Here is a 57,671-nt window from a genome sequence, read left to right on the forward strand (position 1 = left end):
ACGGCCTGTCCGTCCAGCTCGCCGAGGCGCTGGCCGAGTTCTGGCACGCCCGGGTCCGCTACGAGCTCGGCTTCGGCGACGAGGACCCGCAGGACGTCCGGGACATGTTCGCGCTCAAGTACCGCGGCGCGCGCTTCTCGCTCGGCTACGGCGCCTGCCCCGAACTGGAGGACCGGGCCAAGATCGCCGAGCTGCTCAAGCCCGAGCGGGTCGGCGTGATCCTCTCCGAGGAGTACCAACTGCACCCCGAGCAGTCGACCGACGCCATCGTGGTCCACCACCCCGAAGCCAAGTACTTCAACGCCAGGTAGACATGCGCAGACATCCACGGAGCCTGCCCGAGGTGCTGGGTTCGGGTGAGCGCAGCATCTCCTTCGAGTTCTTCCCGGCCAAGGACGAGGCCGGTGACCGGAGGCTGTGGACGGCCTTGCGGCGCGTGGAGCCGGTCGCGCCCGCCTTCGTCTCGGTGACCTACGGCGCCGGCGGCTCCTCCCGCGACCAGACCATCAGCACAACGGAACGCATCGTCGCGGGGACCACGCTCCGTCCGGTCGCGCACCTGACCGCGGTGGGGCATTCGGTCACCGACCTACGGGCGATCGTCCGCCGCTACGCGGATGCGGGGATTCGCGATGTGCTGGCGCTGCGGGGCGATCCGCCGGGCGACCCGCAGGGGGTGTGGCACCCGCATCCCCAGGGGGTCCGCTACGCCGCCGAACTGGTCGAGCTGATCAAGGGGTGGGGGGCGTTCACCGTCGGTGTCGCGGCCTTCCCCGAGGGGCATCCTCGTTCCCCCGACCGGGAGAGCGATCTGCGGCACTTCGTGGCCAAGTGCCGGGCAGGCGCCGACTACGCAGTGACACAGATGTTCTTCCGGGCCGAGGACTACCTGCGGCTGCGGGACCGGGTGGCGGCGGCGGGATGCACGACCCCGATCATTCCCGAGATCATGCCGGCGACGCACTTCGAGCAGATCCGCAAGTTCGCCCGACTGAGCAGTGCGACACTTCCCTCCGCCCTTGCGGAGCAACTGGAACGGGCGCGCGATGACGCCGCCGCCTCGCACCGCATCGGGGTGGAGCACGCGACCGGCCTGGCTGAGGTGCTGCTGCGTGAGGGCGCGCCCGGCCTGCACTTCATCACCTTGAACCGTCCAGCTGCTTCGTTGGACATCTACCGGGCTCTCGGGCTGGACCAACAGCCGGCCCGGACGGCGCCCCCCGAGGAACTGGGGGGCGTGCCGGTCTCCGCCCGGAGGGGCGAGCGCCTGGAGGAGTACGGGTAGCGCACCGAGCAGGCGCTGACCCGGCCCGACGGTCGGGCGCCGACCAAGACGCCCCTGTCCGGCGTGACGTCGGACGCCGGACAGGGGAGCTGGTCCGCGCGGCCTCACTCCGTGGTGGTCCGCCCCGAGGCTCGCAGGGCCAGTCCGGCCAGGAGTGCGTCGAGGCTGATCTCGAAGCTCTCGTCCGGTGTCAGGTGCTGGGCGCCGGCCTGGAGGAACCGTGAGAACGCCGGGTACCGTCCGCTGGTGACGATGCCGCCGAGGAACTCCTGCAGCACGTTGTGCACTTCGTGGTTGGTCCGGTCGCCGGCCCGCCTGCGCTGCATCTCGCGCTCCTCGGCTTCGCACATGGCGGCGCCCAGGACGTGGCCCGTGACGATGCCGGCGTAGGCGGCCGCCTCGGCGATGGGGAGTCCGGCGCCCTCGGCCACCGTCATGATGTGGTCCAGCCAGTCGAGCGCATGGGGCCCGAAGAGCGGTCGGCGGAAGGTGAGCGACGGGAACCACGGGTGGCGGGCGATCGCCGCGCGCAGTTCCAGGGCCGCGGTCCGCAGGTCGGCCTGCCACTGTCCGGGTTTCGGCTCGGGCAGGACCAGTTCGGCGAGGACGCCGTCGATGAGCAGGTCCTCCAGGTCCCCGAGGTATCGGACGTGGCTGGGGACGGATCGTCCCGCCGGCCCCAGTTCGCTCGTCAGACGGGCGACGGACACCGCGGGCAGCCCTTCTCCGTCAGCGATCCGCAGCAGCGCGGCGACCACGTCTGCCCTGCTCAGCGGCGGATCGAGAAGGTCGCCGTCGGGCTCGGCCTCGGACCATATCAGTGTCTCGTAGAAGGCTGGTTCTTCGGTGTCGGCCGCCATCTCCCACTCCCTATCGGTCGGGGTGCGCGTCAACGCCCGCATGACGCCCGGGCCGTCGCCGGGGGCGGTCGGGCGGACGGGCCGCGCGTCGTCTGTGCCCTTGGACGATGGCCCAGTCTGCTCGAGGCACTCTCAATGTGGGCTCTTGCTCGTGGTGCAGCGCAGGCCGACGGGCCCGCGGACGGGAGCATCGGCCGGCGGCGCTCCTGCGGTCGGCGCCCGGCCGGGGCCGGGCGCCGGCAACGCGCGCCTAGGAGTTGGCCTGTACGAACTTCCGGGTGCCGAGTGCGAGCGAGCCGACGACGAGGACGCCGGCGACGATGGCGCCTTCGAGGACGGACCGCGTGGCGTAGTGCCCGAGGAAGAGGTCGCGCATGCCGTCGACGATGTACCGGAACGGGCTGAAGTGCGAGAGCACGGACAGCCAGCCCGGGGCGAAGGTCATGGGCAGCAGGATCCCGGAGAGCAGCAGCAGGGGCAGGGCGACGGTGTTGACGACGGGGGCGAAGAGGTACTCGGTGGGCAGGCTCAGGGCCAGCAGGTAGGACATGGAGGCCAGGCTGATCGCGAGCGCGAGGACCATGACGAAGCTCCCCACGACGCCGACGAGGGGGGCCCGCAGTCCGAAGCCGACCGCCACCAGGGTGAGCATGACCGCCTGGATGAGCATGACGACCGCGTCCCGCATGACTCGCCCCAGCAGGAGGGCGAGGCGGCTGATGGGGGTGACACGCATGCGCTCGATCACGCCGGCGCGCATGTCGGGGATCAGGTTGAACCCGGCGTACCCGGCGCCGAACAGGCCGAGCTGGACGAGGAGGCCCGGCACGTACATCTGCCAGGCGTTGCTGCCGGAGGCGTCGGGGAGGGCCTTTTCCAGCATCGGGCCGAACAGGAGCAGGTACAGCACGGGCTGGACCATGCCGATCAGAATGCTGATCTTGCTCTTCATGGTCGTGTCGAGGTGCCGGCGGAAGAGCAGCACCGAATCGCTGATGATCTGCATGGGGTTCTCTCTCAGACATTCATGGGCTGCTGGCCCGGCAGGTTGATGGAGCGGTTCGTGATGGACAGGAAGACGTCGTCCAGGGTGGGGCGCTCGACCTGGATGGACAGGGGCTCGATGCCCGCCTCGTCGAGGGTGCGGAGGAACTGCAGGAGGACCCGGTCGTTGTGCTCGACCGTCAGCCGTAGGCCCTGTGCCTGGGCCTTGACCTCCTGGACTGCGGGGTGCTGGGCGAGGACGGCTTCGGCACGGTCCGCGTCGGTGGCGAGTTCGATGGTGACGATGTCGTATCCGAGCTGGGCCTTGAGGTTCTCCGGGCTGTCCTCGGCGACCACTCGGCCCTTGTCGATGATGAGGACGCGGTCGCAGAGGGCGTCCGCCTCATCGAGGTAGTGGGTGCTCAGGAACACGGTGGTCCCGTAGTTCTCGCGGACCTTGCGGACGTGCTCCCAGAGCAGGCTCCGGCTCTGGGGGTCCAGGGCTGCGCTCGGTTCGTCGAGGAAGAGGACATCGGGCCGGTGGGTGAGGCCGAGGGCGATGTCCAGCCGTCGGCGCTGCCCCCCGGAGAGCGTCACGGTCGGCCGATCGGCGAGGTCCTCGAGGTCGAACTCCTGGATGAGCTGGTCGGCTCGCCGGACGGCGTCGGCCTGGTTCATCTGGTAGAGCCGACCCTGGAGGACCAGCTCGCTGCGCCCCGAGGCCGCGGGCGACGTTCCGCCGGACTGGGCGACATACCCGATCTTGCGGCGCACGCCCTGGGCGTCGGTGCTGAGGTCGTGACCGGCTACTCGGGCGCTGCCCGAGGTGGGCTTCAGGAGTGTCGTCAGCATGCGCAGCGTGGTGGTCTTGCCGGCACCGTTCTGTCCGAGGAAGCCGACGATCTCTCCCTGGGCGACGTCGAAGCTGACGCCGGCGACCGCCTCGACGAGGCCGTTCTTGGTCTTGTAGGTCTTGGTCAGGTCTTGTACTTGCACCGAGTGCACATCGGCTCCTAAGGGGTTCGAGCTGCTGCATGAGCGCGTGTCTGATGCCGCCGTGCACTCGTGAGGGCAGGCGGTGTGGGCGGGTCGGGTGGTCGGATGCGCGAACGGCGCGGCGGGCCTGTGGCGTCCGGTCAGCTGTTCAGCTGTTGTACTGGCCGAAGACGCGGGTGCTCAGCCGCATCGACAGGGCGGCGAGGGCCATCACGACGAGGGCGCCGATGGCGACCGGCTGCGTGCTGAAGCGACCGTCGAACAGGTCCCGCATCGCGTCGACCGCGTAGCGCAGCGGGTTCGCGTCGCTGATCCCGCGCAGCCATCCAGGGGCGAAGGTCATCGGGAGCAGGATCCCGGAGAGCAGCATGAGGGGCAGGCAGATGCCGTTGAGCACCGGGGCGAAGAGGTATTCGAGGGGGAGCCTGAGTGCCAGCATGTAGGACAGGGAGGCCAGGCTGATGCCGAGGAGCAGCACGTAGCCGGCTGATGCGAGGACGCCGGGGAGCGAGGCCCGCAGCCCGAAGGCGAGGCCGAGGGCGAGGATGCAGAGGAGTTGGATCGTCAGGAGGACCAGGTCCCGCAGGACCCTGCCCAGCAGGAGGGCGAGCCGACTGGCGGGGGTCACCCGAAGCCGTTCGAGGTACCCGGAGCGCATGTCGGGGATGAGGTTGAAGCCGGCGTAGGCGGTGGTGAACAGGGCCAACTGCACGAGCAGCCCGGGGATGTACATGCGCCAGGCGTTGTCTCCCTGGGAAGGCAGGGCTTTGGTGAGCAGGGGCCCGAACAGGAAGAGGTACACGCAGGGCTGGACCAGCCCGATGGCGATCCCGACGCGGTTGCGCAGTGAAGCCGATACCTCGTCACGGAAGACGATCATCGCGTCCCGGATGGTGTGCATGACGGTCTCCCTCAGGCGTGGGCGTGTTCGGTGGCCTCGGTCCGGCCCCGGTGGGTGATTGCCATGAAAACGTCGTCGAGCGAGGGCTTGACGACGCGCACGCTCTCCACGCGGACCTCGGCCAGGTCGAGTTGGCGCAGGAGAACGCTGAGGTTCTGGTCGGCCTGGTCACAGGCCAGCGAGAGGCTGTTGCCGTCGGCGCTCACACTGTGCACTCCGTCGACGCGGGCGAGGGTCTCCACGGCCCGGTCGACGGCGTCGGCAACGTCGATCTGGACGGTGTCGTGGGCGATCGCCGCTTTCAGCTGCTCCGGGGTGTCCTCGGCGACGACGCGCCCCCGGTCGATGATGAGGACGCGGTCGCAGAGGTTGTCTGCCTCGTCCAGGTAGTGCGTACTGATGAAGACGGTCGTGCCGTGCTCCTCCCTCAGCCGCCGGATGTGTGACCACACCAGGGCCCGGCTCTGCGGGTCGAGGTTGGCGGTGGGTTCGTCGAGGAAGAGCACCGGCGGTCGGTGGACCAGGCCGAGCGCCATGTCCACCCGGCGGCGCTGACCGCCCGAGAGGGTTGCCGCGGTTCGCTCGGCGAGGTCCTCGATCTCGAATTCCGCCAGCACGGCGTCGGCCCGGGCGTGGGCCTCGCTCTTGGACATGCCGTGGAGCCGGCCCTGGAGAACGATGTCGTTCCGAATGATCGCCGCGGGTTTGGCTCCCCCGGTCTGCGATACGTAGCCGATCGTCCTGCGGACTTCTCCGCTGGCGCGCAGCAGGTCGTGTCCCGCGATGACGGCGCTGCCCCCGCTCGGTTTGAGCAGCGTCGTCAGCATGCGCATGGTGGTCGTCTTGCCGGCCCCGTTGGGGCCGAGGAAACCGACGATCTCCCCGGCCCCGACTTCGAAGTCGACGCCCGCGACGGCTGTCACGTTCCCCTTCTTGGAGGAGAACGTCTTGGTCAGCCCTCTGACCTGAATCATCGTGATAACTCCTCCTCGTTGACGTCCTGGTACCGCTGGTCGGCGCTGGACGCGGTGGCTGCTGCATTCACGACGAGCCGCCCGCGGACGCCAGCGCGGACCTGGTCGGCTCCGGCCTGTCGGGCCAGGTGAGGGTGCCTTCGCCCATCTCGCGGACGATCCGGAGGCACCAGTCCCGCTCGGCGGTGGCCATCGCTGCCGCGTAATCGGCTTCGATGATGAACAGCCTGGGAACGTGTTGGCGCTCGGCTTCGGCCAGGGTCGCCTGGATCCCACGGATCTCGGTGTCGAGCACGGAGACGCGCTCCTGGAGTGCCTGTACGGCCCGCTCCTGCCCGAGGGCCCCGAGATAGCTGACGGCGGCGAGGAAGCTCGGGTACTCCTTGACCGGTGTGCGGACGAGTTCGTCCAGCCACTGGGCGAACTCGAGTTGTCCGAGTTCGGTGAGGGAGTAGACGGTCCTCTCGGGACGCCGCCCTTCGCGCTCCGTGGTGTCGGCCGCGATCCAGCCCACTCGCTGCAGTGCCTCGACCACGTCGTAGAGCGAGCCGGTTCGCACCTTGAAACTGCCGTCCAGTTTGCGCTCGCGCAGTGTCGCGCCCATCTCGTAGGGGTGCATGGGCTGCTCGGTCAAAAGCCCGAGCACGGCGAGACCGAGCAGATTCGAGACCGGCCTTCTCTTTGCCATCGTGCCCTCCGCGTCTTGGTTGGTCGGATCCGAATAATCTATCCAACAGGACTGCCGACGGAGATGAGGCTGCTGATCGAGCGCAGGTAGTCGGCGGTCGGCCCCGAACCGGATTCCCGCAGGTCGCCGGGGGTTCCGGCGTGCAGGATCCGGCCGCCCTTGTCACCGGCCCCCGGGCCCAGGTCCACGATCCAGTCGGCGGCGCCCGCCACGTGCAGGTCGTGCTCCGCCAGGATCACCGTGCTGCCGCGGGCGACCAGGCTGTCGAGGGCCTCCACGAGGACCTGCACGTCCGCGGGGTGCAGTCCGGTGAACGGCTCGTCGAGGACGGCCAGGCCGGGCCGCTTGCCCGTGCGGCTCAACGCGGCCGCGAGCTTGAGCCGCTGGGCCTCGCCTCCGGACAGGACCGTCGCGCTCTGCCCCAGCCGCAGGTACCCCAGCCCCACGCGGACCAGATCCCGCAGGATCGCCTGCAGGGCGGGCAGGTCGAAGAAGTCGACCGCTTCGTCGACGGTCAGGTCGAGGACTTCGTCGATCGCCCGGGAACGCCACGTGACGCCGAGGACCTGGGGCTCGAAGCGGCGGCCTTCGCAGGCCTCGCAGGTCACCCACACGTCGGGCAGGAAGTGCATGTCCACCTGGCGCACCCCGTGGCCGGCGCAGACCTCGCAGCGGCCGCCTGCCGAGTTGAACGAGAAGTCGGAGGCGGTCAGTCCACGGCGGCGTGCGGCGTCGGTACCCGCGTAGAGCCCTCGGATCAGGTTGAACGCCTTGGTGTAGGTGGCCGGGTTCGACCGGGGGGTTCGCCCGATGGGCTCCTGGTCCACGATGCTGACCCAGTCCAGGTCGGCGTCCCAGGACACGGCACCGACCCCCGAGGGACGCTTCCCGTCCAGCCGGGCCTGGACCGCCTGGGCGAACCCGTCGATCAGCAGTGTGCTCTTGCCGCTGCCGCTGACGCCGGTCAGGCAGGTGAGCGCTCCCTGGGGAACGCTCACGCGCTCCGCGCGCACCGTCTTCACGGAGACGTCCGTGAGCACGAGGCGCCGGTCCGCGCGCAGCGCCCGCGGCGTGCGGTGCACACGGTGGCCGTGGTCGGCGAGGTAGCGTCCGGTCAGGGAGCGGGCGACGCCGGCGACGACCTGCGGCGAGCCTTCCGCGACGAGCTGTCCCCCGTTGCGGCCGGCGCGGGGACCGATGTCGATCACCCAGTCCGCGCACTTGATCAGCTCGGGGTCGTGCTCGATCATCAGGATCGTGTTCTCTGCCGCGCGCAGTTCCTCGAGGAGGAGCCGCAGTTGCTGCTTGTCGGCCGGGTGGAGGCCGGCCGAGGGTTCGTCGAGGACGAAGGCGACGCCGGACAGGGCAGTGCACAGTTGGGCGGCCACCCTCGCGCGCTGCAGTTCGCCACCGGACAGCGTCGGAGCGCTGCGGGAGAGTCCGATGTGGCCCAGGCCGAGCCGCTGCATCAGGCGGAGCCGTGCGAGCAGTCCGGGCAGCACGGCTTGGGCGGCCTCGCGCTGGGTGGGACCGAGTTCTCCCGAGAGGCGCTCGGCCCACAGGACGGCCTCGCTGATGGGGCTGGCCAGGACCTCGCCGAGACGGCTCCCCCCGAGTGTGACGGTGCGGGCGATCAGCCCCAGGCCGGTGCCCTGGCACTCCGCGCAGACCTGGCTGCGGATGTAGGGGCTGTACCGCTCCTTCGCGGCCGGGGTGGGGGCGGCCGCGTGCAGGCGCTCGACCTCGGCGATGACCCCCGGCCACTGACGGTGGTTGCGGACATTGATGGTCGTTCCGCTCTTCTTCATCGTGGTGTCGTAGACGACGTTCACCATGGCGGCGCCGGTGCCGTGCAGGACGGCCCTCTGGAAACCGGCAGGCTGATCGGCCCACGGCCCGTTGAGGTCGGCCCCGTGCAGCCGCGCCAGCTCGGCGAGCAGCGCCCTGTCCGGTTCGCGGGCGTCGGCGAACCAGGCCGAGGCGCCGTCGAGCAGGGGCAGTTCCGGTCGGGCGATGAGCAGGGCCGGTTCGGCTGCGGCGTGCTGGCCGCTGCCGGAGCAGACCGAGCAGCAGCCATCGGGGTTGCGGGGGCTGAACTGCGAGGGCTTCAGGACCCGGCTGATGCTGCCGTCCCAGTCGGGCCCCAGCGGGGGCAGGCTGGCGAAGAGCAGGCCCAGGTAGTCATCGGCGGCGGTGATGGTGGCGACGGTGGATCCGGGGCTGCGGTTGGGCGAGCGCTGGTCGACGGCGAGGGTCGGGGGCAGCCCGTCGACCCGGTCGACCTGTGGGCGGTCGCGGGGGGTCATGAACTGGCGGACGAAGGGGCTCATGCCCTCGAGGTAGCGCAGCTGGGCCTCGGCGTGGATGGTGTCCATCAGCAGGGAGGTCTTCCCGCTGCCGCTCACGCCCGTGAACGCGACGATCTTGCCCTTCGGCACGGCCACCGACACGTTCTGAAGGTTGTGCGTGCGTGCTCCGACCACGTCGATCGTGCCCTGGGTCACTGCTGTTCTCCCCACGCATAGTCGGTTCCGACTAATCAGTCGCTCCCGACTATACGGATCCGACTGTCACTCCTCAAGTCGTGTCGGATCCCCGAACCACCGCGCCAGGGCGCTGCGGAACCGCGCCGGGTCGCTCCCCGGACCCGCGGCCCACGCGAGATAGCCATCGGGGCGAACGACGAGGATCGCGGCCTCGGGCCGTTCCGGCACCCGCCCCTCGACCAGATCGACCCTGTCCCGCCAGCTCCGGGCGGTCTCCAACAGCTCAGGACGGTCTCCGGAAACCACGACGAGCGGGCGGGCGGAGCGGAGCAACTCGGCGAGCGGGGTCCCGACCCCACGGCCGGTCACGACGGTGAGCTGGCCGGCGAACGACCCCGCCAGCGGGTGGGCGGCTTCAGCCGGCCCGGTCGGCAGGCCCGCGCACCGGACCGAGACGCCGCTGATCATCCCCGCGAAGAAGGCGTTCGCTTCGCCCAAGGCCAGGAGCTCGTTCATGATCGTCCGCAACGGGGTGGTGTGCTGCTCGTCCGGGCGCATCAGTGCGAGCTGTGCCCGCGTGTTGAGCAGGACGCGTTCGCCGGCGGCGTGCCGTTCCTCGTGATAGGTGTCGAGCAGCTCCTCCGATCCCCAACCGCGCACCCGCGCGGCGAGCTTCCAACCGAGGTTGATGGCGTCCTGCAGACCCGTGTTGAGGCCCTGCCCGCCGATCGGGAAGTGCACGTGGGCCGCGTCACCGGCGAGGAAGACGCGTCCGGTGCGGTAACGCTCGGCCTGACGCGTGGCGTCGCCGAACCGGGACAGCCACTGCACCGGGGTCGTGAGGGCGAGCCGCTCGCCGCGCACGCGCTCCACCGCCTCGCTGAGTTCGTCGAGGGTGACGGGCGGGCTCCCGGCAGGGGGCGTGCGCCCGTACTCGATCGCCACCACCCGTCCCATGCCGCCTTCGGGCGGGAAAGCGAGCACGAGCACACCGTCGGCGGTGCGCTGCCACTGACGCGGTACGTTCCGCTCGGGCGTGGTCACGTAGCCTATGAGGGCGCTCACGGTCGCCTCGGTGCCGGGGAACGCGACGCCGGCGAGGCGCCGCACAGTGCTGCGCCCACCGTCGCAGCCGACGAGGTAACGGGCACGGACGCGGTAGCTCCCCTCCGCGGTGGAGACCGTGACCTCGACACCGTCCTCGTCCTGGCTGAGATCCACCACCTCGTGGCCACGCCGGACCTGTGCCCCCAGCGCACTGGCGTGTTCGGCCAGGAGCTCCTCGGTCCGCGACTGCGGCACCATGGCGCTGTAGGGGTGACGGGTGTCCAGCGCCGAGAAGTCGAGGCCGTGCTCGAACATGCCGGCGAACGGCAGTCCCTTGGCCAGTTGGGTGTCCTCGAGGAAGCCCCCGAGCAGGCCGCGGAGGTCGAGGCTCTCGACCGTGCGGATGTGGAGCGCTCCGGCCCGGTCGTGTCCGGCCGGCTGCTGTAGCCGTTCGAGCACCAGCGTCTGCACGCCCCCGGCGCGCAGCTCCGAGGCGAGCATGAGACCCACGGGCCCCCCGCCAACGACGACGACGTCTGTCTCCACCGGCTTGTCCGCTGTGGTCACTTGAGTGCTGCCTTCCTTGCGCTGAGGTCTTGGAGGACGGAGGCCACCTCGGCGGGGCTGGGCCTGCTCGCCATCTGGGCGCGCAGCGCCTCGGCCCTCAGGGCCCACTGCGGCGAGGCGAGCATGTCGACTACGGCCCGTTCGACGGCGGGGCCGTCGGCCTGGCGAGCCGTCAGGTGGGTTCCGGCGCCCGTGGCGGCGAGGCGCTCGCCGTTCAGGGACCGCTCGAAGGTGTCGCTCACCACCAGCTGGGGGATGCCGCGGGAGACCGCGTCGAGCATGGTGTTCGCCCCTCCGTGATGCAGGATCGCGGAGCAGGCGGGGAGCACCGCGTGGAGCGGAGCCCCGGTGACGGGGCGCACGGCTTCGGGAAGCTGCGGAAGTCGCTCCAGGTCCGCCGGGGGGACGACGAGCAGGATCTCCTTGCCGATGCCGGCCAGGCGCTCCAGCATGCGGACGAACGGGTGGCCGTTGGGCATGGCGTCGCCGAAGGTCCCCCACGTCACGCAGATCCGGTCGGCGGGCGAGACGCCTATGAGCCAGGGCGGTACCGGACCCGGCCGGTCCACGGGCACGTACCGCACGGGGATCGCCGTGCCGGCCCCGAGGTGCTGCAGGTCCTGCGGGCAGGGATCGATGACGAACCGGTCGTGGAAGTCCGCGGGCGCCGCGCCGCGGGCGTGGAACTCGTCCGCCAGGGACTCGTGGACCCGGTGGCGGAGCCACTGCCCGGGGGTGGTGGCCAGCAGGTCGGGACCCCACAGGTGGCGGAACGTCACGACGGGGCGGGCGGCCGCGACAACTTCGGCGGCGAAGGCGACGGGCTCGTAGACCACCGCGTCGGGCTGCCAGTTGTCGACGACGGCGAACAGGCCGTCCATCATGTCCCGCGCGCTGCGGGCGAACAGGTTGACGAGGTGGTCCTTTCCACCATGGCCGTGCTGCTCACTGGTCTCGGACACGCTGCGCCGGTGGCTCTCGGCGAAGTCCCCGTCGCCGCCGACGAGGGTGACCGTCAGGCCCGTCGCGAGCGCGCCGGGCGCGGAGTCCGCCGAACAGGCGACGCGGACGTCGTGGCCCGCCGCCCGTAGCGCCCAGGCGAGCGGGACCATGGGGATCAGGTGGGAGGCCGAGACCGAGCAGACGAACAGGACCCGCATGACTCTCCCCCGCGTTTCTGCGCCGGACGCCGACCTTGGGTCCGGCAACGTGGTCGCCGGAGCAGGTCCGACGCTACGGGCGGGTGCTCGAGGGAGGACCGAGTCACGCTCGTCCGTCATGTCGAGCCCGGTTCGAGTCCGGTCCGATCCGCGGTGGGGAGCCTTCTCCCATCCGGCGAAGCGCCTGGCGCCCCGCACCCGACGCACCACGCAAGGGATGTCTCATGCGCGTCCTGCTGTGCAGCACCCCCATGCTCGGGCACTTCAACCCGATGGTTCCGCTCGCCTGGGCGCTGCGCGCCGCCGGCCACGAGGTGCTGGCCGCGGCCACCGAGGACTTCGCCGGTCAGGTCTGCGAACGCGGGCTGCCGGTGGCGTCGCTCCCCGCTGTGGACTTCAAAGCCGTGATGGGCCGCGACCGGCAGGGACGCCCGGTGCCGTACCACGGCGATGCCGAGGAGCGGGTGCTGCGCAGCGGACGTGGCTGGGGCAGGCTGGGCGCGCACCTGTTGGACGGGATGAGTCGCATCGTCTCCGGCTGGAAGCCGGATCTCGTCGTCGTCGACCCGGTCGAGTACGCGGGGCGTCTGGCTGCGGCCCGACGGGGCATTCCGGTGGTCGAGCACGCTTGGGGCGTCTGGCCGGATCCGCTGTTCGCGGTGGGAGCGCAGGAGGAGTTGGCACCGGAGCTGGAACGGCTCGGACTGGGGAGCCTGCCGGTTCCCGACGAGCGCCTGGATTTCTGTTCGCCGAGCCTTCAGCGGAAGGGGGTGCCCGCGACAGCGATGCGGTACGTGTCGGTCGCCGGCCCTGCGATGCTGCCCAAGTGGCTGGACGAACCGCGGCATCGGCCGTTGGTGTGCCTGACGTTCGGGAGCATCCTGCCGAAGGTGAACCCGGAGGGGATGCTCGACCTCACCTCGCGCTTGGCGGAGATCGTGCCGACGCTCGGTGTCGACGTGGCGATCGCGACGGACCGGGCCACCGCGGCACAGCTGTCGCCCGTACCCCCGGGCGTGGTGGCGGCCGGCTGGCTGCCGATGGACCTGGTCGTGCCGGCGTGCGCGGCGGTGCTGCACTACGGCGGCGCCGGGGTCACGATGATGTCCACGGCGGCAGCGGTTCCGCAGCTGGTCGTCGAGCTGCCGGTCGCCGACGCCCCTGAGCACGCGAGGCGGGTGGCTGCCGCAGGCCTGGGGATCTGCATCGAGCCTTCGGCCCTGAACGCCGACACGGTGACGGAGGCTCTCGGCGATCTGCTCGGAGACGATTCGTGGCGGGCGCGGGCGGCGAAGGTCGCCGCCGAACAGGAGGGGCGCCCTCTGCCGATCGTGGTGGCCGAGGAGTTGGCCGCCCGCTGGGGCTGACGGCGGGCGGCCGGCTCCGGGTCAGTCCCGCGGTCGGCTGGCCGACGCGGCGAGCTGTTCGAGTTCCGCGACGACCTGGGCGGGAGCGGGCTGGGACAGCATCTCGGCACGGAGCCGGGCGGCCGCGTGGGCGATCCCGCTGTCGTCGACGAGTCGCGCGACCGCCCGGCGGATGGCTTCCGCGGTCGCTTCCTCGCTCCGCAGGTGGATCCCGGCGCCGCTCTTCTCCAGGGCCGCTGAGATGTTGTCCTGGTCGGCCATGTGCGTGATCGCGAGCTGCGGCAGGCCGTAGCGGATCGCGTTGTAGACCGTTCCCGAACCGCCCTGGTGGACGATCGCGTCGCAGGTGTCGAGCAGCAGGTGCAGGGGCGGGGCGTCGAGCGCCACCACGTTGGGCGGGAGTTCGCCGAGGCCGTCACGGTCCGCGGGGTCGATCGCCACCACGAAGTCCGCGTCGATCCCGTCGACGGCTCGGATGATCTGCGGGAGGAGGAACGCCTTGTCGCCGATGATCCGGGTGATGGACCGACCCCACGTGAGGCAGATGCGGGGGCGCCCCTCGGCGCGTGGCGGGAGCCCGGAGGGGACGCTGCCGGGACCGTTGTAGGGGACGTACTGCATCGAGATCCGGGTCGGCGAACCCGGCGGTTGCAGGCTCGGCGGGCACGGGTCGACGGTTCGGGTCGCGGGGTCACCGGTGACCTTCAGGCCGTAGCGCTCGTAGGGCTCGTAGAAGCCGGGCAGGGCCGACAGGAGCTTCTCGCCCTCGACCGACCCGAGGAAGTCCCATCCCCACAGGTGCCGGATGCCCGGGATGCCCAGGACACGGGCGGCGACCAGGCCCGCGGGGCTCATGGTGTCGGCAACGATGAGGTCGGGCAGCCAGGCGCTGGCGAACTCCACGACGCTGTCCAGGTTCGAGAGCGTCGCCTCGCGCCAGGAGTCGAAGACCTCGTTGCCTTCGCCCCCCGCGGCCTGGGCCGGCTTCTCGCGCGCCTGCAGTTCCCGGGACAGGGTCCGCCGACGGATCCCGACCAGGTCCACGTCGCCGTCGATGGCCACCATGGGCAGGCCCGACCGGGTCACGAGGTCGCTCATGGAGGCTTGCGCCGCGATCAGGACCTCGTGGCCGGCTGCGCGAAAGGCGCCGGCCAGGGGCTGCATCACGAAGTAGTGGGTGGGCCAGGGGGAAGTGACTACCAGAACTCGCACGATCTCCGTCTCCTTGGGTCTTAGTGGTGCACGAGGGGGACCGCGGAGGGAAGCAGCTGCCCACCGCGGGCGACGGACTCGAGCTCCGCCACGGTCGCCGCAGGCGTGGGCTGCGCGAGGATGCCCTGCGCGAGTTCCCTGGCGGCGGATCGGTAGCCGGGAAAACCCATCAGCTCGGCGATCTCACCGCGCAGGAGGCGGACGCCGTCTTCTCCTGCGGGCACTTCGTGGGTCAGGAAGTGCTGGGCGGCTCCGGCAGCGGCCAGACGCGCACCGTTGACGGAGGGCTCCGGCCGGGCGGTGATCGCCAGCTGGGGAACTCCGGCGAGGGCGGCGGTCAGGCTGGTGCCGGCACCGCCGTGGTGGACGACCAGGTCGCAGGTGCCCATGAAGAGGTGCAGGGGGAGGTTCGTCGCGAGGCGGACGCGATCGTCGGCGAGCACGGGCTTGAGGCCCTCGACGGCCCTGTCGGTGACGGCGACCACGACCTCGTCGGCCATGCTGGTCGCCGCTCGGATGCACTGGGACACCAGGTCGAGCACGGAGTCTCCGCGCAGGGCGGTGCTGGTCGCTCCCCAGGTGACGCAGATCCGGGTGCCGCGTCGCGGCTCGAGCGGCCACAGCGGCATCACTCCGGGACCGTTGTAGGGGACGTAGCGCACCTGTCGGCAGGTCGGGCCGATCTCGTACCTCGTCCCGGGGGCGCAGGGGTCGAGCCAGGCGGTCGGTTCGGCGCGCAGTGGAGCCCCGACGCGTTCGTACAGTGCGGCGTATTCGGGGATGGGCTCGGATCCGAAGCGACGCATCTCGATCCTCTGGGGGCCGGGTGTGCCCCACAGATGGCTGACGCTGGGGATGCCGAGCGCGGAGGCGACCACGGGTCCGGCGAGGGTGACGGCATCGTGGACGACGAGGTCCGGGCGCCACGCGCGCGCGTACTCCAGCAGGTCGTCCAGCATGGCGTCCGCCATGACGGCCTGCATCCGTCCGAGGTTCTCGATCATCGCGAACTGGTCGTCGTTGAGCAGCTCGGGGTGGATCGGCCAGTCCTGGGGCCAGCGCTCCTGGCGGTGCCAGGCGGCGCGGCTGCGGTCGTTGGACAGCGCGGCCAGGTTCACGTCGCGTCCGACCGGGACGAAGGGCAGACCCGAGGCGGCCGCGATGGGTTGCAGGGCCGGTGTGCTGGCCACTCGTACTTCGTGGCCCGCGGCCAGGCATGCCTGCTCGATCGGGACCATCGGGAAGTGGTGCGAGTGCCAGGGGAAAGTGGTGAACAGTACCCGCATCAGCCCTACGTCCTTCCGATCGGCTGCGGCTTCATTCGCTGTGCACGATGAGGTCGGCGCCCAGGACCTGGTCGATGCGGGCCATCAGGTCCGCATCGAGCCGGCATCCCGACGCCTGGGCGTTGTGGCGCAGCTGCTCGGGGCCCGATGCCCCGATCACCGCGCCGGCGACGCTCGCGTGCTGCAGCACCCAGGCGATGGCCAGCTGCGCCATGCTCAGTCCCGCTTCCCCGGCCAGTGGTGCCAGCTCCTGGACCCGGGTGAGCGCGTCGTCGGCATCGAGCCAACGCCGCATCAGCGGACCGCGGCCGCCCTTGAGGGCCGTGCCTCGCGATCCGGCCGGCCGGTCGGCCCCGGGGAGGTACTTGCCGGTCAGCACGCCCTGTTCGAGGGTGAAGTAGCTGATCTGGCCGATGCCGAGGTCGTCGCAGGTCTTGAAGACCTCGGCCTCCGGAACACGCCACAGCATCGAGTAGCGGGGCATGTGGCTCACCAGCGGCACGTGGAGTTCCCGAGCGAGCGCGGCGGCCTCGACGATGGACTCCACCGGCCATTCGGACATCCCCACGTAGAGGACCTTCCCGGCGCGCACCAGCTCGGAGAAGGTCCACATGACCTCCTCGAGCGGTGTGTCCGGGTCGTACCGGTGGGCGGTGTAGACGTCGATGTGGTCCACGCGCAGCCGGCGCAGCGACCCGTCCACCGACTCCATTACGTGCTTGCGGGACAGGCCGCGTCCGTTGGGGCCGCCGGCGGTGGGCATGCCGACCTTGGTGCACAGGACGAGCTCTTCCCTGGGCTCTCCGGCCAGGGCGCGCCCGAGGAGGCTCTCCGAGCGGAACATGCCGTAGATGTCGGCGGTGTCGAAGGTCGTCACGCCCGCGTCCCGAGCGCCCCGGATGCATGCCAGGACCGTCTCGTCGGGGGTGTCGTCCTGGGGATACAGAAGGTTCCCGTAGACGATCTCGCTCACGGACAGGCCGCTGCGTCCAAGCTTTCGAAACTCCACGCGGTCACCGTGTGCCGCATCGGTCGAAGTCCGCTCGAAGGCTCATCCAGCATCCGGGACGACGCCACCTTAGAGCGCGGTTCGAGCCTGCCTCTACCGTCCGATTCGAAGCTCGGGACCGGCAGGACACCTCAGTTCGACGCGACGGAGATCCCATTGTCCCAGGCATTCGTGAGCCCTCACCGTACTGCCGGGGTCACTGGCATCGCGGACCGTGCCCGCTTCGCCGCCTCCGCGCGGGAGACGGACGGGTCCTTGTCGATGGACGAGTTCTGGCAGTGGCTCGCCCAGCGCCGCGAGGCGGTCCGCATGGACGTGGAGCTGATTCCCCTCGCGGACCTGAAACGGTGGGGATTCGAACCCGGCACCGGGAACCTGGTGCACGAGACCGGGCGCTTCTTCTCGGTCGAGGGAGTGCGCGCAAGGCTCGGGGGCGACGGGGCCGCCACCTGGGACCAGCCGATCATGAACCAGCCGGAGATCGGATTTCTCGGGATCCTCGTGAAGGAGATCGACGGAGTTCTGCACTGTCTGATGCAGGCGAAGGCCGAACCGGGCAACGCCCAGGGCTTCCAGCTCTCCCCCACCGTCCAGGCGACTCGCAGCAACTACACCGGGGTGCACCGCGGCGGCGCCGTGCGGTACCTGGAGTACTTCACCGGCCCCCGGCAGGGCCGGGTCCTCGTGGACGTGCTGCTGTCCGAGCACGGGTCGTGGTTCTTCCGCAAGCGGAACCGCAACATGGTCGTCGAGGTGACCGAGGACGTCCCGGAGCACGAGGACTACTGCTGGCTGACCATCGGCCAGGTGCGGCACCTGCTCCAGGCGGAGGACCTGGTGAACATGGACACCCGCACGGTGCTGGCCTGCATCCCCCTCGACGCGGCGAGCGAGGCGGCCCCGTCCGGTGGCGCGAGCCCCTTCCGGGCGGCCCTGCTGGCCTCGCTCCGCGGCGACGCGCCGGCCGCGCACGACCTGCCGGAGCTGCTGCGCTGGTTCACCGACGTCAAGGCGCGGGCGGACCTGGTGAGCGAGCGGATCCCCCTGGGCGCGATCGAAGGGTGGGTCACCACCCGCGATGAGATCCGGCACGAGTCCGGCAACGACTTCAGCATCGTCGCGGTGTCGGTGAGCGCGCGGAGCCGCGAAGTCACCCAGTGGACTCAGCCGCTTCTGCGGACCCGGGCCGAGGGCACCATCGCCTTCCTGGCCAGGCGGATCGAAGGCGTGGTCCACGTCCTCGTCCACGCCGGCGTGGAACCGGGGTTCGCCGACGCGATCGAGCTGGGTCCCACCGTCCAGTTCATCCCCGACAGCGACGGCTCCCCCCTGACGGCCGGGTACCAGCCCTACCTGAAGGAGATCCTCTCCGCGTCGCCGGACCAGGTCCGGTACGGCGTCACCCAGTCCGAGGAGGGCGGGCGGTTCTACCAGGTGCTGAGCCGCTACATGGTGGTGGAAGTCGACCACGAGGTCCCTCCGCACGAGGATTTCCGGTGGATGACCGTCGGGCAGCTCGTGGCGCTGCTGCAGCACAGCCACTACGTCAACGTCCAGGCGCGCAGCCTGATCGCCTGCCTGCAGTCGATCTGGTGAGGGCGTCGGTGGGAACAGGGGCCGCGCGACCCATCCGCCTCGGGGTCCTCGGGTGCGCGGAGATCGCCGGACGCCGCACGCTTCCGGCACTGGCGAGGGTGGGGGACTTCACGCTCCGGGCCGTGGCCAGCCGGACGGCGCGGAAGGCGGAGGCCTTCGCACAGAAGTTCGCCTGCCAGCCGGTCACCGGCTACGAGGAGCTCTTGACCCGCGACGATCTCGACGCGGTGTACATCCCGCTGCCCGCGGCGCTGCACGCCCCGTGGGCCCGCGCGAGCCTCGAGGCGGGGCTGCACGTCCTGGTGGAGAAGCCGGCGTGCTCCACCGCCGCGGAAGCCGCCGCGCTGGTGGCCCTGGCGCGTGAACGCGGCTTGGTCCTGATGGAGAACTTCGGCTTCGTGCGTCACTCGCAACAGGCGCACGTACGCACCCTCCTGGCCGAGGGGGCGATCGGCGAACTGCGCGGCATGTCCGCCGAGTTCGCCTTCCCGCCGCTCCCCGCCGACGACATCCGCTACCTCCCGGAGCTGGGCGGAGGCGCCCTCTTCGACGCCGGTGTCTATCCGATCCGCGCTGCCCGCCTGCTGCTCGGCGACGCCCTGGACGTGGCCGGAGCCGTCCTGCGCACGGACGGCGAGCACGGCGTCGACGTCGCCGGCGCCGCGCTGCTCACGACACCGGAGGGCGTCACCGCCCAGCTCGCGTTCGGGTTCGTCCACTCCTACCGCTGCGGCTACACCCTGTGGGGGTCCGAGGGGACGATCACCCTCGACCGGGCCTACAGCGCGCCGGACGACCTCCAACCGGTGATGCGGCTGACCCGGGGCGGGCAGAGCACCATTCACCACCTGGCTCCGGACCGGCAGTTCGACGCGATGCTCGGGGCGTTCGCTGCGGCCATCCACTCCGGCGACACCGTGTCCTGCACCGATGACCTCCTGCATCAGGCACAGCTCGTGGAGCGGGTCGCCACGTCCGCCCTGCGCACCGCCTTGCAGCCGCCCACCTCAACAGCAACGAGAAAGGCCATCACATGACTTCGACAGGCAACGCGACACAGGTCACGACCTGCCGAGTGTGCGGCGGGCAGGACTGGCAGCCGGTCGTCTCCTTCGGGGACCTTCCGCTGGCTGACAGCTTCCTCGAGCCGTCCGACTCGTACGACGCCGAACCGCGCTATCCCCTCGGTGTCATCTGCTGCAGGTCGTGCCGCTTGATGAGTCTGACCCACGTGGTCGATCCGGAGGTGCTCTACCGGACCTACCCGTACACCACGTCGGACTCCGAGATGATGACGAAGCACATGCAGCGCGTCGTCGAGATCTGCGGGGACCGGTTCGGTGTGACGGCCGGCAGCTTCGTCGTCGAGATCGGCAGCAACACGGGTTCGCAGCTGAAGGCGTTCCAGAAGGCCGGCATCCGCACGCTCGGCATCGACCCTGCGCTCAACATCGTGGAGGTGGCACGCCGTCGGGGCGTCGAGACGCTTCCCGACTTCTTCTCGGTCGAGACCGCCGCCTCGGTCAAGGAGAAGTACGGGGCGCCCCGGCTGATCCTGGGCCGGCACGTGTTCGCTCACATCGACGACATCTCAGGCGTGGTCGAGGGCGTCCGGAGCATGCTGGACCCCGACGGCCTGTTCGCCATCGAGGTGCCGTACGTGGTGGACATGCTGCAGCGCAACGAGTTCGACACGATCTACCACGAGCACCTGTCGTACTTCGGCGTGGGCACCCTGGCGACCCTCTTCGAGCGCCACGGTCTGAAGATCGTCGACGTGGAGCGGCTCCCGGTGCACGGCGGGTCGATCCTGGTGTTCGCTGGCCTGGCCGACGGCACCTGGGCAACCCGTCCGATCGTGGAGGAGCTCATCGCGGGCGAGCGCGCGTTCGGCCTGGACAAGGACGGAACCTACGAGCAGTTCGCCCTGAACTTCGCGTCGATCAAGGAGGAGTTGGTGTCGCTCATCCGGGGTCTGCGTGCCGACGGCAAGCGGATCGTCGGGTACGGCGCGCCGGCCAAGGGCAACACGCTGCTGAACGCCTGCGGGCTCGGCCTGGACGACCTCGAGTTCTGCTCGGACACCACCGAGTTCAAGCAGGGCAAGGTGCTGCCGGGCACGCACATTCCGGTGAGGGCACCGAGCGAGGTGGCGGTCGACGAGGTCGACTACTACCTCCTGCTCGCGTGGAACTACAGCGAGGAGATCCTGAAGAAGGAGCAGGCCTTCCTCGCGAAGGGCGGGCGCTTCATCCTGCCGAACCCGACCCCCTCCGTCGTCCCGTCCCAGGCGTGAACGACCGCGCAGCCGACCAGGGCCGCCGGACCGTGGTGATCACGGGCGGCGGCTCTGGGATCGGCAGGGCCACTGCGAGGCTGTTCGCCGATGAGGGGGCGCAGGTCCTGATCGTCGGCAGGACGGGGGACGCCCTGGAGGAGACCGCGCACGGGCGCCCCCGCATCCGGACTTTCGTGGCTGACGTGTCGACCGCCGACGCGCCGCAGGCAATCGTTCAGGCGGCCGTCAGGGAGTTCGGCGGCATCGACGTCCTGGTCAACAACGCCGGCATCACCAGGCCGGCGGTGCTCGGGGAGATCGATCGGGACCTCGCCGTCCAACAGCTCGGGACGAACCTGCTGGGTCCGGTCTTCCTGACCCAGGCCGCGCTCGCCCACCTGGGCCCCGGCTCGGTCGTCGTCAACGTCACCTCCAACCCCGCGGAGCGCGGGTGGCCGGCCAATTCGCTGTACGGAAGCACGAAGGTGGCCCTGGACTTCCTCACCCGGACATGGGCACGAGAGGTCGCCGCACGGGGCATCCGGGTCGTGTCCGTCGCGCCGGGAGTGACCGAGACGAACGCCCTGGCCAAGTCCGGCCTGTCGGAGGAGACGCTGTCCGCCAAGCGCGACTACCAGCGCATCCCATTGGGGCGCGCAGCGCAGCCGGAGGAGATCGCCTGGTGGATCCACACGGTCTGCGGCCCCGGGGCCGGATACCTGACCGGATCGGTCGTGCGTGTCGACGGCGGGGTGAGTGTCTGCTGACTCGGCGCCCTGTGCGGGTGTCAGGCCGGCAGGGAGCGGGTCCCGCGCGCCGGAAGCGCCGGGACCCGCTCCCTGCCGGCCTGACACCGATCAGCGCGGGACGAGCACCTGGTCGTGGTCCAGCGCGGGGTCGGCGGAGAGGATCGACTGGTGGAGCATCTGGACCTCACGCGACGGCTCCAGCCCCAACTCGTTGACCAGGGTGGTGCGCAGGCGCTGGAACGCGCTCAGGGCGTCCGGCCTGCGACTGGCCCGGTACAGAGCCAGCATCAGCTGGCGGTGGAAGGGCTCGTGCATGGGGTGTTGCGAGGTGAGGCCGGTCAGCTCGCTGATGAGGGTCGCGTGGGCTCCGGTGGCGAGTTCGGCGTCGAGGCACGTCTCGTAGGCGGTCAGACGGGACTCGTGCAGGCGGACGACCTCGCTGTCCAGGCGCCTGCCGGTCTTGACGTCGGCCAGGGCCGGCCCGCTCCACGTCCCGAGGGCCGTCCGCAGGCTGTGGGCCGCCTCGTGGAGCCGGCCGGCGGCGTACTGCCGCAGGCCCAGCGTCCGGGCCTGCTCGTAGCGGTTGAGGTCGAGGCAGTCCGGGGGGACGTGGAGCACGTAGCCGTTGAGAGTGGTGGCGAGGATCTCTTTGGGATCGACGCCCGGGACGGCTTCGGCGATCATGCGGCGCAGTTGAAAGACGTAGGTCTGCAGGGTCGTCATCGCGCTGGCCGGCGGCTTGTCGTCCCAGAGCTCCTCGATGAACGTCGGGACCGAGACCAGGTGGTTCGCGTTGAGCAGGAGCAGCGCGAGCACCTGCTTCGTCTTCCGCGCGCTCGGCATGACCGTGCGGCCGTCGGCCGTGAGAGATACCGGCCCAAGAACCCGCGCTTCCATCTCGCTTTCCGCCTTCCCCGATGGGCAGTAGTTCGGTGGCAAAATAAGAAGTTGGACCCTTTTGGGCAACTTCTAAAGCAATGGCACGGGCCCCGCCCCTTCGACTTGATCCGATTCTCCGGCCGACTTCAAGCAAGATACCTCACTTTCGGGGCCCGTGCCATGACAAGCCGTGGGCGATCTCATCCTTCACCCGGATCGCACACTGCAGGCACCCGCTCAACGCACACTTCGCTTCTCAAATATTCGGACCACTCCGCGGAGCGAGTCACAGCCTCTCATTGGTTCGCCACCCCCCCGCTGAATGAGGGTCATTTTCGGCCAGTTGGTCCGACCCGCTGCACACCTATGCGAAACCTCGGATTCGTCCATCACTCGAGTGGTGTTCGAGCGGCCGATCCGACTCTGAAACAGCGGCACGGATGCCGGCTGAGACGGGAGGCATGGTGGTGCGGAGCACCGTTATAACCGGTATCGGGGTCATCGCCCCAGGAGGCCGCGGAACAGCAGAGTTCTGGAAGCTGATCAGCGAAGGCCGTACCGCGACGCGCGGCATAACGTTCTTCGATCCGTCCCCGTTCCGATCACGCATCGCCGCCGAATGCGACTTCGATCCGAAGATCGAGGGGCTCACCCCGCAAGAAGTCCGCCGGATGGACCGGGCAGCTCAGTTCGCTGTCGTAGCGGCATCGGAGGCGGTCGCGGACAGCGGGATTTCGATCAGCGATTCCCTGGCCGAACGCACCGGTGTCGTCATCGGCAGCGCGGTGGGTTGCACCATGGGTCTAGAGGAGGAGTACGTCGTCGTCAGCGGCGGCGGCGGGGAAATCGACTTCGCATACGCGGCCCCGCATCTCTTCGGGTATCTCGTCCCGAGCTCCCTCGCTGTGGAGGTCGCCTGGAGGGTGGGCGCCGAAGGCCCTGCCTCTGTCGTTTCCACCGGCTGCACGTCGGGTATCGACGCCGTTTCCCGCGCAGTCGAACTCATCAATGAGGGATCCGCCGACGTCATGGTGGCCGGCGCCACGGACGCGCCCATTTCGCCGATCACGGTCGCGTGCTTCGACGCCATCCGCGCGACGACCCCGCGCAACGACGACCCCGCTCACGCCTCACGTCCGTTCGACGCGAGCCGCAACGGCTTCGTCCTGGGCGAGGGCGCTGCCGTCTTCGTTCTCGAGGAGCGCTCGCGCGCCGAGGCCCGCGGCGCCCACATCTACGCCGAGATCACCGGCACGGCCACCCGCGCCAACGCGTTCCACATGACCGGCCTGCGCCCCGACGGCAGGGAACTCGGCGAGGCGATCACCACCGCGCTCGGCATGGCCCGCAAGAACCCCGAGGACGTCAGTTACGTCAACGCCCACGGATCTGGCACCAAGCAGAACGACCGGCACGAGACCGCGGCCTTCAAACGCAGCCTGGGTGACCACGCCTACCGGGTGCCGGTCAGCTCGATCAAGTCCATGATCGGTCACTCGCTGGGGGCCGTCGGCTCGCTGGAGATCGCGGCCTGCGCCCTGGCCATCGAGCACGGGGTGATCCCACCCACCGCGAACCTGCACGAAGCGGACCCGGAGTGCGACCTGGACTACGTACCGCTGACTGCCCGGGAGGCCCGCCTCGACACGGTGCTGACGGTCGGCAGCGGCTTCGGCGGGTTCCAGAGCGCGATGATCCTCAGCCGACCCGAGGCCAGGAGCACCCGATGAGCACGAGGCCGACCGCCGTGGTGACCGGACTGGGCATCGCAGCGCCCAACGGGCTGGGCACCGAGGACTACTGGGCCTCGGTCCTGGAGGGGCGCAGCGGCATCGGGCGCATCACCCGGTTCGTCCCCGACGCCTATCCATCCGTGCTGGCAGGGGAGCTGCCCGACTTCGACGGGGCCGCGCACCTGCCCGACCGCCTGCTGCCGCAGACCGACCGGGTGACCCAGATCGCGCTGACCATCACGGAGTGGGCGCTGGGGGACGCGGCGCTGGATCCCACCGGCCTGCCCGAGTACGAGATGGGCGTCGTCACCGCCAGCGGTTCGGGCGGTTTCGAGTTCGGCCAGCGCGAGCTGGAGAACCTCTGGAGCAAGGGGCCCGGCCATGTGAGTGCGTACCAGTCATTCGCCTGGTTCTACGCGGTGAACACCGGTCAGATCTCCATCCGGCACGGCATGCGCGGCCCCAGCGGCGTCCTGGTCACCGAGCAGGCCGGAGGCCTTGACGCACTGGCGCAGGCGCGCCGCAACCTGCGGTCCGGGGCCAAGTACATGATCGCTGGCGGTGTCGACGCGTCGCTGTGCCCGTGGGGTTGGGCGGCCGTCGCCTCCGGAGGCCGACTGTCACGCAGTCAGGACCCCGTGCGGGCCTACCGGCCGTTCGCGCCCGACGCCGACGGGGCCGTGGCCGGCGAGGGCGGAGCGCTCCTGGTCGTGGAGGACATCGAGAGCGCGACGTCGCGCCACGCGCCGAAGGTGTACGGCGAGATCGCCGGGTACGCGGCCACCTTCGACCCGAAGCGCGGATCGGGGCGCGCCTCCGGACTGCGCCGTGCCATCGACCTCGCCCTCGCCGACGCGCACCTGGCCCCCAGGGACATCGACGTGGTCTTCGCCGACGGCGCCGGACTTCCCGCGCCGGACCTGGACGAGGCCGAGGCGATCGCAGCCGTGTTCGGCCCGCACAGCGTCCCGGTCACCGTTCCCAAGACGATGACCGGCCGCCTGAACGCCGGCGGCGGGGCACTGGACGTCGCCACCGCCCTGCTCGCGCTGCGCGACGGGGTCATCCCGCCGACCACCAACGTCCCCGCTCCCCCGGTGCGCCTGGGCGTCGACCTCGTCATCGGCGGGCCACGCCGCCGACCGCTGGCTGCCGCGCTCGTCCTGGCCCGCGGTGAGGGCGGCTTCAACGCGGCTCTCGTCGTGCGCGCGCCCCGTTGAGACGGGCGCCCACCGCCGTGGGCTGCGTCCCTTCCCCCTTTGAGCTGAAGAGCTGAGGCAGAGATGCGTGAAGTATTCATAGAGGACCTGTTCCGGGTGTTCGCGGAGGGAGCCGGGCGGATCGAGCTCGACCAGCCGGTGTCCGAGCTGATGGACACCCCGTTCTCCGCGATCGGCTACGACTCCCTGGCGATGCTCGAGACCGCCAGCCGACTGGAGCGGGAGTACGGGGTGACCCTGTCGGACGATGACGTCAACGACGCCAAAACGCCCCGGCTGCTGCTGCAACTGGTGAACGCGGCCCAGACGCGATGAAGCCGACCGAGCTGCGCTTGGACGGGCGCGTCGCCCTGGTGACCGGAGCGAGCCGAGGCCTTGGACGGGCCGTCGTACGCAAACTCGCGGCGTCAGGCTGCACGGTCTACCTCAATGCCCGCGACGCCGAGACGGCTGGGGCGGCGACCGCCGAACTGCGTGCACCGGGCTGCGATGTGACAGCGGCACCGGGTGACGTTGCACGACCCGGTGTCCTTCCCGAGTTGCTGCGAGGTCTCGCCGACAAGCACGGCCAGGTCGACATCCTGGTCCACTGCGCGGTCTCGCTCCACCGGATGCCGACCGTGGAACCGCGGTCGCAGGAGATGCACCAGGACTACGAGGTGGCCGTGGCCCCCCTCATCCACGCCGCAGCGACCCTGCCCGCGGTCATGCGCCCCCAGGGGGGGAGGGTCATCGCCGTCTCCAGCGCGGGCGCCAACCGCGTGGTGCCCGCCTACGTGAGCCTGGGCCTGGCCAAGGCGGCGCTGGAGAGCCTGGTCCGCTACCTGGCGGTCGCCCTGGCACCGGCGGGCGTGGCCGTGAACGCGGTGTCCACCGCACGGATGGACCGCGGCGACGCCACCGATCCGGTCTCCGCCGCCCTGGCCGCCCGGACGCCGGCCGGGCGGTTGACGCGTCCTGACGACATCGCCGACGCGGTCGCGCTGCTCTGCGCCGACGAGGCGTTCTGGCTGCGCGGACAAGTGATCACCGTCGACGGCGGCCTGGGACTGGTGGGTTGACCGTGATCAGCTCCGACGTCTGCGTCGTGGGCGCGGGTCCCGCAGGACTGACCCTCTCCCTCCTCCTGCTCAGGTCCGGGCTGACGGTCACCCTGGTCGAACGGTCCGCCCTTCACGGGCGCGAGTTCCGGGGCGAGATCCTGCAGCCCGGCGGCATGGAGCTCCTGGACGGCCTCGGTGTCCTGTCCGGAGCGATGGCTCGCGGTGGCTACCCGCTGGACCGCTTCCGGCTCCGCGAGGGGCGGCGCACTCTGCTGGACATCGACTACCGCCGCCTGGAGGCCCCGTACAACCAGCTGCTGAGCATCCCGCAGCAGCATCTCCTCGAGGAGCTGCTGGCGCACTGCGAGAAGCTCCCGGGCTTCACCTACCTGCCCGGCCACCGCGTGGGTTCCCTGCAGCGGCACGAAGGAAGGACCACCGGGCTGACCACGAGGTCGCCGGACGGCGGGACGCGGGTGAACGCCGGCTGCGTGGTCGGCGCGGACGGCCGGTACTCCAAGGTGCGTCAGCTCGCCGGGATCCAGGCGGGGAGGTTGGAGGCCTTCGACTTCGACGTCCTGTGGCTGAAGGTGCCCATCGGCAGCACCGGTGCGGCGTCCGGGGCGCGGGAAGTCTCCGTCGTCCGTTCCCGGGGCAACCCCGTGCTGGTGTACCCGTCCTGGCCGGACTCCGTGCAGATCGGCTGGACCTTGCCGCACCGCTCGTTCGCGGGAAGCAAGGACGCCGTCTTCGCTCGGGCCCGCGAGGAGATCGTGCAGGCCCTCCCGCAGTACGCGGACGCCGTGCGCGCCGCGTTGGAGTCCGCGAACGATCTCACGCTGCTGGACGTGTTCGCGGGATGCGCCGACACCTGGGTGCAGGACGGGCTGGTGCTGATCGGTGATGCCGCCCACACCCACAGCCCGCTGGGCGCCCAGGGGATCAACCTCGCCATCCAGGACGCGGCGCTGCTGCACCCGGTCCTCACCGCGGCGGTCCGCGGGGGGAGCTTCGCGGCCGAGCACCTGCGCGCCTACGAAACCGGGCGTCGGCCGGCCATCGACGCCGTCATGAAGTTCCAGGTCATGCAGAGCCGCATGATGCTCGCGCGCGGCGGGCTCGAGGCGCGCCTGCGGCCCGTCGTGGCCCGGATCGTCGGCCGGACTCCCATCGGCGCGAAGATCACGGCCCGCATCGCGTACGGAAGCAGCCCCGTGCCGCTGCGCACGGATCTCTTCACCTCCTGAGCAGCCCATCCCGACGAGGAGCGCCATCATGCGCGTGATCGACCTGTCCACACCGATAGACGCGTCCAAGTGGGAGCCGGAGCCGGTGGTCCACGAGATCATGACTCCGGCCGAGGGCGCCCGCCACATGAGTTCGGAGATGCGGGAGCACTTCGGGGTGGACTTCGACCCTGCCGTGCTCCCGGACCACGAACTGCTGTCCATCGACACCCTGACGCTGACCTCGCACACGGGCACGCACGTGGATGCCCCGTCCCATTACGGGAGCCGGGCTTCCTACGGCGAGCCCCGCCACATCGACCAGATGCCCCTGGACTGGTTCCAGCGTCCCGGGGTGGTCCTGGACATCAGCGGTTCCGGGACCGGAGCCGTGTCCGCCGATCACCTGGCGAAGGAACTGGACCGGATCGGCTACCGGCCCCGGCCGCTGGACATCGTGATGCTGCGGACGGGGGCGGACCAACTGGCCGGGACGCCGGAGTACTTCACCTCGTTCACGGGCCTGGACGCGTCCGCGGTGCACTACCTGCTCGACCTGGGCATCCGGGTGATCGGCACGGATGCCTTCAGCCTGGACGCACCCTTCGGCCACATGATCAAGCGCTTCCAGGAGAGCGGCGACGCCTCGGTGCTGTGGCCGGCCCACTTCGCCGGGCGCGAGCGCGAGTACTGCCAGATCGAACGGCTCGCGAACCTGGCCGCCCTCCCGGAGCCGTTCGGGTTCACGGTGAGCTGCTTCCCCGTGCGGATCACGGGTGCGGGGGCCGGTTGGACCCGTGCCGTGGCCCTGCTGGACACCTGACGCTGCCGTCCCGCCCGCTCACTCTTCCCAAGGAGAACAGAGACATGACCGTTCAGCAGCTCGGTCCCCTGGAATTCGCCGCACTGCGCGCGGAGGTGGAGCAGTTCTACGCCGCCCACCTGCAGCGCCTCGACTCGGGTGCCGCGGAGGCCTGGGCGGCGGACTTCACCGCGGACGGCTGGTTCCACCCGCAGACACTGCCGGCGCCGGTCCGGGGCCGGGCGGCGCTCGCCGCCGCAGCCAGGGACGCACACGCCAAGCTGGCGGCCGCGAACGAGCAGCACCGGCACTGGCACGGCATGGTCTCCGTCGACGCGCAGACCGACGGGTCCGTCAAGGTGCGCTGCTACGCCCTGGTGTTCGCCACGACCGCGGGCCAGGAACCGCGGCTGCACCGGACGTGCGTGTGCCAGGACCTGCTGGTCCGCGAGGAGGGCGCGCTGCGGATCAGCCAGCGGGTCGTCACGCGGGACGACATGCCCTGAGCAGGTCGCGAAAGCCTCGATGCGCTCATCGGTCGAGCAGGTCCAGCACCGCGGTCAGGGCGTTGGGCCGCTCGACGGTGGGCGCATGCCGCACCTGCAGGAACGTGCAGCCCAATGCTGTGGCGCCGCCGTCAGCGGTGGCGTCGTCGCCGACCATGACGATGTCCTCCGGCTCCCTGCCGAGCTGCTCGCAGGCCGCGCGGAACAGTTCCGGATCCGGCTTCTGCCTGTGGTACTCGAAGGAGAGGACGAAGGCGTCGACGGCGGCCTCCAGGCCGTGGTGGCGGAAGACCGGCCTGAGGTCCCACGCGATGTTGCTGACGACGGCGACCGGCACCCCCCGGCGGCGCAGCTCGGTGAGCGTGCTGTGCGTGTCCGGGTAGGCGTGCCACGCCTGCGGTGCCATGTGGCGCTCGTACAGCGCGGCCGCGAGGTCGGGATGCGGGAGCGGGCCGACGCTCTGCGCCAGCCCGGTGTACGCGGCTCGGTGGCGCTCCAGGTCCAGATCCCGCTCCTGCCACACCTCGGCCAGGTGGGGAGGGACGGCCTGCGGCCAGGCTCCCCCGGGCAACGCGCCCACCCGTTCGAGCGAGCTCGCCCACCCCACCCGCTCCGGGGCTGTGAGGGTCGCCCCGACGGCGTCCAGTGCGGCGTCGAGCCAGGCGGTCGCGGTCTCGACCCGGAACAGGGTGCCCGAGAAGTCGAACATCACAGCAGTGGCCATGGTCCTGATCCTCCCCAGTGCCCGCGCGAGCGGAAACCTCGGCAGGGAGGGGCCCGCGGCGGCAACCGCGGGCCCCTCCCTGCCACTCGCGGCTACTCGGCGACGGTGTCGAACACGTCCGGTTCGGCCTTGGCGACCTTGCCCAGGCCGACGACCAGCTTGCGGAAGGCGTCAGCCGTCATCGCCGCCCGGTGCAGTTCCGGCGCCGTCCACTGGGCGGTCTCCACGTACACCTCGGGGTTGTTGCGGGAGCGGTAGAGCTGGTGGGACACGAAGCCGGGCTGCTGCTTCATGAAGTCGGTGATGGCGGAGATGGAGCGCTCGAACTCGTCGGCCTCTCCGATGACGGTGAGCTTGTTGATGACGGTCACCATGGCGGACTCCTCTAGTCGGGGGTGTGCTGGGCCCGTGCGCGCAGGTCGCGTCGCAGGATCTTGCCGTTCGGGGAACGCGGAATGGCGTCGATGGCGTCGATGCCGTGGAGCTGCTCGAACTCGGCGAGTTCTGCGTTGGTGTCGGCGAGGACGCGACCGAGGTCCGTACCGGGCGAGCGGGGGACGACGAAGGCGTGGGCCACGGCACCGCGGAAGGGATCGGGGACGTCGACGACGGCGCAGTCCGCGACGTCGTGGTGGCGGGCGAGGACCGCTTCGACCTCGCTGGGCGACACCAGCCAGTTGTCGCACTTGAAGACGTCCTTGAGGCGGTCCACGAGGAACAGCACTCCGTCGTCCCCGATGTAGCCGATGTCTCCGGTGGACAGCCATCCCTCGGAGTCGATCGGGCTTTCGACGCCGGCGAGGTATCCGAGCATCACCTGGGGACCGCGTACCTGCACCTCCCCGCGCTCGCCGGGGGGCAGCGGCCGACGGGTGTCCACGTCGACGGTCCGGCATTCCGTGTCCTCGACCGTCGGGCCCACGGAGCCGGGGGTGGGGTGCTCGGGCAGGTCTCCGTGGGTCAGTGGAGACGTCTCCGCAAGCCCGTATCCCTGGACCACTGCGAGGCCGAAGTGGGCTGACAGGGCTTCGGCAGCGGCCGGGGCGAGTGCGGAGCCCCCCGAGAGGATGGTCCGTGCGGTCGCGAGCCGAAGTTCGGGGAGCCGCGGGTCTGCCGCGAGTCGGGCCAGGCGCACCGGGAGGCTGTAGAAGTGCGTCGCACCGTGGTTGTTGGCCTCGTCGATGGCGTCCGCGCCGTCCTCGGACGCGCAGAGCACGTGCGTCGCCATGGCGGCGACGCCCGCGTTGAGGTGCATCGGGTGGAAGGACGGGAGGTGGTTGAGCATCACGGCGTCACCGTCGAGCCGGTGCGCACCGGCCACCTGGCGGGCATTGGTGACCAGGTTCCGGTGGGAGAGCATGACGCCCTTGGCCGGTCCCGTCGTGCCGCTGGTGAATTGGATGCACGCTATGTCGTCCGCGTCGGCCGGAGGGCTGGACTCGACGGGCGGGTGGCCGGCTATGAGGTCGTCGAGGCACTCCGAGCCGGCGATTCCGGAGCCGGTGGCGCCGCCGCGGGTCAGGAGCACCTCCGTCAGCTCGGGGATCCACCGGCGGGCCTCTTGGATCCGGTCGCGCATCTGGGGGGTGACGATCGCGATCCGGGCGCCCGACAGCCGCAGCACGTGGGCGAGGTTCTCGCCGCGCAGGTGCGCGTTGACGATGGCGACGCTGGCACCGCCGCGCACGATCCCGTAGTAGGCGACGGCGAACGCCGGGTCGAGTGCTGCGACCAGGGCGACGACGCTGCCTGCGGCCTGCCAGCGGTCGCGTACGACGCCCGCGCAGCACGATATGCGCGCGTCCAGTTCGGCGTAGGACAGTTGGGTGTCCTTGTCGCGCAGGGCGATGCGGTGGGGCACGGTCTGTGCGGCCGCCCGTACGAGACCGTCGAGCCGGTCGGGTGTCGTCGCCGGCTCAGGCACGGGCTCGGCCCTCGGCGAACGCCTTGGACAGCTGAAGGTTCTTCATGCTGTTGGCGCTCAGGACGTTGCGCAGGTAGTTGCGGGCGTCCTGGATCGTGGTCCCCTCTCCGAGGATGCCCAGGGCGCTCGGCTTGATGGTGACGGTGTGGCGGGCCGAGACGATGATCCCCTCGGGGGTCTGGGTGAAGCGCCAGTGGCCGGTGTGGGCGTCCAGCAGCGGCGGCAGCTTGATCTGCTTGTAGACGATCAGCCGCGGGGGCAGGCAGACGCGGACCGAGCGGGTGCTGTGCGGGACGCCGTCGGGGGTGCTGGTCTCCATGTCGAAGAACTGGATGCCGGGCTCGTCCTCGGTCATGGTGAGCTGGGAGACGTGAGCGATGCGCTCCGGCCACTTGTCGGCCTCGTTGAGGACCTCGTAGGCGTCCTCGGCGCGCCCGGCGACGAAGAGGGGGTCCTCGAAGGACAGCACCAGCTGATCGAGGAGCTCGCGGCGGTTCCCCTGGTCGAGGACGGCGTCGAGTTGGGCGGCGGCGTTGCGCTCGAGGTCGGCGAGGACCGCGGCCCGGGTTTCCTCGGTGGTGCCGTCCGAGAGGGTCAGTTGGTGGCGGACCTCGACGTCGGACCCGTCGGCGCTCTTGGTGAACAGCCATTCGACGCGAGAGGCGGCACGGGGGGCCTGCGGCTCGACGTCCTCAAGGGTGATCTTCATCGCTGAGCGGTCGAGGTGCCGTCGGGAGGTGCGGACCACCACCCGTCCCTGGTCGGGCGTGAGGAACCAACGCCGGACGACGTCGGTGCCCTCACCGGCCTCCAGGTACTCGGCGTGGACCGCGGCGGCGAAGAACTGGGGCCAGTTCTCCACCGCGGCGACGACATCGAACAGGAACTCGGGGGGCGCGGCCGCGGTGCCTCGGTGGATCGTGGTCACGACGGCCGGGTTCGCAATCTGCTCAGGCACGGGTTGTCCTTCAGTCGGCTCGGATTCGGTGTTGGCCTCGACCGGGGTCAAGGAGCGGGGGTCAGCGGCAGTGCGGCCAGCGCCGCGTGCACGGCGTCGGCGTCCAGCCGGTCGCCGCGGGCTGCGAGGTAGGCATCGGGGCGGATCAGGAGCCATCCCTGGCCTCGAATGCCGAGTCCGTCCGCGAGCGTTCCGTACGGGTCGGGCAGCGCGTCGCCGGCCGACCGGGGCGGTTCGACCCGTACGGCCGCCGGCCCCGTGAGCGGCCGGGGCGTGTGATCGGTGATCTGCAGTGACGTTGCCAGCGCCTCGTAGGCGGAGGCCGTGCCGAGGTGCGCGGGCGTCGAGGGCGTGACGACTCGCACCGAGAGCCACCCCTGCTGGCGGTCGGCGAGGTCCCGCAGCCAGCGGGGGGTCTCCGTCTCGCCCGGACGCTCGGTGAAGGCGAGGAACGTCCAGCGCGGATCCCGGAGCTGGCGGGCGAAGGCGGACCACCCGGGGTCGCCTTCGGCGGTGTCGGCGCTCACGGCGGTGACGCGCTCCCCGGGCGCGGGGTGTGCGGACGGGCCGGCTTGCACCGGCTGTGTCAGAGGGCTGTCCGGGTAGCTGACGAGGAGGGCCGACATGCGGCCGATGACTTTGCCCTCGATCCGGCGTCGAATGGCCGGTACGCGGCGGATGACCGCGAAGGCCACCGGCATGGCCGCTGCGGCGACCGCGCTCTTGAGCGCGACCAGGCGGGTGGCGGTGCGGGTGGTCTCCAGCAGTTCGCCGCCGATCGGGACGCGCTCAGCCGAGTAGCTGTCGAGCAGGGCGTCGTGCGCGTGGCCGTGGATGACCATCGCGAGTTTCCACGACAGGTTGAAGGCCTCCTGGATGCCGGTGTTGAGGCCCTGTCCGGAGGCCGGGCTGTGCACGTGGGCGGCGTCCCCCGCGACGAAGCAGCGGCGGACCCGCATGGTCTGGATCATGCGCTGCTGAATGGTGAACACCGACACCCACGAGGGGGTCTTGACGGCGGCGCGGGTGCCCAGGCCCTTGGTCAGCTTGCGGGAGAACCGCTCGGCGACCTGCTCGGGGTGGCCCGCGTCCGACTGCACGGTGGTGTCCAGGAGCCGCCACTTGCCAGGGGTCGCGAAGGGGACCGCCATGACCGTCCCGCCCTCGACGTGGATCCAGTGGATGCTGTCCTGGGGGACGTTCATGTCGACGTCGGCGTCCGCGATCAGCCAGGTTTCGGTCGAGTCGCCGATCAGGGGCAGCTTCAGCAGTTTCCTGACGGTGCTGTGGCCGCCGTCGCAGCCGACGAGCCAGGGGACGCGCAGACGGGCGCTGGTGCCGTCCTGGAGCTGCAGCTCCGCGTCGACGCCGCCCTCGTGCTGTTCCAGCGCCTTCAGTCGCGTCCCCCAGTGCACGGTGACGCCTCGGTCGACCACGGCCTGGCGCAGCACGCGCTCGGTGCCCGCCTGCTCGAGCAGCAGGGTGAAGGGGAAGCGGGTCGGGGTCGAGCGGTACTCGGCGCCCAGGCGGACGAGTTGGGCACCGTTGCTGTGCATGCTGAACGCCTGCATCCGGCGGCCGTGCTCGAGCATCGCCCCGAGGACACCCATCTGATCGTAGATCTCCAGGGTGCGGGCGTGGGTGGCCACGGCGCGGCTGGTCGGCGCGGGGCCGCCGGCGGCGTCGATCAGGTGGACGCGCACACCGCGGCGGGCCAGCTCGTGGGCGACGGTCAGGCCGACCGGGCCGGCGCCGACGACGAGGACTTGCGGATCACGCGGGTCGGGCTCGGGTCCGTCGGTCATCTTCTCCCCTGGCAGTCCCCTGTGATGGGGGGAGCCCTGTCGCGGCCCCCGTCCCCGGCATCCTTGGCCGCAGGTCTCGAGCAGCTCTCGAAGCGTGTTAGACCGCGGCCGGTGGTCAGCGGCCGCCGGCCACGGTGAGCGCCTCCCCGCTGATGTGGCCGTTGGCGGCCGACCCGAGGAACAGTGCCGCGGCGGCGATCTCGTCCGGGGCCGTCAGCCGGCCGGTCGGGGTGCGGGCGGTCTCGCCGTCGCGCACCGCCGCAGGGAGATCCCCGGCCACGCCCTCGGTGAGGGTCAGCCCGGGGCACACGACGTTGACGAGGATGCCGTCAGGGCCCAGGTCCCAGGCCAGGCTCCGGGCGAAGCCGTGCAGGGCGGCCTTGGCCGCGCCGTAGAACTCCTGGCCGGGTGCCCCGTCGTGGACGATGTGTGAGGAGAGCAGCACGATCCGGCCCCAGCCCGACCGGCGCATCAACGGGACGGCCGCTTGGACCGTGCGGAGGGCACCGGCGAGGTTGGTGTCCAGGACCCGTTGCCACGCGGCCGGCTCGACGTCCTCGAAGTGCTGTCCGCGCGGTCGGCGTGCGCCGAGTTCGGCGGCGTTGGCGACCGCCACGTCGAGTGTTCCCCAGGTCTGTTCGACTTCGGCAACGGCTGCCCGCGCCGAGGCCGGGTCATCGAGTGCGTAGGGCACGGCGATGGCTCGCCCGTCGGCCGCTCCCAGCCGGTCCGCCAGTGCCAGGGCGGCTTCCTTGTGACGGTGGTAGGTGAGGGCGACGCGCGCACCCTCCCGCGAGAACGCCTCGGCGGTCGCGCGCCCGATGCCACGGCTCGCACCGGTGACGAGCACCACCCGGCCGCCCAGTCCCAAATCCATGTCGGTTCTCCCGTCGACGCGGTCGCTGCGCTCGCACGCTGTCAGGAAGGGCTCGAGGAGGACTCAATCGACCCGGACCGCAGCGGACGTGGACAGGGTCTCGAGCCCGGATCGAGCCGGGGTCTGCACCGTCGTACTCGCCGTTCCCAATGAAGCGGGAGAAGGACGTGACCGACATCAGCACCCCTGCAGTAACACGCGAAGACCTGTTCGAGATGATGCTGTCGCCCCGGCGGACGGCCGTACTGCGGGCGGGTATCGAGTTGCGCGTCTTCGACGGGCTGGCCGGCGGTCCCCTGGAGGCCGAGGATCTCGCGGAAAGGCTCGGCATCCATCCCCGCGGGATGCGGGTGCTGCTGGCCGCCCTGGCGGCGATCGGTCTGCTCGACGTGGAGAGCGGACGGTACCGGCTGGCCCCGGGGGCCGGTGAGGTGCTGGTGACCTCCAACCCGGGCTACTTCGGCTCCGCGATGCGGCTGGCGTCCAGCGACTACGAGTGGCAGGCCCTCGGGCGCCTCGCGGACGCCGTGCGCCACGGGGGCACCGTTCTCGAGCAGCACGCCGAGACCCCCGAGTACCCGTACTGGGAGGACTTCGCGGCCCTGCCCACGGGCAACACCTCACGCGTGGCCGGCACCCTGGCCGATCTCCTGCGGGAGTGGGCGGCCGAACGGCCGTCGCTGAATGTCCTGGACACGGCCTGCGGCCACGGCTACTACGGCTACACCTTGGCGGCGCGGTACCCGCAGGCCCGGGTGTGGGACGTGGACTGGCCCAACGTCCTGGACATCTCGGTGAGGCACGCCGAGCGCATGGGCGTGCGTGACCGGGTCGAGCTGATCCCCGGCGACATGTTCTCCGCGGAACTCGGGGGCCCCTACGACCTCACCATGATCACCAACGTGCTGCACCACTTCTCCGAAGAGCGTGCCACCGAGATGTTGACCAAGCTCGCCAGGGTGACCAAGGCTGACGGGAAGGTCGCCGTCGTGGCCATCACCACCGACGACCAGCCCCCGGCGCAGGACCCGATCCCGCACCTGTTCTCGGTGCTGATGCTGGCGTGGACGCACGAGGGCGAGTCGCACAGCATGGAGGCCTACCGCCGGATGTTTGCCGCGGCCGGTCTGACCGCCCCGCAGGTCCACTCGCTGCCCGGGGTTCCGCTGCGGATCCTGCTCGCCGACCGCGCCTGAGTCCGGGCGCCACCGCACACCCACCAGTCCGCAGATTTTCAGAAAGGCATCCCATGACGCAGTCCCTGCACGCCGACGCGGTAGCGGCCGCCCGCACACTCGCGCAGCTCAACACCGCATACACCCAGGCGAAGGTGCTGCACAGTGCCGTGGAGCTCGGGCTGTTCGAGGCGCTGGCCTCGGGGCCGGCGACCGCGGACGCGTTGTGCCAGCGCCTGGGCCTGCACCCGCGTCTGGCCCCGGACTTCCTCGGCGCCCTCGTCGGCCTGGACCTGCTGGAGTACCGCGACGGCCAGTACCACAACGCCCGTCCGGCGCAGGTCCTCCTGGTGCCCGGCGGACCGCTGTCGCTCAACGGGTCCATCCGCCAGCACGGCAAGGTGCACTACGGCCTGTGGGCCGACCTGACCGATGCGCTGCGCGACGGCCGGGCGAAGTCCGGTCCGCAGACGCCGGCCGGCGCGGTCACCACGGAGCAGACCGACCTGGACGCGGCCCGCCGCTTCATGGCGCACATGGACTCCTTCAACTCGATCGTCGCCCCCGAGCTGGCGCAGAAGGTCGACTGGAGCAAGTACCGCACCTTCGTCGACGTCGGCGGGGCGCGCGGCAACCTGTCGGGTCTTCTGGTCAAGGCCCATCCGCACCTGAGTGGGACCGTGTTCGACGTGCCGGGGCTGCGCCCCCTGTTCGACGAGCACATGGAGACCCTCGGCACCACCGGCAAGGTCGGCTTCCAGGGCGGCGACTTCTTCTCCGACCCGCTCCCCGAGGCCGACGTCGTGATCTTCGGACACGTGCTGCACGACTGGCCGGAGGAGGCCCGCAAGAAGCTGATCGAGCGCGCCTTCCCCGCGGTCCGGCCCGGTGGCGCCCTCCTCGTCTACGACGCCATGATCGAGGACGGCGGCTTCGACGCGCACGCGCACCTGCAGAGCCTGATCTGCAGTCTGATGCGCGACGGCGGCTCGGAGTACACCGAGGGTGCCGCCCGCGAGTGGGCCGAGAAGGCGGGCTTCCGCGCGCAGGACGTGTTGCGGCTGAACACCGTGACCAATGACCGCCTGCTCATCGCGGTCAAGGACGCCTGACAGCGGCCCGGACGCCGTCCGCCCTCGGGCACACCCAATCCTTGACGCGGTAGAAGAGAGACACAGCATGAAGGCTCTCGTCCTGTCCGGGGGCAGCGGCACACGACTGCGCCCGTTGAGCTACTCCATACCCAAGCAACTCGTGCCCGTCGGCAACGCACCCGTGCTGTTCCACTGCCTGGCCAACATCCGCGACGCGGGCATCACCGAGGTCGGCATCATCATCGGCGACAACGGCGAGGAGATCCGCCGGGCCGTGGGCGACGGATCCGACCTCGGTCTGCAGGTCACCTTCATCCGACAGGAGGCCCCCCTGGGCCTGGCACACTGCGTGCAGATCGCCGAACCGTTCCTGGACGGCGAGTCCTTCATCATGTACTTGGGCGACAACGTGCTCGTCGGCGGCGTGGCCCCGCACGCCGAACGCTTCCGGACGAACCGGCCCGACGCCCAGGTGCTGGTGTGCAAGGTCGCCGATCCGCGCCACTACGGCGTCGCCGTGCTGGGGCCGGACGGCGCCGTCGAGCAGCTGATCGAGAAACCGTCCGAGCCGGTCGCCGACACCGCTCTGATCGGGGTGTACTTCTTCACCAAGGAGGTGCACACCGCGGTGGCCAGCATCCAGCCCAGCGCACGCGGGGAGCTGGAGATCACCGACGCCATCGAGTGGCTGCGGAAGAACGGCAGGAACGTACGGGCGGAGGTCTTCGAGGGCTACTGGAAGGACACCGGGCGCATCGAGGACGTCCTTGCCTGCAACCGCGTCCTGCTGGAGGCGCTCACCCCGTCCGTGGCCGGCAAGGTCGACGACGAGAGCGAGCTGGTGGGCCCGGGTCCGTTCGTCATCGAGGCCGGCGCGGTGATCGAGCGCTCCACCCTCATCGGCCCGGTGACGGTGGCCGCCGGTGCCGTCGTGCGCGACAGCACGATCGGCCCGTCGGTCTCGATCGGCCGGGACGCGGTGGTGGAACAGGCCGGCGTCGAGGACTCGATCGTGATGGACGGGTCCACCATCCGCGGTGTGCGGGGTGTCCACGGCTCCCTCATCGGCCGCAACGCCGAGGTCAGCCACGCGGCCGAAGCCCCTGCCCGCCACCGCTTCGTCCTTGGCGACGACTCCCGGATCGAGGCCGCCGCGTGAGGATCCTCGTCACCGGCGGCGCCGGCTTCATCGGCTCGCACTACGTCCGCAGTCTCCTGGCGGGCCAGTACCTCGCGTACCGCGGAGCCCAGGTCACGGTCGTGGACAAACTCACCTACGCGGGCACGACCACGAGCCTGCCCATGGCCGACCCCCGCCTGCAGTTCGTCCACGCGGACATCTGCGACGCCGAGCCGCTCCTCGAACTGCTGCCGGGCCACGACGCCGTCGTGCACTTCGCGGCCGAGTCGCACGTGGACCGGTCGATCGGCGGAGCCGCGGAGTTCGTGCGCACCAACGTCCAGGGCACCCACAACCTGCTGGAGTGCAGTCGTCTGACCGGCGTCCCGCGCGTGGTGGTGGTGTCGACCGACGAGGTCTACGGGAGCATCGCCACCGGCTCGTGGACGGAGGAGAGCCGGCTGGAGCCCAACTCCCCCTACTCGGCGTCCAAAGCCGCAGCCGATCTCATCGCCCGCTCTTACTGGCGCACCCACGCGATGGACATCTCCATCACGCGGTGTTCCAACAACTACGGCCCCTACCAGTTCCCCGAGAAGGTCATCCCGCTGTTCATCTCCAACCTCATGGACGGCAAGCCGGTGCCGCTCTACGGTGACGGCTCCAACGTCCGCGAGTGGCTGCACGTCGACGACCACTGCCGGGCGATCCAAGCGGTCCTCGAAGGTGGACGGGCCGGAGAGGTCTACAACGTCGGCGGCGGCCGGTCGCTGACGAACAAGGAGCTCACCGAACTCCTGATCACCCTGTGCGGAGCGGACTGGAGCGCCGTCCGTCACGTCGAGGACCGCAAGGGCCACGACCAGCGCTACGCGGTGGACGATTCGAAGATCCGTGAACAGCTCGGCTTCCGCAACCAGGTGGCCTTCGAGCAGGGCCTGGCCGACGTGGTGCGCTGGTACCAGGACAACCGCTCGTGGTGGGAACCGCTGCGCCGCCGTGAGGAAGCCGCCCTGCCCCGGACCTGAGGGGCCGCGGCGCAGTCGGTCACTGCGCCGCGGCCCCTCAGCTGATCCCTCCCAGGGACGCCAGCGCGTTGGCCGCCGCCTGCGTGCAGTCCTGGCACGTGCCGTCGCTCTGGAGGGGGCCGCTGACGCGGGCTCCGCAATCCAGGCAGTACGCCTCGGCCGGCACGGCGTCAGCGCCCTCCCGCCGTCCCGTCCGACGTCTCCGGCTGCGGTGCGCCTCATCGTGGTGCTCTACGCACCGGGGACAGCGCCTGCCGCTGTCGATGACGAACCCGTCCTCGCAGCGCGGATCCGGACATTCCCGTCCGCAACCGTCGACCTGACATCGGTAGGGGCCCAGGATCCGTACGGCGGCACCCACCGGATGCGCCAGGCCGGCCCCGCCAGTAGCGGTGTCGGCCACCGCCGCGAGTCCCCAGGTGTACCAGCGCCGGTCCGCTCGTGCGATGAGCTGTTCGGCCGTCCTGGTCTGGCACTCCTGCAGGATGACGTCGCGGAGCACTGGCGGTCTCCATTTCGGAAGCATTCTGCGCAGCTCGGTCGGTAGCCCCAGTTCGACCGTGCGCACGAGCATGAGCGCGGCGCGGTCGGTCGGCGCCCCAGCCGCACCGCACGCGCTCGGAATACCGGCGTGCCGGGACGGCCGTGAAGTGCGCACGCTCCCACTACCTGTAGGAGGCCTACGGCCGGCAGCGGCGCTACGCGCCGAAGGTGCTGCGCTCGGCTCTTGTTCTATTTCTACTTGGTCTACTTCCACCCCCTCGGCCGGGGGTACAGGACCCCCGGCCGAGGGGGTGCGTACCCCCGGCCGAGGGGGCACGGATCGGTCCGAGGGGCGGCGGGTTCCCCCTGCTCGCCCCGTACCCCCTCCCGAGGGGGTACGGGGGCGGGACCCCAGGAAGGGAACCGGTGGCACCACCGCGTCGCCGTTCTGCTTGGCGCGGACACGTGCCTCGGACGTCTCTGCGCACCGGTCCTTGATGGTCTGACGGGTATCGGCCAGCCAGGCGTCGAACTCGGCTTCGCGGGCCTGTCGCTCGTTCTTGTTCTCCTCCTCGGCAGGCCGGTACCGGGCGTACCAATCCCCCATGGACTGCGGACCCGAATAGCCCGCAGGCGGCGTCTGATGCACGATGTAGCGGTTGCGGCGCTTCAGGCCCGCGGTCGTGCGGATAACCTCGACAGCCCCGATGACCTCGAGCTGGAGCATGTACTTGGACACGTTCTCCGGCTTCTTGAGCCCGATGATCCGAGCGAGGGTGAGGAGACTCGGCCATACCTCGTTGTCCTCGCGCGAGGCGTTGAGGTGTGCCGAGAGCGCCCAGTAGAGAGTCCTCGCCTCACAGTCCACGCCGGACAGCAGTACCCAGTCACTGACCTGCGTGAACGGGGTGCGCCGACCCGGAGACAGGTTCAGCGGCTGGTCCGAGAGGTGGTGGTGCTGACCGGTTTGCTCGCTCATCGGCAAGCTCCTGCAACCTGCCGGGATGCGATGCCTCCGGCGGCGAGGGAGCCGGACGACGGAGGAACCCTCGTTGCCGGGAGAGGGAAGCGGGCAGGTCGCGTGCCAGTCCTTCGGTGCAGCTCTAACTCGATCATCGGCGCCATCTCTCCCCCTGTCGGCGTCAGGCGCTGGCCTTCGTGGATAGTAGGCAGTTCGTGACCGGCTTGACCAGCCTCTTCTGGCAGTTGACCTGCCATTGATCGGCGGGAGAGTTATGGGCCGGTTTCCAGCAGTTCGTCCATGAATTACAGTGGCGAAAGCCGGGGTGAGATCCTGCCGCAAATGGGGTGCGTCTGGCGTGGTGGCGACCCGCTGAGCGCCCTGGCGCGACTTTCCCCTCGGCCAGTCCTCCCGCCTTCGATCCCGAAAGCCCTATGGGCGGATTTGCTTACTGAACCGGCATTGGCTGCGGCGGGAGACTGGTACAACAGGACGAGGGGCGTGTCCTCACCGTCGAGCGATGGCCGCACGTGCGCCAGCTCACCCCGGGCTGCCACCTGGCAAGCTCTCAACTTGCTCTCAGTTCTCAGAAGGACCTTGCGGAAAGGCGGAATTGTTGCTAAGGGACTCGCGGACATCCAGTAGCCGCATCAATCTGCTGAAGGTTGCACAGGGAGCCCGCCCACGCGATGGCGCGGACCGGAAGGGGCTGGAAATGCCTGAGGTGAGGGGCGGGCTCAAGGTGCAGGAAAAACGCGGGCGGAGGAAAGCCCCTCTGGACCTGGCCGTCTGGCCCATTCGGACAGGTGGCGAGCTCTGGTGAGCGCTCCGATCTGGTCTGAACATGACGCGATGCGTCATGTTCAGGCAGTAACCGCCAAGGGTTGGCTGAGAGTACGCCCGGCATCCATGGGATTGCTGTTGATCGGCTCAGGAGTGAGTCAGTTCGCGCCCACCCGGGACCAGTTGGCGGCATATGCACGCAACGGCGCCAACCCCCGTGGCGAGCTCTCGGGCACCTGCTGGCCGCCTCCACCCGGCGGGGAACCCGAAGCTGAGGAGTCCTCGAGCCGCCGCGGAACGGTTGCCGACCATGCTGCGCGCTACGGGATCGAGGTGCCGGAGAGTGTCGACGACCTCATAGAGCTCATGGTTTCTGCAGGAATTCTCGTCGAGGCCTGCGACGAACTCGGCACACCCCGGCTGAGGCCGCGCAAGCCGCTCCCCGATCTCGATGACATCTTTCCACTCGACGAGGAGGAAAGGCTCACCATCGACTCGCTGAAGAGCGCGGAGCTCTATGCCGGAAAAGTTCAGTTAATTTCCGGGATGATTCCGTCGGAATCCCGCAGAAAAACAGGGATGAGCACAAGCATCAGTCAACTTTCCGAGGCGATAGGCGAAACCCACGACGGCACACGTCGCGCTCTCCTGCTGCTGCTGGAGGACGGTGACGTGTTCAGCAGCGTGGATATTTCCAAAGTAGCCGTCCGCACGGTTTTTCACCTGCACCGCGACTGGTCCATGTTCCACCAGAAGCGCATTGGCCTAACCCGGTTGGATGAAGTCTGACATCCGACGTACGCCGCCCGTCCGGCGCCGCAGCCTCGGCTGCAGGGCGGACCCTGTCTCGAGATCGACTGGCCGCGTCGGCGGACTGATCGGGATTCGACCGATCCTCGAAGGCATAGGCCCACCGTGAGCCAGGTCGGTTTCGAAGGTGAGGTCGGATTCTTGACTGGGTTCCTGTGGTGGGCGGCTGGACAGGCCCGGCTCAGCTGCGTGCAAATGATGGTCAAGGGTCTCAGTACTATTGGTAAAGGTCTCAGCACAGTCGGCCACCTCTGGTACGCAGCGCCACCGCACGAGGGCGAGCCAAACGAGACAATCCTCACAGTCGACGGGCTTCCAGGTCCGGGCCATCCGGAGCAGCTGAGGACCTGCGCAGGCCTGACGCCACGTGAGCGCCGGGCCTGGGACGAGATCACGCGTTCCTGATCTCACCCGGGCGGGGCCGGCACCCGATCGCCGCATGGCACTTGCCCGCCGAGAAAGGCCCTTCCCGCAGTACTTGAGCGGTATCGAGCGCCAGGCGCCCGAACGGCGCGACGTGCCGTCCGGGCGCCGAGGTCCCGGCGGCCTGCCGTGCCTCGCTGCGCCCGGCAGCCGCTGACCGGCCGGTGATGACGGCTGGAAGGCCGAGCGCGATGCGGATGCGGACGCGAAGGAAATCCTCCTGCCGGAAGCCCTTCAGGACGAAAGGCGACTGTCTGAGGGTTGAGGCGCCGGGTTGGAGGGCGGAGGGCGTCACGGAAGAAGCCCAGCCGGTCCTCGTGGCCCCCTGCGGGGGCGTGCGGGCCCGCACGGGCAGAGTGTGGTCGACGTCGCCCTGAAGACTCGCCGAGGACGGCGCCGATCCGCTCGGACTGGTCGGCACGGCCCGCCCGATGAAGCGGATCCGGCCGCCGAACGGACCTCGGGATTGACACCGGAGGCGAAGGCCGCGCGAAGCATCATGGCCACGCCTTGGTATGGCACCAAATTTGGGTTCAGTCTAAAATATGACCATGGGACTGCGGGAAACCAAGAAACAACAGACCCGGGCCGCTCTGTCGGAGACAGCATCAGCGCTGTTCCGCGAGCGAGGCTTTGACCAGGTGAGCGTTGCGGAGATCGCCCGCATGGCCGGCGTATCCGTCAACACCGCCTTCAACTACTTCCCGACCAAGGAGGACCTGTTCTTCGACAGTCAACCGCTGGCGGAGAACCACCTCGCCGACGTGGTCGTGACAGCCCCCAGCGACACCACCCCGGCCGACGCCCTCCTCGCCGATCTCCTGGGCGCCCTACAGCGCAGAGATCCCGCTCTCGGCCTCTGCAAGGACGCGGCCGCGTTCTGGCGCACCGTCGCTGAGAGCCCGACCCTGACGGCCCGGTCACGGGAGATCGCCGAGCGGGCCGAGAGAGCCCTGGCTCATGCGCTGGCCGAACGCAGTGGACGGCAGACAGGCGACCCGGAAACACACCTCCTGGCCGGCGCCCTCTGTGGGGCCTACCGGGCCGCTGTCGGCCAGATCAGACAGCGTGCGATCACGGGTGAGGATCCGAGTCGCGTCCTTGACGAACTCGGCCCAACCATCGAATACCTCTTCAGCCACCTGCGCGGCCTCGCGCAGCCGCTACCACCACCATCCTGAGCCACATCGAGCTTCGAGACGCCGACCTCGTCCCCAGGAGGGTTCCGGCTGAACTTTCACGGCCTAAGCGCGGACAGCAGGGGTCTGCGACGGCTTTCGTGCCTGCCTCAAAACGCGAGCCCCTCCGCCCCGGCCCTGACACCCTACTGAGGACCGTCTTCGCCTGACTGAGCCGCTACCACGCCCCCGTCAGCGCCCGCCAATGACCATCCCGTCCTCGAGGAATACCGGGGACGACACCGCGCTGCTCGACCCACGCTCGCCGCGTACCAAGGTGCGGGTGCGGCGCATGGTGTGCCCGGTGCTGGGGTGCCCGCGGCAGACGTTCCGCGAGCAGGTCCCCGGCCTGATCGAGCGCTACCAGCGGCACACACGCCGTCTCGCCGACCAAGTCGGGGAGATCGTGAAGGAGTTAGCGGGCCGGGTGGGCGCCCGCCTCTCGCGCGTGCTGGCCTGCACGATCTCCCGCTCGACCGGCCTGCGTCTGCTCATGCGCCAGGTGGTACCACCGTTGCATGTACCGCGTGTGCTCGGCGTCGATGACTTCGCCCTCAACACCCTCAAACGATGCGCGCGCATGAAGGAGCCCACCGGCCAGAAGAACGCACCGCGTCACAAGCCCACACTCGTCGGCCCCTACCGCGACCGCCTGCGCCGCAGGCGGGCCCCAGTATGTGCCCGCCTGCCAGCCAGCACGAGAGCGTCGTGCTCGGCAGCGTACTCAGTCCAAAAGGGCCAGCGACTGTCCAGAAACGGCGCCGGTAGCTGGCAGACCGCTTCGGTAGCTGCTCAAAACGCCTGGTCAGAGCCCTGATGCCCGTGTTTCAGCGACTGGAGCGACTCGGGGTTGGGTATATCAGACATTCGTGTGCGCGCGTACGCGTTCATACACCCGACCTTCAGTCGCTTCAGTCGCTGAACTGGCCTCACAACGCCTCTGAGCTGCAGGTTTCCTCCGAGGTCCGGTGCAGCGACTGAAACGACTCAGTCGCTGCACCCCACCTTCGGTCGCTGGACTCCGGCGGAACGTGTGCGGCTGCTTGCAGGCGACACGCCCGAGAAGCAGCAGATGGTGGTTCATGCCGGTTCCTTGGTCGCTTCAGTCGGTGCGGCGCGGAGCGACTGGAATGAGCTCGGTCGCTCCGGTCGCTGAGGTCGGTAGCTGCTCAAAACGCCTGGTCAGAGCCCTGATGCCCGTGTTTCAGCGACTGGAGCGACTCGGGGTTGGGTATATCAGACATTCGTGTGCGCGCGTACGCGTTCATACACCCGACCTTCAGTCGCTTCAGTCGCTGAACTGGCCTCACAACGCCTCTGAGCTGCAGGTTTCCTCCGAGGTCCGGTGCAGCGACTGAAACGACTCAGTCGCTGCACCCCACCTTCGGTCGCTGCAGGCAAAAGCCGGAGCGACACACGGGGCGCCTCTCCCCTGGGCTAGTCTGTTCCTCCATATTGGAAACTCAGTCGCTTCGGTCGCTGCGAGCGCTCTGACCAGGGAAGATGTGTCGGCGACCCAATAAAGGCAGCAGGTACGGCCCAGGGGAGGGAGAGCTGAGGTGCCCACCAGCACGCCCACGAACACCCCGCCCGCCAGCCCCCTCACCGTGGCTCGGTGGTGCGCGGCCCAGGGCTGGCCGGTGCACCCCCTCACGCCGGGAAGCAAACTTCCCGCCGCTAACTGCGCCATCTGTACGACCCGCAGCCACACCGCGACCAACTGCCCGTGCCGCGGCGCCGGCCGGTGGTGCCACGGTTTCCTTGCTGCGACGACCGATCCGGCGGTCATCGACGCCTGGTGGGCCCTCGACCCCGCTTTCGGCGTCGGCATCGCCTGCGGACCGGCCGGCCTGGTGGTCATCGACGTCGACGCCCACCAGCAGGCCGTCCCCGAACGTGACCGGCTCCTGCCCGGCATCTCCATCCCCGACACCGTCGACCTCACCGGTCTCGCCAACGGCTTCCACACCTTGGCCCTCCTCGCCGCCCTACGAGGCCAGCCCGACCCGTCCCACGACAGCGGAACCCTCAGGGTGCGAACTCCCTCCGGTGGTACGCACATCTGGTACCGGGCCCACCCCCACCTCCCGATCCGGTCCTCCTCCGGTTCCGGCAAAACCCGGGCCCTGGCCTGGCAGGTCGACGTCCGCGCCCAGGGCGGCTACATCATCGCCCCCGGCACCACCACGACCGCCGGTACCTACACCCCGATCGGACAGACCCGCACACCCGCGCCGCTGCCGACCTGGCTTGCCGCGGAACTCCTTCGCACCCACCACACCGACCCGCCCGCCCCGGCCACGGCTGCTCCGCAGGGGCCCCCGCCCAGAGCCCGCCAGGCCATCGCGGCCGCGGGCGGCCGCAGTCCGGCGCACTCCATGCTGGCGGGCCTGCTCGACGACGTCGCAGCCTGCTCCACTGCCGCGGAAGGCACCGGATTCTCCGAGAAGCTCAACCGCGCAGCCTTCACCGCCGGAGGCCTCGTCGCCGGCGGATACCTGACCGAGGACCAGGCCGAGGACCTCCTGCGCCAGGCCGCAGCGACTGCCCGGCCCCACCAGCACCGCCGCAGCGAAACGATCATCAGGGCGGGGCTCGCCGCAGGCACCCGGAGCCCGCTCCATCCGCGAGGACGCGCATGAACCCCTCCGACACCCCGGGGACGGGCCCCTTCGACCCGGTGGCAGCCGCCCAGCAGATCCTGGCCGCCACCCCATCGCCCCCCACCGCCGACCCCGCCAACCCACCCGCCCGCCACACCCCAGTCCTGGACCCGGTGCAAGACAGCCTCCTCGACATCCCGGCCGCCCCTGCCGCCCCTGCCGACAACCGGCTGCCCGCCGCCCTGCAGGCCCAGCCGCGGCCCACCGCGCACCTCTCCCTGCCCGCACCCACGCTCACCGCCACCCCCGCCGGGCTGCTGCCCGACTCGCTCAGCGACCGTGGCAACGCCAAGCTCTTCGTCAGCCTCTACGGAGGCGACTACCGCTACGTGCCCGGCCTGGGCTGGTACCGGTGGGCCGGCCACCGGTGGGAGATCGACGAGACCGACACCGTCCTGTGGGCCGCCGGCGACCTCGCCGAACAACTGGCCCTGCACGACCCCACCGGCACCTACACCACCACCGAACTGCGCCGCCACCGCAAGCGCGCCCTGTCCACCAGCGGGATGACCGCGATGCTGGAGCAGGCCAAGGCCGCCCCCGGCATGGTCATGCACGCCTTCGCCCTGGACGCCGACCCCTACGCCCTGTGCACCCCCGGCGGCGTCGTCGACCTGCGCACCGGCCTGATGACGGCGCCCGACCCCCGCACCCAGCGCCACTCCCGCTCCACCACCGTCGCACCCGTCGACATGCCCACCCCGCGCTGGACCCGCTTCCTCGAGGACACCTTCGGCACCGATCCCGCGGGCCGCGAGATGATCGACTTCCTGCACCTGTGCCTGGGCTACTCCATCTCCGGCGACGTCGGTGCCCAGATCATGCCCTTCCTCTACGGCAAGGGGAAGAACGGCAAGTCCGTCCTCCTGGACGTCATGCTGCAGCTCATGGGCGACTACGCGGATGCCGCGCCGCCCGGCTTCCTCATGGCCAAGGCCTTCGACAGCCACCCCACCGACCTCGCCGAACTCCACGGCCGGCGCATCATCCTGTGCTCCGAGCTCAAGCCCGGCGACCGCTTCGACGAGGGCCGCTTCAAACTCCTCACCGGCGGCGACAAGATCAAGGCCCGCCGCATGCGCCAGGACTTCTTCTCCTTTACCCCCACCCACAAGCTCTGGCTGCTCGGCAACCACCGCCCCGAAGTCAACTCGGGCGGCTTCGCGTTCTGGCGCCGCATGCGCCTGATCCCCTTCGAGCGCGTCGTCGCCGAAGAACGCAAGATCGACAACCTGGCCAGCCTCCTCGCCTCCGAGGAAGGCCCCGGCATCCTCGCCTGGCTCGTCACCGGCGCCCGCCGCTACTTCGCCGGCGAGAAGGACCTCACCGGCCCCCAGAGCGTCCAGCTCGCCACCACCGCCTATGCCGAGACCGAGGACAGCACCGGCCGCTTCCTCACCGACGCCTGCAAGATCGCCGACGGCCTGCGCGCCGAGCAGTCCCAGCTCTACAGCGCCTACAGTCGCTGGTGTGCCGAAGAAGGCGCCAACCCCGCCAGCGCCCGCGCATTCGCCGCACGTGTACGCGACACACTGGGTATGACCTCACCGAAACAGATGGTCCTGTCCAACTCCCGCAAGTACTACCCCGGGATCGGCCTCCTGGCCGACGAGGAGCCGCAGCCGTGAGCGCCCTGATCGACCCCGCCGACCTCGCCCACGAAACCGACATCGTCTGGCTCGAGGACATCGCCGAACTCGACTACGTCCGCCAGTCCCTCGAGCGCCTCAACTCCCGCAAGGGCAAACCCCCTTACCACAGCGCCGGCCGCATGGTCGGTTACGCCGTCCTGGGCCCCACCGCCCGCTCCTCCCGGGTCTCCGGCACCTTCCGTCGCCGCGTCTTCTGGCTCCTGCCCCACGACCGCGACACCGAACCCGACGGCCTCTACGCCACCGGTGCCCCCTCCGAAGCCGTCGACCCCCGCACCATCGCCCCCACCGTCAAAGGCGACAAGACCGAACGCTCCCAAGGCGGCCCAGCCTCACCCGCCATGGTCGAACTCGGCATAATGCTCCCACGCACCTGATCTGTCGCAACCAGTGCAGCGGGCCACGGTGGGCAAGGCTTCATACGGTGCTGCGGGGTCCGCCCCGGACCAGCTCTCCTCGGCGTCCGGCCCGGGACAGGGCGGGCGCCGACCTGCTGGGGGAGGGCCGCGCTGACCTTCGGGTCGCCCTCGATCCGGGCGGTGACGGAGGTGGCCGGCCTCGCTGCGCCGGGACGGCTTCGGCCGGCATCCGGCGCTGCTCGTGCGACGGCAGGGGAAGGGAGGCGTCCTGGGCGAGCACCGGTGCTCCCGTCGAGGGAAGCGACCCGCATCGGCGGGCCGCGGGCAGGGCCGGGACCGATCCGCCCGGGTACTGCTACTGTTACGGGTACGGGTACGTACCCGTACCCGTAGCGCCGAGAGGGAAGGAACAGCACCGTGGCCGATGCCAACGTGCGCATCCCCGCCGAGACCCGAGACCGCCTCGCCGCTCTCGCCGCCGGTGAACACATGTCCCTGCGCGCCTACCTCGCCCGCCTCGCCGACACCCAGCTCACCCCCGCCGAGCGCGCCGAGCGCGCCGAGCAGGCTCGCCAGAAGCTCCAGGCCTGGAACGGTTACGACCCCGACGCCGTCCACGCCGCGGACCTGGACGCCGAACTCGACCGCCGCCTCGACCAGGCCGCCGGCCTGTGACCGACACGCACGTCGTCCTCGACGACACCGCCATGGTCGCCGCCGGCCGCGGCAACCTCCTCGCCTCCCGCCTCATCCACCGCGCCCACGCCGAAGCCGGCTGGCACCTCTACGCCCCCGCCTGCGCCCTCGTCGAAGCCGACCGCGAACGCCCCGGCACCGCCGAACACCTCGCCGCCCTACCCGCCCTGACCGTCCTCGACCTCGACCTGCCCGCCGTCCTCGCCCTCGCCGCCGACACCACCTGGGCCCAGGCCCACACCCGCTACGCCGCCGCCCCGACCCCCGAGCGGCCCACCGGCGCCCTCGTCGCCACCGTCGACCCGCAGCGCTGGAAGGGCCAGCCGGTCCGCGTCATCGACCTCACCCCGTAGCCGTAGCCCGCAGCGGTGCGCAATCCGCGTCGCTGGATGGCTGACCGGCACACCGGTCACTGAGCCTTTTCAGGGAGGCCACCGATCGGGTGACGGCCGGGTGTTCGGGATGAGGGCAGAACGAACGAGGCTCCCGGGCGGTTGAGCGAGATGTCTCACGTCTCAAGCAACCAGCCAGGAAGCCTCGTTGGTCATCTATCCTGCCGCACTGGACCTGCCGCACGCCCTCGTCGAGTGGGTCACCATGCTCATCGTCACCCGCGAGGGTGACCGCCGCTGCAAGCTCCGCCCTTCGCAACGAGCCCTGGTCGCGCTGGTCTACCTGCGCAAGCACGACACCCTCGCGCAGATCGCCGCCGGCTTCCGGATCAGCGTCGGCACCGCCCACGCCTACGTCCACCAGGTCACCGACCTCCTCGCCAAAAGGGCACCTGGCCTCACGCAGGCACTGCGCGAAGCCGACCCTGAGTACGTCCTGATCGACGGCACCCTCGCCGAGTGCGACCGCGTCGGCGACGGCCGCGCCGACTACTCCGGAAAGCACCGCCGCCACGGCGTGAACCACCAGGTCATCACCGGCCCGACCGGCAAGCTCGTGTGGATCTCCCGCGCCCTGCCCGGCCGCACCCACGACCTCACCGCCGCCCGTACCCACCGCATCGCGAAGACCTGCGTCCGACTCCGCGTCCCGGCCCTGGCCGACATGGCGTACACCGGCGCCGGCAGCACCTTCGCCGTACCGACCAGACGTCCAGCCCGCAAGGAACTCAGCCCTGCACAGCGGTCGTTGAACCGAGCTCACGCCCGGCTCCGCCACCCGGTCGAGCGAGGCGTGGCCACGCTCAAGCGCTGGAGAATCTTCCGTCATGCCCGATGCAGCCCGAACTGGCTGACGTCAGCAGCCAAGGCCGTCCTCACCCTCGAGCTTCAACGCTGAAAAGGCTCACTCACCTGGCTGGCCACAAGGGGATCGTCGAGCTCGGACAGACGGATCTGCAGCGGCCCATTCCGTGGCCGGACAGCAGCGCCGACGCCGTCGTCTCGTACAACGTGCTCGAGTGTCTGCCCGACCCGGCAGGACTCATCAGAGAGGCCGCACGACTGCTCAAACCAGGGGGTCGGCTGGTTCTTGCACACGTCGACTTCGACTCGATCATGGTCGGGGGCACGCCTGTCGACCTGGATCGGCGGGTCTGTCACGCCTTTGCGGATGATCGGCAACCGTGGATGGATCACGCGGACGGCAGGATGGGCCGCGCGATCCCTGGACTGATCGCTGCCTCCGCGCTGACCGAGCAATAGTCAATAGTTCTGGATCAGTGCGTTTCTCTTGATCCGCTTTCGGCGCTGCCTGTCTTCAGCTGCCTGCGAAGGCTTCTGAGCTCTGTGAGCTGCTCTTGGTTGCGTGGAGTCCTTGAAGCCTGGGTTACGATCCAGGCGTAAGGAGAAGCACGAGCTGTGCCAGCACCACGTAAGTACCCTGATGAACTCCGCGAGCGCGCCGTCCGCGAGGTCCGCTCGACCGGCCGCCCGGTGGCGCATGTCGCCCGCGACCTCGGCATCCACAAGGAGGCCCTGCGGTCCTGGGTCCGTCAGGCCGAGGCCGACGCCGGTGAGCGCGACGACCGCCCGACCAGCTCCGAACTGGAGGAGCTGAAGCAACTCCGCAAAGAGAATGCCGAGTTGAGACGAGCCAATGAGATCCTCAAAGCGGCCAGCGTGTTTTTTGCCCAGGAGATCGACCGTCCCCGGACGAGGCCGAGCAGGTGATCGACCACCTGCGAGAGGGCTTCGGGGTCGATCCCGTGTGCCGGGTGCTGGAGCTGTCTCCGTCGACGTACTTCGCGCGGAAAACGCGGCCGAAATCTGCCCGCCGTCTGCGCGACGAGGAGCTGATTTCCCTGGTCACGGCCACGTGGGAGGACTCGGGCCGAACCTACGGCGCCCGCCGGATCACCCGCGCGCTGGTCCGGTCCGGCCACGCGGTGGCCCGTTGCACGGTCGAGCGGCTGATGCGCGACATCGGGATCGAGGGCGTCATCCGCGGCCGACGCCGCCGCACCACGATCCCGGAGCCCACCGCGCCGCGCCCGCCCGACCTTGTCAACCGCCGGTTCACCGCCGAGCGGCCGAACCAGCTGTGGCTGGCCGACCTGACCTACATCCGCACCTGGTCGGGCTGGGTCTACGTGGCATTCGTCCTGGACGCGTACTCCCGCCGGATCGTGGGCTGGCAAGCCGCCACCCACATGCGAACCGACCTGCCGCTGGACGCGTTGGAGATGGCGCTGTGGCGGCAGCGGATCAAGAAGGACGCCGGCCTCATTCATCACAGCGACCGCGGGTCGCAATACGTGTCCATTCGCTACACAGAGCGATTGTCCGAGGCCGGCGCCTCGGCCTCCGTCGGTTCCGTCGCCGACTCGTACGACAACGCGATGGCCGAGGCCCTGAACGGCACGTTCAAGGCCGAACTGATCGAGCATCAGGGACCGTGGCGGGACTTCGACGAAGTCGAGCGGGCCGTCTTCCAGTGGGTCGCGTGGTACAACGGCGAACGGCTCCACTCCGCCCTCGGCTACATCCCGCCCGACGAATACGAGCAGGCCTACTTGGCGCAACTGGAGCAAGTCCCGCAGACCGCCTGATCACACGATCACGGACTCCACGAAACTCGGGGCAGCTCACCGCTTCCACCAGAGGGATGCATGCGAGCACCAACCTTGCGATTGCGCCAGGGATCCGTTCAGCCGCATAGAGGACAGCGATGAACGCTCCTAGGCCGCTGAGGATGATCGCCGACATAGCCACTCCGACTTCTCCTTGATTGCCGACCCAAGCGTTTCGCTGGGCCTTCGCCCTGGCAGGGCGTTGTTCTGAGACCTAGGGGGTAGGTCCAGGACTACCTCACGCCGATCGGTGTGTCGAAAAACTTGCCTCCCATGCGTGATGGATCCGCGAGGGCACCACCTATGTCGTATCGACAGGAGAGCAGGTTCCGACAGGTCTAGGAGAGGCATGCGAGATGAGCAGCCCGGGGTGCCGCCCCCGCCGACGTTGTCGCCGGGTGGTGACGAGCTGGCAGAGCAGGCAACGGGATCCGTTCTCCCGGCCGGCGGGTTGTTCCGAGTCCAGGTAGCCCCCGACCTGGAGCGCCTTCAGCAGGAACAGCTCTCGTCGGAAGAAGCCGACCGAGCGCGCAGCAAGAGTGATCAGCAACTCTACGAGCGTCTTAAGTCCTCTGGCTTCGCTGGGTTGCAGTGGGAACTGTTCGCTGATGCGCTAGCCACCTATGCACTTCCAATTCTTATGAACTGGCTGTACACAGGAGAGATTTTCGCGCAATGCGCAGCGCGCGGTCGCCCCGTGAAGCGTCGCGGCGGTGCAGACTTGACGGTCCTGCGACAAGACCGAGACGAACGCGAGGAACTGGCTTGCGAGACTATCGCTAGAGGGATCCGCACGTTTCGCGAGCATGCAATGGTTAACGGCGGTTGGAGATCTGATCGCGGCGCCTCGCTCAAGACATATTTTGTCGGAGCTGCAGCCATGGAGTTCGGTGCGGTTTACGAAAGGTGGGCTAGCGAACATTCCCGCAGGCCGCCAACCATCCCCGAAGACATTCATGAAATCTCGGATATCAGAGGGTCAGCCGAGGAATCACCTGAGGCTTCCATCGAGGCCAAGGACTTTGTCAGTCGAGTCCTATCAAGCATCCCTGATGGTGCAACTAGGACAGCCGCATTTCTTGCCATGAACGACTATAGCAACAAAGAAATCGGTGAACATCTAAATATGTCGGCAGGTGCCGTCGCGATGAGGCTCTCTCGCCTGCGGAGGCAGAAATCCAAAGAATCGATCGATAGTCCAACAACCTTCGTGCCGATTAACGGTAGCCCGAGAGGGGAGGGAAAGTGAGCCAGTCGAACTTCAACATCGATGCCGTCGAAAATGCAATTGAACAGCTCGAAGGAATCCGGTCCGGTTCCGGCACTTCCGACATCGACGAGTGCCTCGCTGAGCTCCGCCGCGCACGCCGGGCTTTGCGCAGCACTACCGTTGAGCCGCTGACCATTAGCCCTTCAGTGATTGGAGTCCTGGAGCTCTTGCAAGACATTGAGGAGAGCTCCTTGGGTACGCCCGGCGCACGTTCCCTCCGCAGCCGAGCTAGCGCTGGGTCCCGCCGAACCATCGCCAAGCACCGCGCGCTTCTGGAGCCCGCAGTTGGCGCTAATTCGATGGAAATGGGGTCAAAGAGGTATCGAAAGGGTAGCCCCTATGATCGACTTATCACGACTACCGACATGGACGGCGTCATCACGGTTGAGGCAGGCCTGATCATTCGGCTCCTTGGCGAGGAAGAATTCAGGATGCCTGCGACTCTCACATACCGTTCAAGCGATCCATATGCCATCCTCATGTGCGTGAACCCGGGGACGGAAAATGTCACCTGGACCTTTGGTCGGAGTCTTATCTATGAGGGGATCAGAAAGGTCGCAGGAACGGGCGATGTGAAGATTTGGCCAGGCTTCAAGATCCCGGAACGAGCAAGCAGCAGGGGTGGCCAAGCTGGCTTCGAAGTGCCCTCAAGCTTGCGTGAGATGCGACGAGCGCCAAATCTCTACGTCTCTCTCAGTTCGCCTGAGGGTGACGCCTTGCTATGCCTGGACCGGAATGCAGTGAAGGCGTTTCTGAGGCGCACTCAAACAGTAGTTTCCATTGGATCGGAGTCATCGATCCTGAACTCCGCAAACTCGGAAGAAATTATCCTCGACCACCTCAACCGCCAGCCCCCATCGGCGCAGTAACCGTTGATTCTCCCCTCTCCCAGTTGACGAAGGGTTTCTACTTCCCGAGATCTACAGGGCCGGGGCCGCCACCGACTTATAGGGCGGCCCCACCTGTAAGGAGGTGCGGGTGCGGTAGGCCGGTGGATGCCTGTCGGCGGAGGTGGACAGGAGGACCTGAGTCCAGCTGCTGGTGTCGACGGTGGCGTCGACATAGTCGTCTTCGAGGTTGCCCTGCTGCCAACGGTCAGGTCGGCGCCGAGCTGATGGTGGAAGACGTGCCAACGCGTTGCGGACCCGGTGCAACGCCATGAGGCAGTCAGCGGATAGCAGGATCAGCCAGCCCGCAGGGTCGGGGTTCGGCTTGCCAGCCACCTTCGGTTTGAGCAGCTCCAGGGTATCGGCAGCGGTCGAGAGGGTGGAGGCGTGCAGCGACCACGCTTCGTTGGGGTGGCGCTCCGAGGCGGATACGGCGTGGGCGAGGAACGCCTACAGAGTGCCGGATTCACGCGCCCAGGCCTTGGCGGGAGGTAGAACACGGGCCAGGCCTCCGCCATAGGAGAGGAAGAAGAGGCCACCTCTGTCCTCTGCCAGCCCCGTGGGCGCGCCAATCCGTACGCTGCTCCGAACCACCCGTACTTGTCGAGCTACTGCCAGGTCCGGGATTATCGACGGTCGAAGGTCCGGGGTTGGGGAGCAGGGGGATTCGAGAACATGGCTGAGCCGCGTCGGGATGCGACGTCCAGGGTTGCCGATCTGCTGTCGTCGCCGCTGGTGAACGGGGTGTTCGGCTTCATCGGCGTCGCTACGCCGCTGGTCGGCTGGCTCGGTGACTCGATCAGCCTCCACGCCGTTGTCGTCGTGGAGACCGCCCTCGTACTGCTCCTGGTGACCGGTCATATCTGGATGCGCCGGGTTTACATCACTTTGCGCCGGGCCAACAACCGGAACATGGACGACGCCAAGTACTTCGACCTCGTACGCAGCCAGCTGGAGCGCGAGCTGATCTCCGACTTCGGGGAGATCGCGGACGGGCACCTGCAGGTGTACGCGGGCGAGGTTCCGCGGCTGTCGGTGCTGCTGTTCCAGTCGCTGATCGACTCGGGCACCGAACCGCAGCGGGTGCTTGCCGCGGACCTGACGACGAACCCGAACCTGCTCACCCAGCGCCGGGAGTACCTGGCGGTCAACCGGCGCCTGATCGAGGCCGGCGGCACGATCAACCGCCTGTTCATCGCGTACGCGGCCGACCTCGTACGCGAGGACTACGCCCGCGCGCTGCTGCAGCTGGTCAACCACCACCGCTCCCTCGGCGTCACCTGCGGCATCGCGGTGCGCGACCGGCTGCGCGCCGACCAGGCCGTCGACTTCGTCGTCGTCTCCCGCGCCGCGGTGCTGGTGGAGGAGGACCAAGGCGACGCTGACTACACCCGCGGCCGCTCCTCGGTCTATTTCAAGCAGGTCGACCGGTGGACCGGCCGGTTCGAGTCGATCTGGGGCCACGGCGCGGGCGCAGCCCCGTTCGTCCTGCAGGCCTACGAGGCCGTGGCGAGGCCGATGCTGGACGCCGCGGCGTGGGACGAAGCCAAGGCCGCCGAAGCGGTCGAGCGGCTCTGACCGCCTGCCGGACAGCCCGCGGGGGATGATCACCGCCTCGGTACGATGGAAGGCAACGAGCCGAGCGGCCCACGCCGGTGCAAGGCAGGAAGCAGCTTCTCCATGTCCCGACTTTCGATCACCAAGACCCACGGATCCCGCAACGACATCTTCGTGATCGACGGCGCGCCGGACCTCTACTGGCGCTCCGAGGACCTGGTGCGCGCGGTGACGAAGCTGTGCGACCGCCGCACCGGGCTCGGCTCGGACGGCGTGTACTTCGTCGACGACCACGGAGACGGCACCGCCCAGGCCTGGTTCTTCAACCCCGACGGCTCGCCCGCGCTGCTGTGCGGCAACGGCATGCGCTGCGCGGGCCGCCTGCTGCTGGACCGCCACGGCGCCGAGTCTTACACGGTCAACACCGGCCCCTATACCTTCACCGTGCGCGCAGCCGAGACCACGCCGCACGGCGTGCGCCAGGTCGCGGTCGAGCTCCCGCCGGCCGACTTCTCCCCTGCCAACCCGATCGTCGCGAACGTGGCCTCGCCGTTCGTCGGACAGGTCCTGCCCGCCTACCACCCCTCGCTGCAGGCGACCGCGGTCGCGATGCCGAACTCGCATCTGGTCAGCGTCGTTGACTCCTACGACCGCAATGACCTGGTCGCCACCGGCAGCCGCGTCGCCGACCTCACCAGCGACTTCCCGATCGGCGCGAACGTCTCCTTCGTCCAGCCGATCGCCGACGGCGAGGTGTTCGTGCGGACCTTCGAGCGCGGCGCCGGCCTGACCCCCTCGTGCGGGTCCGGTAACTCCGCCTCGCGCGCGGTGCTCTCCCGCCTCGGCCTCGCCGACGCCGACCAAGCCGTGGTCATCCGCAACGTCGGCGGCCCGGCCCGAGTGTGGCTGCAGGAGAAGGCTGGCCAGTGGCAGCCCGTCCTCGAAGGCAACGCCACTGTCGTCTACCAGGTCGACCTCGACCCCGAGGCGCTGCTGGGCGACGCCCCGCTCGACCTGGTCCCCGGCGAGACGTACCTGTCCGAAATCAGCGCGTTCGATCTGCTGTACAAGGACAATCTGAAGGCACTGGAAGCTGCCGGAGTCAGCGCGTCCGAGCTCTAGGCGACCCGCGGCCCCTCCCCCTCCCCGCCGCCCGGCCCGCCTGGACCGGCAGCGCGCAGGGGGAGGGAATCCGATGGGAGTAGTTCACCTGGGAGTGCAGGGCTGCCTGCTGCTCATCGCGGGGGCGGTCGCCCTGCGCCAGGCCGACCGCTGGTGGTTCAGCCCTCACCGCGCCGCCCGGCAGCGCGCCCTCACGCGGCGCGACCTGATGGACCTCCAGCGCCAGCGGGCCAACGACATCACCCC

Annotated in this window: 54 protein-coding genes (1 of these 54 running past the window's edge); 35 read left to right on the plus strand and 19 right to left on the minus strand. The window is 69.6% G+C overall.

The window, feature by feature from the left end; all coding sequences use genetic code 11:
- Together QSK52_RS33560 and metF are read left to right on the plus strand one after the other, a co-directional pair.
- A partial coding sequence (locus QSK52_RS33560) for a vitamin B12 dependent-methionine synthase activation domain-containing protein (RefSeq protein WP_285737751.1) occupies positions 1-311 on the plus strand: 311 nt, incomplete at its 5' end.
- A 2-nt stretch (positions 312-313) separates the two neighbouring features.
- Positions 314-1,285 (plus strand): methylenetetrahydrofolate reductase [NAD(P)H], encoded by a 972-nt coding sequence (gene metF / locus QSK52_RS33565; RefSeq protein WP_285740021.1) that lies wholly within the window; start codon positions 314-316, stop codon positions 1,283-1,285.
- A gap of 104 nt (positions 1,286-1,389) precedes the next feature.
- On the opposite strand, the gene QSK52_RS33570 is transcribed toward metF, so the two are convergent.
- The 9 genes from QSK52_RS33570 to QSK52_RS33610 all read right to left on the minus strand — a co-directional run bounded on the left by QSK52_RS33570 (position 1,390) and on the right by QSK52_RS33610 (position 11,948).
- On the minus strand, positions 1,390-2,145 hold the full coding sequence (locus QSK52_RS33570; RefSeq protein WP_285740022.1) for a TetR/AcrR family transcriptional regulator C-terminal domain-containing protein: 756 nt from the start codon (positions 2,143-2,145) through the stop codon (positions 1,390-1,392).
- A 250-nt stretch (positions 2,146-2,395) separates the two neighbouring features.
- Positions 2,396-3,151 (minus strand): ABC transporter permease, encoded by a 756-nt coding sequence (locus QSK52_RS33575; RefSeq protein WP_285740023.1) that lies wholly within the window; start codon positions 3,149-3,151, stop codon positions 2,396-2,398.
- An 11-nt stretch (positions 3,152-3,162) separates the two neighbouring features.
- Entirely contained in the window at positions 3,163-4,125 is a 963-nt protein-coding gene (locus QSK52_RS33580; protein ID WP_352230342.1) for an ATP-binding cassette domain-containing protein, read from the minus strand.
- Positions 4,126-4,273: 148 nt separating this feature from the next.
- Positions 4,274-5,026, minus strand: coding sequence for an ABC transporter permease (locus QSK52_RS33585; protein ID WP_285740025.1), 753 nt, complete (start codon positions 5,024-5,026; stop codon positions 4,274-4,276).
- 11 nt (positions 5,027-5,037) lie between these two features.
- Positions 5,038-6,000 (minus strand): ABC transporter ATP-binding protein, encoded by a 963-nt coding sequence (locus QSK52_RS33590; RefSeq protein ID WP_285740026.1) that lies wholly within the window; start codon positions 5,998-6,000, stop codon positions 5,038-5,040.
- A gap of 67 nt (positions 6,001-6,067) precedes the next feature.
- Positions 6,068-6,688 (minus strand): PadR family transcriptional regulator, encoded by a 621-nt coding sequence (locus QSK52_RS33595; RefSeq protein ID WP_285740027.1) that lies wholly within the window; start codon positions 6,686-6,688, stop codon positions 6,068-6,070.
- 38 nt (positions 6,689-6,726) lie between these two features.
- The gene (locus QSK52_RS33600) at positions 6,727-9,192 is read right to left on the minus strand and encodes an excinuclease ABC subunit UvrA (protein ID WP_285740028.1); all 2,466 of its coding nucleotides are present in this window, start codon (positions 9,190-9,192) and stop codon (positions 6,727-6,729) included.
- A gap of 66 nt (positions 9,193-9,258) precedes the next feature.
- On the minus strand, positions 9,259-10,788 hold the full coding sequence (locus QSK52_RS33605) for an FAD-dependent monooxygenase (RefSeq protein ID WP_285740029.1): 1,530 nt from the start codon (positions 10,786-10,788) through the stop codon (positions 9,259-9,261).
- On the minus strand, positions 10,785-11,948 hold the full coding sequence (locus tag QSK52_RS33610) for a nucleotide disphospho-sugar-binding domain-containing protein (RefSeq protein ID WP_285740030.1): 1,164 nt from the start codon (positions 11,946-11,948) through the stop codon (positions 10,785-10,787). The genes QSK52_RS33605 and QSK52_RS33610 overlap by 4 nt, the downstream gene beginning before the upstream one ends.
- A 224-nt stretch (positions 11,949-12,172) precedes the next feature.
- On the opposite strand from QSK52_RS33610, the gene QSK52_RS33615 reads away from it, so the two are divergent.
- Positions 12,173-13,315 carry a glycosyltransferase gene (locus QSK52_RS33615; protein ID WP_285740031.1) on the plus strand — a complete coding sequence of 381 codons (1,143 nt, stop codon included), beginning with the start codon at positions 12,173-12,175 and terminating at the stop codon, positions 13,313-13,315.
- A 21-nt stretch (positions 13,316-13,336) separates the two neighbouring features.
- On the opposite strand, the gene QSK52_RS33620 is transcribed toward QSK52_RS33615, so the two are convergent.
- From QSK52_RS33620 to QSK52_RS33630, 3 genes are read right to left on the minus strand one after another with little or no spacing between them, the layout of a single operon-like run.
- Positions 13,337-14,527 (minus strand): nucleotide disphospho-sugar-binding domain-containing protein, encoded by a 1,191-nt coding sequence (locus QSK52_RS33620; protein ID WP_285740032.1) that lies wholly within the window; start codon positions 14,525-14,527, stop codon positions 13,337-13,339.
- 20 nt (positions 14,528-14,547) lie between these two features.
- Positions 14,548-15,813, minus strand: a complete 1,266-nt coding sequence (locus QSK52_RS33625) for a nucleotide disphospho-sugar-binding domain-containing protein (protein WP_285740033.1) — start codon at positions 15,811-15,813, stop codon at positions 14,548-14,550.
- Between the two features lie 31 nt (positions 15,814-15,844).
- The gene (locus QSK52_RS33630) at positions 15,845-16,786 is read right to left on the minus strand and encodes an aldo/keto reductase (RefSeq protein WP_352230343.1); all 942 of its coding nucleotides are present in this window, start codon (positions 16,784-16,786) and stop codon (positions 15,845-15,847) included.
- 297 nt (positions 16,787-17,083) lie between these two features.
- On the opposite strand from QSK52_RS33630, the gene QSK52_RS33635 reads away from it, so the two are divergent.
- From QSK52_RS33635 to QSK52_RS33650, 4 genes are read left to right on the plus strand one after another with little or no spacing between them, the layout of a single operon-like run.
- Positions 17,084-18,418 carry an NDP-hexose 2,3-dehydratase family protein gene (locus tag QSK52_RS33635; RefSeq protein ID WP_285740100.1) on the plus strand — a complete coding sequence of 445 codons (1,335 nt, stop codon included), beginning with the start codon at positions 17,084-17,086 and terminating at the stop codon, positions 18,416-18,418.
- 8 nt (positions 18,419-18,426) lie between these two features.
- A complete protein-coding gene (locus QSK52_RS33640; RefSeq protein ID WP_285740101.1) occupies positions 18,427-19,455 on the plus strand; it encodes a Gfo/Idh/MocA family protein in 1,029 nt (342 codons plus the stop codon).
- Positions 19,452-20,714: a class I SAM-dependent methyltransferase gene (locus QSK52_RS33645; RefSeq protein WP_285740035.1), complete on the plus strand. Its 1,263-nt coding sequence runs from the start codon at positions 19,452-19,454 to the stop codon at positions 20,712-20,714. The genes QSK52_RS33640 and QSK52_RS33645 overlap by 4 nt, the downstream gene beginning before the upstream one ends.
- Positions 20,711-21,463, plus strand: a complete 753-nt coding sequence (locus QSK52_RS33650; protein ID WP_388036817.1) for an SDR family NAD(P)-dependent oxidoreductase — start codon at positions 20,711-20,713, stop codon at positions 21,461-21,463. Before QSK52_RS33645 ends, QSK52_RS33650 begins: the two co-directional genes overlap by 4 nt.
- Positions 21,464-21,553: 90 nt before the next feature.
- On the opposite strand, the gene QSK52_RS33655 is transcribed toward QSK52_RS33650, so the two are convergent.
- Positions 21,554-22,288 carry an AfsR/SARP family transcriptional regulator gene (locus QSK52_RS33655; RefSeq protein ID WP_285740036.1) on the minus strand — a complete coding sequence of 245 codons (735 nt, stop codon included), beginning with the start codon at positions 22,286-22,288 and terminating at the stop codon, positions 21,554-21,556.
- A gap of 497 nt (positions 22,289-22,785) precedes the next feature.
- Here QSK52_RS33655 and QSK52_RS33660 point away from each other — a divergent pair, with 497 nt between their 5' ends.
- The 7 genes from QSK52_RS33660 to QSK52_RS33690 all read left to right on the plus strand — a co-directional run bounded on the left by QSK52_RS33660 (position 22,786) and on the right by QSK52_RS33690 (position 28,854).
- A complete protein-coding gene (locus QSK52_RS33660) occupies positions 22,786-24,054 on the plus strand; it encodes a beta-ketoacyl-[acyl-carrier-protein] synthase family protein (RefSeq protein WP_388036822.1) in 1,269 nt (422 codons plus the stop codon).
- Positions 24,051-25,277, plus strand: a complete 1,227-nt coding sequence (locus QSK52_RS33665; protein WP_285740038.1) for a ketosynthase chain-length factor — start codon at positions 24,051-24,053, stop codon at positions 25,275-25,277. The genes QSK52_RS33660 and QSK52_RS33665 overlap by 4 nt, the downstream gene beginning before the upstream one ends.
- A gap of 63 nt (positions 25,278-25,340) precedes the next feature.
- Entirely contained in the window at positions 25,341-25,592 is a 252-nt protein-coding gene (locus tag QSK52_RS33670; protein ID WP_285740039.1) for an acyl carrier protein, read from the plus strand.
- Positions 25,589-26,338 carry an SDR family NAD(P)-dependent oxidoreductase gene (locus QSK52_RS33675; protein WP_285740040.1) on the plus strand — a complete coding sequence of 250 codons (750 nt, stop codon included), beginning with the start codon at positions 25,589-25,591 and terminating at the stop codon, positions 26,336-26,338. Before QSK52_RS33670 ends, QSK52_RS33675 begins: the two co-directional genes overlap by 4 nt.
- Positions 26,339-26,340: 2 nt before the next feature.
- Positions 26,341-27,567: an FAD-dependent monooxygenase gene (locus QSK52_RS33680; RefSeq protein ID WP_285740041.1), complete on the plus strand. Its 1,227-nt coding sequence runs from the start codon at positions 26,341-26,343 to the stop codon at positions 27,565-27,567.
- Between the two features lie 28 nt (positions 27,568-27,595).
- Entirely contained in the window at positions 27,596-28,369 is a 774-nt protein-coding gene (locus tag QSK52_RS33685; protein WP_285740042.1) for a cyclase family protein, read from the plus strand.
- A gap of 44 nt (positions 28,370-28,413) precedes the next feature.
- Positions 28,414-28,854, plus strand: coding sequence for a nuclear transport factor 2 family protein (locus tag QSK52_RS33690; RefSeq protein ID WP_285740043.1), 441 nt, complete (start codon positions 28,414-28,416; stop codon positions 28,852-28,854).
- A 25-nt stretch (positions 28,855-28,879) separates the two neighbouring features.
- Here the strand turns inward: QSK52_RS33690 and QSK52_RS33695 are convergent, their stop codons facing one another.
- The 6 genes from QSK52_RS33695 to QSK52_RS33720 form a co-directional block, all read right to left on the minus strand.
- Positions 28,880-29,578: an HAD family hydrolase gene (locus QSK52_RS33695; protein WP_285740044.1), complete on the minus strand. Its 699-nt coding sequence runs from the start codon at positions 29,576-29,578 to the stop codon at positions 28,880-28,882.
- Positions 29,579-29,670: 92 nt separating this feature from the next.
- Entirely contained in the window at positions 29,671-29,952 is a 282-nt protein-coding gene (locus tag QSK52_RS33700) for an antibiotic biosynthesis monooxygenase family protein (protein WP_285740045.1), read from the minus strand.
- 11 nt (positions 29,953-29,963) lie between these two features.
- Positions 29,964-31,502 (minus strand): class I adenylate-forming enzyme family protein, encoded by a 1,539-nt coding sequence (locus QSK52_RS33705; RefSeq protein WP_285740046.1) that lies wholly within the window; start codon positions 31,500-31,502, stop codon positions 29,964-29,966.
- Positions 31,495-32,460 (minus strand): SRPBCC family protein, encoded by a 966-nt coding sequence (locus QSK52_RS33710; protein ID WP_285740047.1) that lies wholly within the window; start codon positions 32,458-32,460, stop codon positions 31,495-31,497. The genes QSK52_RS33705 and QSK52_RS33710 overlap by 8 nt, the downstream gene beginning before the upstream one ends.
- 47 nt (positions 32,461-32,507) lie before the next feature.
- The gene (locus QSK52_RS33715; protein WP_285740048.1) at positions 32,508-34,265 is read right to left on the minus strand and encodes an FAD-dependent oxidoreductase; all 1,758 of its coding nucleotides are present in this window, start codon (positions 34,263-34,265) and stop codon (positions 32,508-32,510) included.
- 115 nt (positions 34,266-34,380) lie between these two features.
- Positions 34,381-35,142: an SDR family NAD(P)-dependent oxidoreductase gene (locus tag QSK52_RS33720; protein WP_285740049.1), complete on the minus strand. Its 762-nt coding sequence runs from the start codon at positions 35,140-35,142 to the stop codon at positions 34,381-34,383.
- Between the two features lie 167 nt (positions 35,143-35,309).
- Here QSK52_RS33720 and QSK52_RS33725 point away from each other — a divergent pair, with 167 nt between their 5' ends.
- The 21 genes from QSK52_RS33725 to QSK52_RS33815 form a co-directional block, all read left to right on the plus strand.
- Positions 35,310-36,338 (plus strand): class I SAM-dependent methyltransferase, encoded by a 1,029-nt coding sequence (locus tag QSK52_RS33725; protein WP_285740050.1) that lies wholly within the window; start codon positions 35,310-35,312, stop codon positions 36,336-36,338.
- A 53-nt stretch (positions 36,339-36,391) separates the two neighbouring features.
- On the plus strand, positions 36,392-37,429 hold the full coding sequence (locus QSK52_RS33730; RefSeq protein WP_285740051.1) for a methyltransferase: 1,038 nt from the start codon (positions 36,392-36,394) through the stop codon (positions 37,427-37,429).
- Positions 37,430-37,496: 67 nt separating this feature from the next.
- Positions 37,497-38,570 (plus strand): glucose-1-phosphate thymidylyltransferase, encoded by a 1,074-nt coding sequence (locus tag QSK52_RS33735; RefSeq protein WP_285740052.1) that lies wholly within the window; start codon positions 37,497-37,499, stop codon positions 38,568-38,570.
- Positions 38,567-39,559, plus strand: coding sequence for a dTDP-glucose 4,6-dehydratase (gene rfbB, locus QSK52_RS33740; RefSeq protein ID WP_285740053.1), 993 nt, complete (start codon positions 38,567-38,569; stop codon positions 39,557-39,559). The genes QSK52_RS33735 and rfbB overlap by 4 nt, the downstream gene beginning before the upstream one ends.
- Before the next feature lie 2,263 nt (positions 39,560-41,822).
- Entirely contained in the window at positions 41,823-42,575 is a 753-nt protein-coding gene (locus tag QSK52_RS33745) for a DUF6042 family protein (protein ID WP_285740054.1), read from the plus strand.
- A 219-nt stretch (positions 42,576-42,794) separates the two neighbouring features.
- Positions 42,795-43,001 carry a DUF6059 family protein gene (locus QSK52_RS39575; RefSeq protein WP_352230346.1) on the plus strand — a complete coding sequence of 69 codons (207 nt, stop codon included), beginning with the start codon at positions 42,795-42,797 and terminating at the stop codon, positions 42,999-43,001.
- A gap of 569 nt (positions 43,002-43,570) precedes the next feature.
- Complete coding sequence (locus tag QSK52_RS33750) at positions 43,571-44,200, plus strand: TetR/AcrR family transcriptional regulator (RefSeq protein ID WP_285740055.1); 630 nt, start codon at positions 43,571-43,573, stop codon at positions 44,198-44,200.
- A 202-nt stretch (positions 44,201-44,402) separates the two neighbouring features.
- A complete protein-coding gene (locus tag QSK52_RS39735) occupies positions 44,403-45,014 on the plus strand; it encodes a hypothetical protein (RefSeq protein ID WP_435053429.1) in 612 nt (203 codons plus the stop codon).
- 790 nt (positions 45,015-45,804) lie between these two features.
- Positions 45,805-46,839, plus strand: a complete 1,035-nt coding sequence (locus QSK52_RS33760; protein WP_435053434.1) for a bifunctional DNA primase/polymerase — start codon at positions 45,805-45,807, stop codon at positions 46,837-46,839.
- A complete protein-coding gene (locus QSK52_RS33765; RefSeq protein ID WP_285740057.1) occupies positions 46,836-48,488 on the plus strand; it encodes a DNA primase family protein in 1,653 nt (550 codons plus the stop codon). The genes QSK52_RS33760 and QSK52_RS33765 overlap by 4 nt, the downstream gene beginning before the upstream one ends.
- A complete protein-coding gene (locus tag QSK52_RS33770) occupies positions 48,485-48,889 on the plus strand; it encodes a DUF6009 family protein (RefSeq protein WP_285740058.1) in 405 nt (134 codons plus the stop codon). The genes QSK52_RS33765 and QSK52_RS33770 overlap by 4 nt, the downstream gene beginning before the upstream one ends.
- Positions 48,890-49,288: 399 nt before the next feature.
- Positions 49,289-49,546, plus strand: a complete 258-nt coding sequence (locus QSK52_RS33775) for a hypothetical protein (protein ID WP_285740059.1) — start codon at positions 49,289-49,291, stop codon at positions 49,544-49,546.
- 32 nt (positions 49,547-49,578) lie between these two features.
- On the plus strand, positions 49,579-49,920 hold the full coding sequence (locus tag QSK52_RS33780; protein ID WP_380276922.1) for a hypothetical protein: 342 nt from the start codon (positions 49,579-49,581) through the stop codon (positions 49,918-49,920).
- Positions 49,921-50,107: 187 nt separating this feature from the next.
- Positions 50,108-50,857 carry a transposase family protein gene (locus QSK52_RS33785; RefSeq protein ID WP_285740061.1) on the plus strand — a complete coding sequence of 250 codons (750 nt, stop codon included), beginning with the start codon at positions 50,108-50,110 and terminating at the stop codon, positions 50,855-50,857.
- Entirely contained in the window at positions 50,794-51,222 is a 429-nt protein-coding gene (locus tag QSK52_RS39580; protein ID WP_352230344.1) for a methyltransferase domain-containing protein, read from the plus strand. The genes QSK52_RS33785 and QSK52_RS39580 overlap by 64 nt, the downstream gene beginning before the upstream one ends.
- 156 nt (positions 51,223-51,378) lie before the next feature.
- Positions 51,379-52,568 (plus strand): IS3 family transposase gene (locus QSK52_RS33790; RefSeq protein WP_285740062.1). Its coding sequence is split into 2 segments (ribosomal slippage): positions 51,379-51,643 and positions 51,643-52,568, totalling 1,191 coding nucleotides; the frame shifts between segments, so codons are not numbered across the junction.
- A gap of 370 nt (positions 52,569-52,938) precedes the next feature.
- A complete protein-coding gene (locus QSK52_RS33795; RefSeq protein ID WP_285740063.1) occupies positions 52,939-53,838 on the plus strand; it encodes an RNA polymerase sigma factor in 900 nt (299 codons plus the stop codon).
- A complete protein-coding gene (locus QSK52_RS33800; RefSeq protein ID WP_285740064.1) occupies positions 53,835-54,728 on the plus strand; it encodes an SsgA family sporulation/cell division regulator in 894 nt (297 codons plus the stop codon). The genes QSK52_RS33795 and QSK52_RS33800 overlap by 4 nt, the downstream gene beginning before the upstream one ends.
- Before the next feature lie 693 nt (positions 54,729-55,421).
- Positions 55,422-56,324 (plus strand): hypothetical protein, encoded by a 903-nt coding sequence (locus QSK52_RS33805; RefSeq protein WP_285740065.1) that lies wholly within the window; start codon positions 55,422-55,424, stop codon positions 56,322-56,324.
- A 102-nt stretch (positions 56,325-56,426) separates the two neighbouring features.
- Positions 56,427-57,425, plus strand: coding sequence for a diaminopimelate epimerase (gene dapF / locus QSK52_RS33810; RefSeq protein WP_285740066.1), 999 nt, complete (start codon positions 56,427-56,429; stop codon positions 57,423-57,425).
- Between the two features lie 73 nt (positions 57,426-57,498).
- Positions 57,499-57,671: the beginning of a fatty acid desaturase gene (locus QSK52_RS33815; protein ID WP_285740067.1), read on the plus strand. Its footprint extends 949 nt past the window's final position; 173 of the gene's 1,122 nt are visible here — the first part of the coding sequence; it begins with the start codon at positions 57,499-57,501; its stop codon lies off the right edge, out of view.

The organism is Kitasatospora phosalacinea (assembly GCF_030268885.1).
Lineage (GTDB): Bacteria > Actinomycetota > Actinomycetes > Streptomycetales > Streptomycetaceae > Kitasatospora > Kitasatospora phosalacinea_C.

Bases quoted from the DNA above. Each gene is read 5' to 3' on its own strand.
- metF (WP_285740021.1), top strand. From the start codon at position 314: ATGCGCAGACATCCACGGAGCCTGCCCGAGGTGCTGGGTTCGGGTGAG.
- QSK52_RS33570 (WP_285740022.1), bottom strand. From the start codon at position 2,145: ATGGCGGCCGACACCGAAGAACCAGCCTTCTACGAGACACTGATATGG.
- QSK52_RS33575 (WP_285740023.1), bottom strand. From the start codon at position 3,151: ATGCAGATCATCAGCGATTCGGTGCTGCTCTTCCGCCGGCACCTCGAC.
- QSK52_RS33585 (WP_285740025.1), bottom strand. From the start codon at position 5,026: ATGCACACCATCCGGGACGCGATGATCGTCTTCCGTGACGAGGTATCG.
- QSK52_RS33590 (WP_285740026.1), bottom strand. From the start codon at position 6,000: ATGATTCAGGTCAGAGGGCTGACCAAGACGTTCTCCTCCAAGAAGGGG.
- QSK52_RS33595 (WP_285740027.1), bottom strand. From the start codon at position 6,688: ATGGCAAAGAGAAGGCCGGTCTCGAATCTGCTCGGTCTCGCCGTGCTC.
- QSK52_RS33610 (WP_285740030.1), bottom strand. From the start codon at position 11,948: ATGCGGGTCCTGTTCGTCTGCTCGGTCTCGGCCTCCCACCTGATCCCC.
- QSK52_RS33615 (WP_285740031.1), top strand. From the start codon at position 12,173: ATGCGCGTCCTGCTGTGCAGCACCCCCATGCTCGGGCACTTCAACCCG.
- QSK52_RS33625 (WP_285740033.1), bottom strand. From the start codon at position 15,813: ATGCGGGTACTGTTCACCACTTTCCCCTGGCACTCGCACCACTTCCCG.
- QSK52_RS33635 (WP_285740100.1), top strand. From the start codon at position 17,084: ATGGACGAGTTCTGGCAGTGGCTCGCCCAGCGCCGCGAGGCGGTCCGC.
- QSK52_RS33645 (WP_285740035.1), top strand. From the start codon at position 19,452: ATGACTTCGACAGGCAACGCGACACAGGTCACGACCTGCCGAGTGTGC.
- QSK52_RS33655 (WP_285740036.1), bottom strand. From the start codon at position 22,288: ATGCCGAGCGCGCGGAAGACGAAGCAGGTGCTCGCGCTGCTCCTGCTC.
- QSK52_RS33660 (WP_388036822.1), top strand. From the start codon at position 22,786: ATGGTGGTGCGGAGCACCGTTATAACCGGTATCGGGGTCATCGCCCCA.
- QSK52_RS33665 (WP_285740038.1), top strand. From the start codon at position 24,051: ATGAGCACGAGGCCGACCGCCGTGGTGACCGGACTGGGCATCGCAGCG.
- QSK52_RS33670 (WP_285740039.1), top strand. From the start codon at position 25,341: ATGCGTGAAGTATTCATAGAGGACCTGTTCCGGGTGTTCGCGGAGGGA.
- QSK52_RS33675 (WP_285740040.1), top strand. From the start codon at position 25,589: ATGAAGCCGACCGAGCTGCGCTTGGACGGGCGCGTCGCCCTGGTGACC.
- QSK52_RS33685 (WP_285740042.1), top strand. From the start codon at position 27,596: ATGCGCGTGATCGACCTGTCCACACCGATAGACGCGTCCAAGTGGGAG.
- QSK52_RS33690 (WP_285740043.1), top strand. From the start codon at position 28,414: ATGACCGTTCAGCAGCTCGGTCCCCTGGAATTCGCCGCACTGCGCGCG.
- QSK52_RS33695 (WP_285740044.1), bottom strand. From the start codon at position 29,578: ATGGCCACTGCTGTGATGTTCGACTTCTCGGGCACCCTGTTCCGGGTC.
- QSK52_RS33700 (WP_285740045.1), bottom strand. From the start codon at position 29,952: ATGGTGACCGTCATCAACAAGCTCACCGTCATCGGAGAGGCCGACGAG.
- QSK52_RS33715 (WP_285740048.1), bottom strand. From the start codon at position 34,265: ATGACCGACGGACCCGAGCCCGACCCGCGTGATCCGCAAGTCCTCGTC.
- QSK52_RS33720 (WP_285740049.1), bottom strand. From the start codon at position 35,142: ATGGATTTGGGACTGGGCGGCCGGGTGGTGCTCGTCACCGGTGCGAGC.
- QSK52_RS33730 (WP_285740051.1), top strand. From the start codon at position 36,392: ATGACGCAGTCCCTGCACGCCGACGCGGTAGCGGCCGCCCGCACACTC.
- QSK52_RS33735 (WP_285740052.1), top strand. From the start codon at position 37,497: ATGAAGGCTCTCGTCCTGTCCGGGGGCAGCGGCACACGACTGCGCCCG.
- QSK52_RS39575 (WP_352230346.1), top strand. From the start codon at position 42,795: ATGGTCAAGGGTCTCAGTACTATTGGTAAAGGTCTCAGCACAGTCGGC.
- QSK52_RS33750 (WP_285740055.1), top strand. From the start codon at position 43,571: ATGGGACTGCGGGAAACCAAGAAACAACAGACCCGGGCCGCTCTGTCG.
- QSK52_RS39735 (WP_435053429.1), top strand. From the start codon at position 44,403: ATGACCATCCCGTCCTCGAGGAATACCGGGGACGACACCGCGCTGCTC.
- QSK52_RS33765 (WP_285740057.1), top strand. From the start codon at position 46,836: ATGAACCCCTCCGACACCCCGGGGACGGGCCCCTTCGACCCGGTGGCA.
- QSK52_RS33780 (WP_380276922.1), top strand. From the start codon at position 49,579: ATGGTCGCCGCCGGCCGCGGCAACCTCCTCGCCTCCCGCCTCATCCAC.
- QSK52_RS39580 (WP_352230344.1), top strand. From the start codon at position 50,794: ATGCAGCCCGAACTGGCTGACGTCAGCAGCCAAGGCCGTCCTCACCCT.
- QSK52_RS33795 (WP_285740063.1), top strand. From the start codon at position 52,939: ATGCGAGATGAGCAGCCCGGGGTGCCGCCCCCGCCGACGTTGTCGCCG.
- QSK52_RS33805 (WP_285740065.1), top strand. From the start codon at position 55,422: ATGGCTGAGCCGCGTCGGGATGCGACGTCCAGGGTTGCCGATCTGCTG.
- dapF (WP_285740066.1), top strand. From the start codon at position 56,427: ATGTCCCGACTTTCGATCACCAAGACCCACGGATCCCGCAACGACATC.